The 57,671-nt window shown below is 41.6% G+C and carries 60 protein-coding genes (1 of these 60 running past the window's edge); 20 read left to right on the top strand and 40 right to left on the bottom strand.

The features are described 5' to 3' along the window. A protein-coding gene (locus HUO09_RS12660) for a PhnA domain-containing protein (RefSeq protein WP_167411296.1) crosses the window boundary here: on the top strand, positions 1-48 show its 3' portion. It extends 519 nt beyond the left edge of the window; the window shows 48 of its 567 coding nt (coding positions 520-567); its start codon lies off the left edge, out of view; its stop codon occupies positions 46-48. A gap of 127 nt (positions 49-175) precedes the next feature. Here the strand turns inward: HUO09_RS12660 and HUO09_RS12655 are convergent, their stop codons facing one another. The 3 genes from HUO09_RS12655 to HUO09_RS12645 form a co-directional block, all read right to left on the bottom strand. Continuing rightward, on the bottom strand, positions 176-367 hold the full coding sequence (locus tag HUO09_RS12655) for a hypothetical protein (protein ID WP_167411295.1): 192 nt from the start codon (positions 365-367) through the stop codon (positions 176-178). Between the two features lie 352 nt (positions 368-719). Continuing rightward, complete coding sequence (locus tag HUO09_RS12650) at positions 720-1,061, bottom strand: hypothetical protein (RefSeq protein WP_188234200.1); 342 nt, start codon at positions 1,059-1,061, stop codon at positions 720-722. Between the two features lie 188 nt (positions 1,062-1,249). Continuing rightward, positions 1,250-2,995 (bottom strand): bifunctional UDP-sugar hydrolase/5'-nucleotidase, encoded by a 1,746-nt coding sequence (locus tag HUO09_RS12645; protein WP_188234199.1) that lies wholly within the window; start codon positions 2,993-2,995, stop codon positions 1,250-1,252. A gap of 246 nt (positions 2,996-3,241) precedes the next feature. On the opposite strand from HUO09_RS12645, the gene HUO09_RS12640 reads away from it, so the two are divergent. After that, positions 3,242-4,873, top strand: a complete 1,632-nt coding sequence (locus tag HUO09_RS12640; protein WP_167411292.1) for an ATP-dependent endonuclease — start codon at positions 3,242-3,244, stop codon at positions 4,871-4,873. 154 nt (positions 4,874-5,027) lie between these two features. Here the strand turns inward: HUO09_RS12640 and HUO09_RS12635 are convergent, their stop codons facing one another. Together HUO09_RS12635 and HUO09_RS12630 are read right to left on the bottom strand one after the other, a co-directional pair. Next, entirely contained in the window at positions 5,028-5,522 is a 495-nt protein-coding gene (locus tag HUO09_RS12635) for a DUF1097 domain-containing protein (protein ID WP_188234198.1), read from the bottom strand. 231 nt (positions 5,523-5,753) lie between these two features. Then, positions 5,754-6,659: a LysR substrate-binding domain-containing protein gene (locus HUO09_RS12630; RefSeq protein ID WP_188234197.1), complete on the bottom strand. Its 906-nt coding sequence runs from the start codon at positions 6,657-6,659 to the stop codon at positions 5,754-5,756. 218 nt (positions 6,660-6,877) lie between these two features. Here HUO09_RS12630 and focA point away from each other — a divergent pair, with 218 nt between their 5' ends. Then, the gene (focA, locus tag HUO09_RS12625; RefSeq protein ID WP_188234196.1) at positions 6,878-8,329 is read left to right on the top strand and encodes a formate transporter FocA; all 1,452 of its coding nucleotides are present in this window, start codon (positions 6,878-6,880) and stop codon (positions 8,327-8,329) included. 83 nt (positions 8,330-8,412) lie between these two features. Here the strand turns inward: focA and HUO09_RS12620 are convergent, their stop codons facing one another. The 3 genes from HUO09_RS12620 to HUO09_RS12610 all read right to left on the bottom strand — a co-directional run bounded on the left by HUO09_RS12620 (position 8,413) and on the right by HUO09_RS12610 (position 9,938). Then, positions 8,413-8,982 carry a YceI family protein gene (locus HUO09_RS12620; RefSeq protein WP_167411289.1) on the bottom strand — a complete coding sequence of 190 codons (570 nt, stop codon included), beginning with the start codon at positions 8,980-8,982 and terminating at the stop codon, positions 8,413-8,415. Continuing rightward, positions 8,982-9,518: a cytochrome b gene (locus HUO09_RS12615; RefSeq protein WP_167411288.1), complete on the bottom strand. Its 537-nt coding sequence runs from the start codon at positions 9,516-9,518 to the stop codon at positions 8,982-8,984. Before HUO09_RS12615 ends, HUO09_RS12620 begins: the two co-directional genes overlap by 1 nt. Before the next feature lie 171 nt (positions 9,519-9,689). Further along, complete coding sequence (locus HUO09_RS12610; protein ID WP_167411287.1) at positions 9,690-9,938, bottom strand: DUF2164 domain-containing protein; 249 nt, start codon at positions 9,936-9,938, stop codon at positions 9,690-9,692. A gap of 201 nt (positions 9,939-10,139) precedes the next feature. Between HUO09_RS12610 and HUO09_RS12605 the strand changes: the two genes are divergently transcribed. From HUO09_RS12605 to HUO09_RS12595, 3 genes are all read left to right on the top strand, one after another. Then, positions 10,140-10,775 (top strand): hypothetical protein, encoded by a 636-nt coding sequence (locus HUO09_RS12605; protein WP_167411286.1) that lies wholly within the window; start codon positions 10,140-10,142, stop codon positions 10,773-10,775. 111 nt (positions 10,776-10,886) lie between these two features. Continuing rightward, entirely contained in the window at positions 10,887-11,675 is a 789-nt protein-coding gene (locus tag HUO09_RS12600; RefSeq protein ID WP_188234321.1) for a lipase, read from the top strand. 345 nt (positions 11,676-12,020) lie between these two features. Next, a complete protein-coding gene (locus HUO09_RS12595) occupies positions 12,021-12,815 on the top strand; it encodes an EAL domain-containing protein (RefSeq protein WP_167411285.1) in 795 nt (264 codons plus the stop codon). 52 nt (positions 12,816-12,867) lie between these two features. Here the strand turns inward: HUO09_RS12595 and HUO09_RS12590 are convergent, their stop codons facing one another. The 5 genes from HUO09_RS12590 to HUO09_RS12570 all read right to left on the bottom strand — a co-directional run bounded on the left by HUO09_RS12590 (position 12,868) and on the right by HUO09_RS12570 (position 15,773). Then, the gene (locus HUO09_RS12590; protein WP_188234195.1) at positions 12,868-13,446 is read right to left on the bottom strand and encodes a DJ-1/PfpI family protein; all 579 of its coding nucleotides are present in this window, start codon (positions 13,444-13,446) and stop codon (positions 12,868-12,870) included. A 9-nt stretch (positions 13,447-13,455) separates the two neighbouring features. After that, positions 13,456-13,923 (bottom strand): OsmC family protein, encoded by a 468-nt coding sequence (locus tag HUO09_RS12585; RefSeq protein WP_188234194.1) that lies wholly within the window; start codon positions 13,921-13,923, stop codon positions 13,456-13,458. Positions 13,924-13,994: 71 nt separating this feature from the next. After that, positions 13,995-14,426 (bottom strand): MazG nucleotide pyrophosphohydrolase domain-containing protein, encoded by a 432-nt coding sequence (locus tag HUO09_RS12580; RefSeq protein WP_223159436.1) that lies wholly within the window; start codon positions 14,424-14,426, stop codon positions 13,995-13,997. Positions 14,427-14,494: 68 nt separating this feature from the next. After that, positions 14,495-14,875, bottom strand: a complete 381-nt coding sequence (locus HUO09_RS12575) for an STAS/SEC14 domain-containing protein (RefSeq protein WP_167411282.1) — start codon at positions 14,873-14,875, stop codon at positions 14,495-14,497. Positions 14,876-15,110: 235 nt separating this feature from the next. Next, a complete protein-coding gene (locus HUO09_RS12570; RefSeq protein WP_167411281.1) occupies positions 15,111-15,773 on the bottom strand; it encodes an SH3 domain-containing protein in 663 nt (220 codons plus the stop codon). Positions 15,774-15,956: 183 nt separating this feature from the next. Here HUO09_RS12570 and HUO09_RS12565 point away from each other — a divergent pair, with 183 nt between their 5' ends. The 3 genes from HUO09_RS12565 (at position 15,957) to HUO09_RS12555 (ending at position 18,709) form a co-directional block, all read left to right on the top strand. Further along, positions 15,957-16,481 carry a hypothetical protein gene (locus HUO09_RS12565; protein ID WP_188234193.1) on the top strand — a complete coding sequence of 175 codons (525 nt, stop codon included), beginning with the start codon at positions 15,957-15,959 and terminating at the stop codon, positions 16,479-16,481. A 233-nt stretch (positions 16,482-16,714) separates the two neighbouring features. Then, positions 16,715-17,968, top strand: coding sequence for a glucose-1-phosphate adenylyltransferase (glgC, locus tag HUO09_RS12560; protein WP_373563697.1), 1,254 nt, complete (start codon positions 16,715-16,717; stop codon positions 17,966-17,968). A gap of 285 nt (positions 17,969-18,253) precedes the next feature. Then, positions 18,254-18,709, top strand: a complete 456-nt coding sequence (locus tag HUO09_RS12555; RefSeq protein ID WP_102955263.1) for a methylglyoxal synthase — start codon at positions 18,254-18,256, stop codon at positions 18,707-18,709. Positions 18,710-18,767: 58 nt separating this feature from the next. Here the strand turns inward: HUO09_RS12555 and pncA are convergent, their stop codons facing one another. Next, entirely contained in the window at positions 18,768-19,385 is a 618-nt protein-coding gene (pncA, locus tag HUO09_RS12550; RefSeq protein WP_188234191.1) for a bifunctional nicotinamidase/pyrazinamidase, read from the bottom strand. Between the two features lie 11 nt (positions 19,386-19,396). Further along, on the bottom strand, positions 19,397-21,460 hold the full coding sequence (gene helD, locus HUO09_RS12545; RefSeq protein ID WP_188234319.1) for a DNA helicase IV: 2,064 nt from the start codon (positions 21,458-21,460) through the stop codon (positions 19,397-19,399). A 186-nt stretch (positions 21,461-21,646) separates the two neighbouring features. On the opposite strand from helD, the gene yccS reads away from it, so the two are divergent. The 3 genes from yccS (at position 21,647) to HUO09_RS12530 (ending at position 24,550) form a co-directional block, all read left to right on the top strand. Continuing rightward, complete coding sequence (gene yccS / locus HUO09_RS12540) at positions 21,647-23,821, top strand: YccS family putative transporter (protein WP_188234190.1); 2,175 nt, start codon at positions 21,647-21,649, stop codon at positions 23,819-23,821. 205 nt (positions 23,822-24,026) lie between these two features. Next, positions 24,027-24,188, top strand: coding sequence for a hypothetical protein (locus HUO09_RS12535; protein ID WP_167411275.1), 162 nt, complete (start codon positions 24,027-24,029; stop codon positions 24,186-24,188). A 74-nt stretch (positions 24,189-24,262) separates the two neighbouring features. Then, on the top strand, positions 24,263-24,550 hold the full coding sequence (locus tag HUO09_RS12530; protein ID WP_188234189.1) for a hypothetical protein: 288 nt from the start codon (positions 24,263-24,265) through the stop codon (positions 24,548-24,550). A gap of 16 nt (positions 24,551-24,566) precedes the next feature. Here the strand turns inward: HUO09_RS12530 and modC are convergent, their stop codons facing one another. From modC to HUO09_RS12510, 4 genes are read right to left on the bottom strand one after another with little or no spacing between them, the layout of a single operon-like run. Beyond that, positions 24,567-25,679 (bottom strand): molybdenum ABC transporter ATP-binding protein ModC, encoded by a 1,113-nt coding sequence (modC, locus tag HUO09_RS12525; protein ID WP_188234188.1) that lies wholly within the window; start codon positions 25,677-25,679, stop codon positions 24,567-24,569. Beyond that, the gene (modB, locus tag HUO09_RS12520) at positions 25,676-26,392 is read right to left on the bottom strand and encodes a molybdate ABC transporter permease subunit (RefSeq protein WP_188234187.1); all 717 of its coding nucleotides are present in this window, start codon (positions 26,390-26,392) and stop codon (positions 25,676-25,678) included. Before modB ends, modC begins: the two co-directional genes overlap by 4 nt. Further along, the gene (modA, locus tag HUO09_RS12515; protein ID WP_188234186.1) at positions 26,373-27,146 is read right to left on the bottom strand and encodes a molybdate ABC transporter substrate-binding protein; all 774 of its coding nucleotides are present in this window, start codon (positions 27,144-27,146) and stop codon (positions 26,373-26,375) included. Before modA ends, modB begins: the two co-directional genes overlap by 20 nt. Before the next feature lies 1 nt (position 27,147). Beyond that, complete coding sequence (locus HUO09_RS12510; protein ID WP_188234185.1) at positions 27,148-28,629, bottom strand: cobyric acid synthase; 1,482 nt, start codon at positions 28,627-28,629, stop codon at positions 27,148-27,150. A gap of 221 nt (positions 28,630-28,850) precedes the next feature. Between HUO09_RS12510 and HUO09_RS12505 the strand changes: the two genes are divergently transcribed. Together HUO09_RS12505 and HUO09_RS12500 are read left to right on the top strand one after the other, a co-directional pair. Next, the gene (locus HUO09_RS12505) at positions 28,851-29,375 is read left to right on the top strand and encodes a hypothetical protein (protein ID WP_188234184.1); all 525 of its coding nucleotides are present in this window, start codon (positions 28,851-28,853) and stop codon (positions 29,373-29,375) included. 137 nt (positions 29,376-29,512) lie between these two features. After that, positions 29,513-30,181: a PilZ domain-containing protein gene (locus tag HUO09_RS12500; protein WP_167411268.1), complete on the top strand. Its 669-nt coding sequence runs from the start codon at positions 29,513-29,515 to the stop codon at positions 30,179-30,181. A 34-nt stretch (positions 30,182-30,215) separates the two neighbouring features. Here the strand turns inward: HUO09_RS12500 and luxQ are convergent, their stop codons facing one another. The 6 genes from luxQ to HUO09_RS12470 all read right to left on the bottom strand — a co-directional run bounded on the left by luxQ (position 30,216) and on the right by HUO09_RS12470 (position 36,660). Beyond that, positions 30,216-32,768, bottom strand: a complete 2,553-nt coding sequence (luxQ, locus tag HUO09_RS12495; protein WP_373563696.1) for a quorum-sensing autoinducer 2 sensor kinase/phosphatase LuxQ — start codon at positions 32,766-32,768, stop codon at positions 30,216-30,218. Between the two features lie 14 nt (positions 32,769-32,782). Then, a complete protein-coding gene (locus HUO09_RS12490; protein ID WP_167411267.1) occupies positions 32,783-33,871 on the bottom strand; it encodes an autoinducer 2-binding periplasmic protein LuxP in 1,089 nt (362 codons plus the stop codon). Positions 33,872-34,166: 295 nt separating this feature from the next. Next, positions 34,167-35,318, bottom strand: coding sequence for a conjugal transfer protein TraF (locus HUO09_RS12485; RefSeq protein WP_188234183.1), 1,152 nt, complete (start codon positions 35,316-35,318; stop codon positions 34,167-34,169). A 148-nt stretch (positions 35,319-35,466) separates the two neighbouring features. Beyond that, positions 35,467-35,766, bottom strand: coding sequence for a GIY-YIG nuclease family protein (locus tag HUO09_RS12480; protein WP_188234182.1), 300 nt, complete (start codon positions 35,764-35,766; stop codon positions 35,467-35,469). Then, positions 35,767-36,417 carry a YceH family protein gene (locus HUO09_RS12475; protein WP_188234181.1) on the bottom strand — a complete coding sequence of 217 codons (651 nt, stop codon included), beginning with the start codon at positions 36,415-36,417 and terminating at the stop codon, positions 35,767-35,769. It lies immediately after the preceding gene. 45 nt (positions 36,418-36,462) lie between these two features. Then, positions 36,463-36,660: a hypothetical protein gene (locus tag HUO09_RS12470; RefSeq protein ID WP_188234180.1), complete on the bottom strand. Its 198-nt coding sequence runs from the start codon at positions 36,658-36,660 to the stop codon at positions 36,463-36,465. A 188-nt stretch (positions 36,661-36,848) separates the two neighbouring features. Between HUO09_RS12470 and HUO09_RS12465 the strand changes: the two genes are divergently transcribed. After that, a complete protein-coding gene (locus HUO09_RS12465) occupies positions 36,849-37,166 on the top strand; it encodes a DUF496 family protein (RefSeq protein WP_167411263.1) in 318 nt (105 codons plus the stop codon). 161 nt (positions 37,167-37,327) lie between these two features. On the opposite strand, the gene aphA is transcribed toward HUO09_RS12465, so the two are convergent. Continuing rightward, positions 37,328-38,038 (bottom strand): acid phosphatase AphA, encoded by a 711-nt coding sequence (gene aphA, locus HUO09_RS12460; RefSeq protein WP_188234179.1) that lies wholly within the window; start codon positions 38,036-38,038, stop codon positions 37,328-37,330. Between the two features lie 263 nt (positions 38,039-38,301). Here aphA and HUO09_RS12455 point away from each other — a divergent pair, with 263 nt between their 5' ends. Both HUO09_RS12455 and HUO09_RS12450 read left to right on the top strand, forming a co-directional pair. Further along, positions 38,302-38,718 carry a VOC family protein gene (locus HUO09_RS12455; protein WP_188234178.1) on the top strand — a complete coding sequence of 139 codons (417 nt, stop codon included), beginning with the start codon at positions 38,302-38,304 and terminating at the stop codon, positions 38,716-38,718. A 313-nt stretch (positions 38,719-39,031) separates the two neighbouring features. Further along, entirely contained in the window at positions 39,032-39,292 is a 261-nt protein-coding gene (locus HUO09_RS12450; protein ID WP_167411260.1) for a YgjV family protein, read from the top strand. Positions 39,293-39,401: 109 nt separating this feature from the next. On the opposite strand, the gene HUO09_RS12445 is transcribed toward HUO09_RS12450, so the two are convergent. From HUO09_RS12445 to HUO09_RS12390, 12 genes are all read right to left on the bottom strand, one after another. Beyond that, positions 39,402-40,928: a DUF4832 domain-containing protein gene (locus HUO09_RS12445; protein WP_188234177.1), complete on the bottom strand. Its 1,527-nt coding sequence runs from the start codon at positions 40,926-40,928 to the stop codon at positions 39,402-39,404. Positions 40,929-40,946: 18 nt separating this feature from the next. Continuing rightward, positions 40,947-41,351 (bottom strand): hypothetical protein, encoded by a 405-nt coding sequence (locus HUO09_RS12440; RefSeq protein ID WP_188234176.1) that lies wholly within the window; start codon positions 41,349-41,351, stop codon positions 40,947-40,949. Next, complete coding sequence (locus HUO09_RS12435) at positions 41,352-42,479, bottom strand: glycosyltransferase family 4 protein (RefSeq protein ID WP_188234175.1); 1,128 nt, start codon at positions 42,477-42,479, stop codon at positions 41,352-41,354. A gap of 1 nt (position 42,480) precedes the next feature. Next, positions 42,481-43,692 carry a glycosyltransferase family 4 protein gene (locus HUO09_RS12430; protein ID WP_188234174.1) on the bottom strand — a complete coding sequence of 404 codons (1,212 nt, stop codon included), beginning with the start codon at positions 43,690-43,692 and terminating at the stop codon, positions 42,481-42,483. Further along, positions 43,689-44,687, bottom strand: a complete 999-nt coding sequence (locus tag HUO09_RS12425; protein ID WP_188234173.1) for a glycosyltransferase family 2 protein — start codon at positions 44,685-44,687, stop codon at positions 43,689-43,691. Before HUO09_RS12425 ends, HUO09_RS12430 begins: the two co-directional genes overlap by 4 nt. Beyond that, positions 44,680-46,065, bottom strand: coding sequence for a capsular biosynthesis protein (locus HUO09_RS12420; RefSeq protein ID WP_188234318.1), 1,386 nt, complete (start codon positions 46,063-46,065; stop codon positions 44,680-44,682). The genes HUO09_RS12425 and HUO09_RS12420 overlap by 8 nt, the downstream gene beginning before the upstream one ends. A 2-nt stretch (positions 46,066-46,067) precedes the next feature. Further along, on the bottom strand, positions 46,068-47,294 hold the full coding sequence (locus HUO09_RS12415; RefSeq protein WP_188234172.1) for a lipopolysaccharide biosynthesis protein: 1,227 nt from the start codon (positions 47,292-47,294) through the stop codon (positions 46,068-46,070). Between the two features lie 4 nt (positions 47,295-47,298). Then, positions 47,299-49,470 (bottom strand): exopolysaccharide transport family protein, encoded by a 2,172-nt coding sequence (locus tag HUO09_RS12410; RefSeq protein ID WP_188234171.1) that lies wholly within the window; start codon positions 49,468-49,470, stop codon positions 47,299-47,301. A 1-nt stretch (position 49,471) separates the two neighbouring features. Further along, complete coding sequence (locus tag HUO09_RS12405) at positions 49,472-50,062, bottom strand: polysaccharide biosynthesis/export family protein (protein WP_188234170.1); 591 nt, start codon at positions 50,060-50,062, stop codon at positions 49,472-49,474. Further along, positions 50,063-51,361, bottom strand: coding sequence for an outer membrane beta-barrel protein (locus HUO09_RS12400; RefSeq protein WP_188234169.1), 1,299 nt, complete (start codon positions 51,359-51,361; stop codon positions 50,063-50,065). Beyond that, positions 51,345-52,760, bottom strand: coding sequence for an undecaprenyl-phosphate glucose phosphotransferase (locus tag HUO09_RS12395; protein WP_188234168.1), 1,416 nt, complete (start codon positions 52,758-52,760; stop codon positions 51,345-51,347). The genes HUO09_RS12400 and HUO09_RS12395 overlap by 17 nt, the downstream gene beginning before the upstream one ends. Before the next feature lie 393 nt (positions 52,761-53,153). After that, on the bottom strand, positions 53,154-54,242 hold the full coding sequence (locus HUO09_RS12390) for a ketoacyl-ACP synthase III (RefSeq protein ID WP_188234167.1): 1,089 nt from the start codon (positions 54,240-54,242) through the stop codon (positions 53,154-53,156). 198 nt (positions 54,243-54,440) lie between these two features. Between HUO09_RS12390 and trxC the strand changes: the two genes are divergently transcribed. After that, positions 54,441-54,875 (top strand): thioredoxin TrxC, encoded by a 435-nt coding sequence (gene trxC, locus HUO09_RS12385; RefSeq protein ID WP_167412630.1) that lies wholly within the window; start codon positions 54,441-54,443, stop codon positions 54,873-54,875. A 194-nt stretch (positions 54,876-55,069) separates the two neighbouring features. Further along, positions 55,070-56,230 carry an MFS transporter gene (locus tag HUO09_RS12380; protein WP_188234166.1) on the top strand — a complete coding sequence of 387 codons (1,161 nt, stop codon included), beginning with the start codon at positions 55,070-55,072 and terminating at the stop codon, positions 56,228-56,230. A gap of 42 nt (positions 56,231-56,272) precedes the next feature. On the opposite strand, the gene HUO09_RS12375 is transcribed toward HUO09_RS12380, so the two are convergent. Beyond that, on the bottom strand, positions 56,273-56,671 hold the full coding sequence (locus HUO09_RS12375; RefSeq protein ID WP_223159434.1) for a nitrous oxide-stimulated promoter family protein: 399 nt from the start codon (positions 56,669-56,671) through the stop codon (positions 56,273-56,275). A 104-nt stretch (positions 56,672-56,775) separates the two neighbouring features. On the opposite strand from HUO09_RS12375, the gene HUO09_RS12370 reads away from it, so the two are divergent. Beyond that, on the top strand, positions 56,776-56,949 hold the full coding sequence (locus HUO09_RS12370; protein ID WP_167412628.1) for a DUF2986 domain-containing protein: 174 nt from the start codon (positions 56,776-56,778) through the stop codon (positions 56,947-56,949). Here HUO09_RS12370 and HUO09_RS12365 read toward each other — a convergent pair. Beyond that, on the bottom strand, positions 56,938-57,414 hold the full coding sequence (locus tag HUO09_RS12365) for an NYN domain-containing protein (RefSeq protein WP_042487275.1): 477 nt from the start codon (positions 57,412-57,414) through the stop codon (positions 56,938-56,940). The genes HUO09_RS12370 and HUO09_RS12365 overlap by 12 nt on opposite strands. Between the last annotated feature and the right edge of the window lie 257 nt (positions 57,415-57,671).

The following is a 57,671-nucleotide window of genomic DNA, read 5'->3' as shown; positions in this document are numbered from 1 at the left end:
AACGGTCAGTCAATGTACATTATTGCTGAGTACTGCCGTAAGAAATAATGCCTGATGTTGCTTGTGAAATAGCTGATGTTAACGCAGCCATTTCACAAGCAACGCAACGTATTACTGAGATCAAAAAAGCCGAAGACTCATAGAGTTTTCGGCTTTTTATTTCGTACGCTTTTGATTAACGATGCAGACCAATATCACGTTGGATATGGTTAGACAAATCAGCACTGTAGTAATGATTCGCTGGTTTGCTATCTACAAACAAAATATCAATCAAATGAGTTATCAATCCTTTGAAGTTAACCGCATAGGTCTTTTTATCCATAGAGGTGGTCGCTGTTACACTACCCATATACATTGCTTGTGCCATGATAGCCTCTCTTAATAAATCGGTAACTTTCTGTATATGCGGCAATGATAGGCAATAATTTACGTGTTAAAAAATGACAAAATTTGGATTTTCAGATTAGATATTCTAATGAAACAATTCATTTACATGCTTAAAAATATCAAATCGAAATACACGACTAAAAAACCATCAAAAAGAAATATTTCTGCATAATTATTCTTAAAACAATTGACGGACAATGAATATATACAGTTTGTTAACAAATAAAATATTTAAGATTTTGCCAACCCTGCCTAAAAACTTCATCATGACTTACACACTGTAAGATAGTTTCCTATTTTACTGATTTTACGTGAGTTAATTTACTTCTCACTCAAGACTTAATTTTACTAACAGAACACAACACTACCACCGTCATTGCCACTAAAGGAACAAGCAGGGAAATATAAATAAAAACTTCCCACTCAGAATCCACCAATAGCATTTTTACACCAATAAACCGCCCAATAAACGAAAGCGCAGGCTTAAGATCAATAAATCTATGCTTCATTTTCTTTAAATCGAAGCTTAATGAACGTAATCCTAGTAATGCGAAAACGTTCGCAGAAAAATCAGGAAATGCTAAACGATAAGTTGCCCTTACGTGCACCTCAACACTTTTAATATCTAGTGCAAGGATCAAAAAAGGAGCCTTTAATAGCTCCTTCTTTCTCATTGCCTATAACCACTTGGCAAGTCTTAAAAACCAGCAATGGGTAATAAGTACACTAATGCAGACCACGCACCTATCCAACCAACGACTACTGCTGTATCAAGCCAGTCTTGAAACCACATGTTTCCCCCTTTTCCTCTCGTAACTTGAGAAATAAAGACTGAAACTTAGTCAGCAAGCAGTATGCCAAGTTATTCGTTGTGACTATGTAATTGTTCTGTTGGACGGTAATTTAGCAGCTCTGGCTGAGCAGCCAGTAAGCCAATAAAGGCGTCAGCCATAGAGACGTTACTTACGTAGCCCTCTCCTTTCATTGCGGTTATTGCATCATAGCCTTCTTTACCTTTCATGGTATAAGCAGATGAAGTACCACAATAAATGGTTTCATTTTCAACACGTTGCCACTCATCATCAATGCAAATTCTTAAATCTTTGATGCGCTCACCAATCGGTTTATCTGCGTGATAGCGGTAGCTTAAATTGTGAGTATAAGGATAGCTTCCTGATCCAGTGCCATCGACACCATTGTTAATTGCGTTATTGATAGCACCTTCAAGTGTAAGGGCTATGGTTTTTCCTTTCACAGAATAAACACCAATCGGCACGGCAAACGGCAATAACTTTCCAGCTATATCGGCAACCGATAATTTGCCCGGCTGGATAGAGGTTCGTACTCCTCCAGCATTGTGAATGGCAAACTGCACCTTATGGCCTCTTTCTCGCATAGCATGTACAAATGACTGCGCAACAAGCGGGGCTAACTCGCTTGGGCCGTTTTCATCCGGTACTCGAACATGTCTCAATGAATTATGCGCTTCTGCGATCATCTGCGACTGCAGTTCTCTGACTCGAGGAATATATTTGTTGATCAAAATACCCTGTACATCTGGATCTTTCTTGCAGACGACAACGTTTGGATGATTATTTACGTATTCACAGGCCTCTAGGTGTGTACCATCGCTGCCCGCTTCACTCATACTTGCGTCGATAAACAAACGACGTCCTAGCAACAGTTCATTGCGACCTTCAAAACTAACGACATTACCTTGTTCATCAAAATCAATTTGGCAATGTCCCACTGCTAACGCATATAAGCCAGATTGAACGACATAGGTATTATTAATTTTTTGACCGTACTCTTCTTGAGTTTCTAGCCCTAAGGCGCTGAAATCGCCCTGCAACACATGGCTATGACCGCCAACAATCACGCTAATACCACTTACTTGCCGTGCAAGTTCTTTGTCTGCGTCATAACCCAAGTGGCTTAACAGGATAATTTTGTTGATACCAGCCTTGTGTATTTGCTCAACCGTATTCTTCGCGGTTTCTAGCGCATTCATAAACGGCGTATCACTATCCGGGTTTGCGATATCAACCATTTTGTCTAATGAAAGACCGAAGATAGCGATCTCGCTACCATCGACCTCTTTGGTAATCCAATTGGCACAACCTAATGTTGGATTAAACGATATAACCGATTCGTTATCAGATAAGCGATGTTGTTTGTTAGCACGCTCATTTGAGAGATCCCAGTTTCCGCACAGAAGAGGAAAATTGGTACGTTTAGCAAAAATAGCGACCGGCTCATTCCCCATATCAAGTTCATGATTGCCCAGCGCCATCGCATCCAAACCAATGGCGTTAAGCATGTCTGCGTTTGCTTTTCCTTTAAACAAGGAGAAGTATAAGGTGCCTTGAAAACAGTCTCCCGCATGCAAAAAGATGAAGCCTTTTTCCATACGACGTGCATCTTCGCGCAATTGCTGCACTCGTGTAGCAATACGAGCAAATCCACCAGCACTAACGAAAGGCGTGAGTGTCTTACCATTAATATCTAAAGTTAACTGTAGTGACGTAGGTTCAAAATAAGAATGGGTATCGTTGATATGTGCCAGAGTGATTGATGTAATTTTTTTGGTGTCTTTTCTATTTTTCATATTGTGTTCTCTTTACTTTCACTCTAATCCTAGCGCACAAATCATGACAGATTCGTGATAGTAATGAAACGATAATGCAAAGAAAGTTAGAAAGTTTGATACCAACAACATTGCTTGATTTATCAATGCTTAAACGAGGTGTACGTTTATGTGAGGTAACCATCTGCTTATATTGCAGTTTTACATTATGCTTAAAGAAAAATCATAAATAGCCTCCTTTACATTCGAGGCATGAGGAGCTGGCCGATGCTATTAGAACGTATCGAAATTTCTGGTTTTCGAGGTATTCGTCGCTTATCTCTTTCATTTGATGAATTAACGACCTTAATTGGTGAAAACACGTGGGGTAAATCATCTTTACTCGATGCGTTATCGGTTATGTTGCCTGCGTCATCAGAACTTTATCAATTTGAGTTACAAGACTTCCACGTAGATTACTCGGTGTCCCATCCACAGACTCAGAACCTGCAAATCGTACTGAGCTTTGCCACGACAGACAAAAACGAATACCGCGCTGGTCGCTACAGAAAACTCAAACCTATTTGGTGTGAAGACGAACAAGGTACGCACCGTATTATTTATCGAGTTAGCGCTTCTCGCGTTAAATACGATATCTCCACAACGTATACTTTTCTGGATCTAAAAGGCAATCCGATTGCTGTTCACCATAGTGAGAAACTGGCTCGCGAGTTGATGAGCTTACATCCCGTCATCCGTTTGCGAGATTCTCGCCGTTTTATAAGACCATTTGGCAAAACCAACAATGAAAATGAACGGGTAGAAAAACGCATTGATAATACTTGCCGACGACTGATGGCCATTCCCGGTCACGTAAACAAAGGTGAAATGCGAAGCAGTCTAAATGCGATGAATGCTTTGGTTGACCACTACTTTTCCTTTAAAAGTCAGAGCCGAAAAAATCCTCGTTTAGAACGCGACAGTTTGGTTTACTCAACACCAACCAACGGAAAAAGCTTAAAGCAGATCGTCGGTGAAACTAAAGATCGTCAAACACGGCTTTTGTTTTTAGGACTTCTCAATGCCTACTTGCAGGCCAAGGGGCCACAAGATATTCGCCGCTGCGCAAGACCTATATTGATCGTCGAAGATCCTGAAGGCCGTTTACACCCTACCCATCTGGCTCGCGCATGGAGCTTGCTCGAACTGCTACCTATGCAGAAAATATTGACCACCAATAGCGGCGAGTTATTAGGTTCTGTCCCCATACACTCAATTCGCCGGCTGGTGCGTAAATCTGATAAAACCATCGCGACTTCGATGCCAATAAAAGGATTCGGTCTAGACGAACTTAGACGAATTGGATTCCACATTCGTTTCCATCGTACTGGAGCCCTTTTTGCTCGTTGCTGGTTATTAGTCGAAGGAGAAACCGAAGTTTGGCTGTTCAGTGAACTGGCAAGACAGTGCGGTTACAACTTAGCGGCTGAAGGTGTGCAGATCATCGAATTTGCACAATCGGGACTCAAATCTTTAATCAAGGTAGCCAAGTCATTTGGCATTGACTGGCATGTGGTAACTGATGGCGACTCTGCTGGGAAAAAGTACTCTGCTACGGTTATCAATATGCTTGGGCATGATCAACAAAGGCACCGTTTAACTGAATTACCAGACAAAGACATTGAACACTTCCTATACTCACACGGCTTTGAATTTTTCTTTAAAGACATGGTTAAGATCCCACATGACCAACCTATCCCTGCAAAAAAAGTCGTGACAAGAGTGCTCAAGAAACACGCCAAACCAGATCTAGCATTAGCGATTGTTTCTCACTGTGAAGCTGGTGGAGTTGAATGTATTCCCGTACTTTTGAGGTGGACGTTAAAACGCGTCATCACCATGGCTAATGGCAATACTTGACGCTCCGTTTTCGTTGCTCGTGTGAGCCTAATTACTCGGATGGAACAGACATATTGAAAAAAGGCATACGATTAGGTATGCCTTCTTTGTTATTAATAATCTGATTAAATAATAACTGAATTGAAATATAAGAAATATTGATATGCTGTATCACTCAGTGTGCTTGCTCTTTTATCGCTGAGCTAAGAACAGGTTTCTCAGATGATGCACGCTTATGTAGCCACAACCCGCTTGCTTTCATCGAAAAGCCAAAAGCACCACCTAGCAACAATGATGGAATTACAATTTGCCATGCACCATTTGCAGCAAATGTCGCACAACAACCAATAAATGTACCTGGAATATAACTCAGCCACTGCTTTTTCGCTTGAATACACATCAGGAATGATACGACACCTGTCAGTACATAGCCGAGTATGTCGATAGACATATATTGAGCACCTGTGATTATAACCATCGCCCAGAAAACACCCGCCAAGTTAGTCGCATAACTTTGTAACAAACCACGAACACCGTCTTTAGGAGCAGCGAAATAGCTGGTGCATCCTAAAAATCCAGCCCAGGACAGTAAACCAAATGAAATGGCTACCCATCCCCACACGCCAGAAAGAATACCTGTTGTGATCGCGATTGCTAAAAGTGTGCTCATCATACCCTCTAGAAAGCGGTTTCTGCTTAAGATCCGCATCATTGAATTAAGCACAGATAGTAAAGGGAGTTTATCCACCATAAAGAGATGTTAATCACATTAATAATGAATACAATATTGTCGTTGCATTGTTTTAGTGACGTAAGCGATAAAACAACATAAATCGTAATAATTAATTTAGTGGCTTACTGGTTGACTTGACGAGACAGGGGCACTGCCCCTTAAAGGAATTTATAGGAAAAGCGAACGACCTTTCATCATTCGGAATCCTTCTCGCATAATGCATTCTGCCAATGGGTTTTCCGCCATATCCGCTCGCCATATAAAAGACAAAGTTCGCCCCATATTTAGCTCGGGCACATTCAATGCGACTAGTTTTCCCATTTCAATGTAACGTTCTACATCCAAATACGGCAAGCAAGTGAGATAAGGACCATTGGCCACAAGACTGCGGATAACAGGTACATGTTCGTACTCTCGCCACACATCCAGATCTTCCACCAAATGATGAATAGAACTATCAAAAGTTTTTCTAGTGCCCGAACCTCTTTCCCGTAGAACCCACTTAGCCTGTTCTAGCTGAGCGAGACTGACTGTGGAACGTTTTGCGAAAGGATGATGCGAAGAAGCAATGACGGTCAAATGATCTCTACACCACTCTTCCTGATGGATACGGTTGTCATCGCTGCGGCCTTCAATGATGCCTAGATCAAACTTATAATCCAGCACACCTTCAATAACGGCTTGAGTACTTTTTACACTCAGGTCAATTCGGATCTCTGGGAAGTCGTTATCAATAATGCTGATGAGATCTGGCACCAAGTGCTCAGCGGGCGTTTGACTAGCCCCGATAGAAATTTCTCCACTGACTAGCTGCTGATCGTAAAAGCCCATTTCAATTTGCTGAGCATCTTGCAATAAACGCTTTGCCTTTGGTCGAAGCCACATGCCCCAATGCGTTAAGGCCATTTGTTTACCTTGACGCTCAAACAGAGGGCGGCCAAGCATTTTTTCTAATTGTGCTAATGACATACTTGTTGCCGATTGAGTTAACGCCAGCTTTTCTGCAGCAACACTGACACTACCAGCATCAGCAATAGCATCAAATACAGCCAACTGCTTCAGTGAATATCTCATCGCACCTATTCTCCTTTACTTAATTCCTCTTGCTCATCTATGAGCATACGGTTGCATTCTACCGACTAAACACAGCATATCAACATAATTGATAGGGGCTTTTAATATTATCAATTTTACTTACTGAAACTCAGACCGTTAACCTAGTAACGAATCAGCACATAAGGTGTTGTTTTCTAATAAGGAGATTACGATGGATATCTATTGGGAGACCAGACATGGCATCAACTGAGTCTTACAATCAACATTATTTTTCGCCAAAAGAAATGATGGCAGAAGCTGAAAAGTTCGCATTAAGCAAAGCTCAAAAATCAAGCGGAATGACGATCAGCCTAGCCATCATGGCGGGGGCTTTTATAGGGCTGGCATTCTTGTTTTACATCACGGTGACCACAGGAAATGCTAACGCTGAATGGGGGCTTAACCGTTTTGTTGGTGGCTTAGCATTTAGCATGGGGTTAATACTCATTGTTATCTGCGGTGGTGAGCTGTTTACCAGCTCTGTGTTGTCCAGCATATCTTGGGCCAACAGACAAATTAGCTTTAGCAAAATGCTAACCGTTTGGGGAAAGGTCTACATTGGGAACTTTATAGGTGCAATGTTTTTGCTGTTATTAGTTTCAGCAGCGAGCCTATACCAACTGGATCATGGTCAATGGGGTTTGAACGCCCTAAATATTGCCCAACACAAATTGCACCACACAAAACTAGAAGCTTTTTCTCTAGGTGTTTTGTGTAATTTATTGGTTTGCCTAGCTATATGGCTAACCTTCAGTTCTGCAAACGCTATGACCAAAGCTGCTATGACAGTTATGCCTGTCGCTATGTTTGTATCAAGCGGCTTTGAACACTGTGTTGCCAACATGTTTATGGTTCCCCTTGGCATAGTGATACATAGCTTTGCTCCAGATTCATTTTGGCAACAAGTCGGTGTTAGTGCTTCAGCCTACTCAGACCTCAACATACTGCATTTTATTACTGCCAACTTAATCCCCGTCACTCTTGGGAATATCGTTGGAGGCGCAGTATTAGTGGGGCTAGCAAACTGGTCTATATACAGCCGACCAAAACTCATCTCGGCCCAAATTTCATCAATAACGCAAACAACACCAATTTCGTCAGGTAAGGAAACAGCTATGAAAAGTACCATTACTATGAAAGATATTATGGACCCAAATCCTTTAACTATCAGTGCCGATACTCCGGTTCAATCTGCTATCGATATGTTGCTAGATAATCGAGTGAACGTGGCTGCTGTTGTTAATAGTGATAATCGTCTAGTGGGTATTTTTTCTGCTCATGATGTCATGGTTGAACTTTGGTGCCAGAACTACATTCCAGCCAAAGATCAAAAAGTGGTTGACCTGATGTCACGTGATGTTATCGCCATTGATGTAAATGACAAATTGGTTGATGTTGCAGAGTTTCTTTGCATAGACAGAGAACAACTCTATCCAACGACAAGTATGGGAATTGCGACTCGCTTCAGTACGTTGTCGGTTGAAGAAAGAGCCAAGAGCATGAAAGTTCAAAAACCTCATCAACTTCCTGTTTTAGATAACGGATATTTGGTTGGCATGGTCGATCGTCACCACGTATTGCAAGCTCTTCGCCCCATCTATGGAGAACGTTTAACAGTAGTTGAAGAACAGCAGTTAGAACGTGCATAACAGCATATAAATAAACAAAAACAACAGTTGGCAAAAAAACAAAGCCCCTGCATGCAGGGGCTTCATTCAATCAGAACAACAAATTACTTCTTAATACCTTCAATATAGAGTTCCATATCTACATAGCTTGCTGGCCCCATCACAGCGATATCGAAGTCTTTAAGTTCAAGACGTGTAGAACCTTCGAAACCAGCTCTTTCACCGCCCCACGGGTCTTCACCAGCACCGATGAACTCAGCATCAATAGTAATGCTCTTAGTGTGACCGTGTAACGTCAAGTCACCCACTACATCCAGCTTACCTTCGCCTTTGTCGATAACTTTAGTGCTCTTAAACGTAGCCGTGCTGAATTTTGCAGCATCGATGAAGTCTGAACTACGGATATGTTTGTCACGTTCTGCATGGTTTGAATCTAGACTTGTTGTATCTACATTCACCTCGACAGAAGATGCATTAATGTTTTTTGGGTCAAATGAGAATTCGCCATCGAACTTATTAAAGCGACCTTTAATAAAGCTATACCCTAAATGGCTAACTTTGAAACTAATAGAAGCGTGTGCTCCATTTGAATCAATCACATAATCCGCTGCGCTTGCACCAAACGATGCAATCATGCTTGCAGCTAATCCAACTGCTAATAACGTTTTCTTCATTACGATACTCCTATCATTTTGCGTAGCGTATTATCTTTACTAATAAAGTGGTGTTTAAATGCTGCGAATGCATGTATCACTGCTACTGCGATTAAAGTCCAGGCAGCATAGAGGTGTATTAAGCCTGCTAAGTCAGCCTGCCCTTCAAACAGAGCGCCCGCTCCCGGTACGGTAAACCAGTTAAACACATCGATACCGCGGCCATCTTCGGTTGAGATTAAGTACCCAGACACAAACAGCACGATCAGATCAAAATAGATAAATAAATGGGCTGTTTTAGCCATTAATCTTTCTAGTGATGAGCCTTCGATCATTGGAGACACCGTTACACATTTCCAAACAACACGAAAGATCGTAAGTCCGGCCAGTAACAATCCAATAGATTTGTGCCAATGAGGCGCTGTTGTGTACCATGCACTGTAGTAAGAAAGATCCGTCATCCAGAGACCGACGGCGAACATTCCAATAATAACCACCGCTGATATCCAGTGGATAAATCGTGAAACGATGTTGTAGTGTGTAACTTCGGAACTCATACCTACTTCTCTCATTACTATTGTTGATACCATCATCCAATAAAACGGTATCACCGGATACATAGCGTTAACAGAGTATTTACCAATATTTACCTTGCCGCTAGCCGTACAGATTGAAGAACTTGTTCAGAAAAATTGAATAACTTTAAAAGATCAAACTTCGATTAGAGATTAAAATTCACTATCTTTTTCAATCTGATAGAGTTCGTCTGCGATATCAAGCATCTTTCTTTCAAGAACAGATTGAGCATCTGATAGGCCTTTATTGTAATAAACTGGGCCGATCTTATTTGTAACAAACTCTAACAAAAACCACGCGTCAAACTGCTCAATCTCAATATTCAATTCATCAGCACAGTATTTTTGTAACGCTTCAGTTAAGCCCTCTTTCTGTTGTTGAGTAAATTCAATATCACTCATTACTTTCTCCCGAAATGAAATTAGGCGCTTATTATAACCATCAAGGGACATCATTTTCACGGCACCGCTGCAACTGTTTGAAATTGGCGAATTCGAGAAACATAAATTTCAAGTTTTGGTGATGTAAAACCATCATTTATCACTAGAGAGAAGATGTAACTGTGATAATCTAACTAAGCTTAAATTATGGAGAATAAGTAATTGTTATTGGACTTAGTCACACAAAGCGTCAATGAATTCCAAACCGACTGCTTGAGATTGTGTGAAAAGCATTATCCTACTATTCACAATAAGGGTATGAGTGAGCACCATTTAGGTTTGGCTTTCGCTCGCCGCTTGTCTCGCACCTTAACGGAATTTGGTCATACCAGCGATTATGATTCTATCGAGTCCACTCATCATACCGATATGCCTCATCACTTCCGTGTCACCTGTGAAATGGGGACGGTTTGGATTCTTACTCATCATTTAGTCAGTGCAGGAAAAACATGCAGAGACAAATTGATGAGAGATATTTTTCAGTGGAAACAAGAATATTCTTATGCCATTCAACCAAACGATCTTCTTATACTTTTAACCGATCACTGGATAAGCAAAAGCCAGAAAAGCCGTGAGTTGCTCCATTGGTGGACTGGGCAATTACCTGACGAAATTGACGAATACAGTGCACAAGGCATAACACTTTATGAAAGCGATTCACTTTTAACTCAAGCTTTAGAAGCTCGATATCAAATCAGCCCTTGTTACATTAAGTTTGGACATCCGTTGAAACACTCAAAAAATCAGCAGTTAGTGAGAAAATACATCCAACTTTACGCGGTATTACAGTGGGGATAATACGTCCCCATTTACCCACCCCATCCCTATCTTTTCAAAATTTCTCACACTGTCACTTTTTCTACATATTTCTGACTCATAGTGAACCAAAACCTAACTTTTGATTTTATTGTGAAAAGTTTAAAGCGATACCAGTACGAAAGATATGCAGTGCTATGTAATCTCGCTTATCCAAGAATATTCAAGCAGACCAATTACGGTTTTGACCCAAATGGTCAGCGCATAGTCTATAACCGATTTGGTAAAGTCATGATGCGAGTGCTCTGGAGTAAGAAAAGCGAAGAAGTCATCGTTGTAATCAAAGGATCTCATTCACTTTGGGATTGGTTATTGAATCTGGGAATGTGGCAAGTTACCCCTAAGACACTTTGCACTAATTACCCCATTCATGCGGGCTATTCATACTTGATATTGCAAGAAAGCCGACCGGGCTATAATACCGACAAGTTAGGTATCACCGTTTACGAACGATTGTTAAGCTATATCGTTCCTCTCATTGATATGGGAAAGAAAATTACCTTTACCGGTCACTCTTCCGGTGGCGCAATAGGGACAGTTCTAGCCGATTTAATTGAAAAGAAATATCCAAAATCAATAAAACGAGTGGTAACGTTTGGACAACCAGCGATTGGTGGCTATCAATTTAAAAAACAATACTCTCTTTCACATAAAACATATCGAGTCTGTTGCGATCTAGATATCGTGACGTTTTTACCACCTTTGCCATTTTACTATTGGCATGTAGGCAAATTATTGTGGTTACATAATGAAAGAGTGTATGAAAATACACCAACGTTACTCAGACTAGGGAAAAGTATTGTTTCATGGGCTATAAGGCCATTCTCATATCATTTAATGAGTCGCTATATCCGAAATAAAGATTTTTTTGACGATCGTTAAAAGAAAATGAACGAATTTTAATTTAATTTGCGATCATAATTTTGCTTAATTTGGGAAATTAAGATCTTCACAAAAATTGCCCAGTCTAGGTATTAACCGTCACACATTTAGGTAATACTAGGCATTCCCACATTAAAAATAGCATTCTGAAAAGTAAAAATTTCATCCTTGAACGGCGAGATTTTCAACGATCATTAATTGATCTTATTTAAGATCATGCATTATTTTTGATCTCGTCATTAATGATTGACAGAATATGAATATCGTCAATACTATGACGTGAATCAATACCATTTGACGCATGGATGCGTAAATTAAATACTATTTTGGGATATGGCTAATTCTATGATTCTTATCAATACTCGCCAATATGAAAAACACATTCGTTCCGATAACACGGGACAATACGTAGCCTATTATAAAAATTTGACACTACGTAGTGTATTCCAACCGATATTTTCTAGGGAAAAGAGAATTGTTGGTGTTGAAGCATTAGTCAGAATATATACCAACGGACACAGACAAATCCGCCCAGATTTATTTTTTTACTCTGATCAATATAACCAAATCGATCAAATTAACGTTGAATTATTGAGCAGAGCGATTCACGTAAGAAATTTTGCTAATTCTCCTTTTAAAAATATCAGGCTATTTTTAAATCTTTTACCTTCAGTTAGCCAATATCTTCTGCAAAATGAAAACTTCTCTTTCCGACTATCACATCGTATTAATGATCTAAATCTAAGACGTCCACAAATAGTCATGGAGATTGTCGAACAACACTCTGATGATGACGAATTGCTCAAAGAAGCAACTCAAGCACTGTCAAATTACGGCTTTCACATCGCTGTTGACGACTACGGTTCACAAGCATCAAACTCTGAACGAGTTGACCTTATCTCTCCTGATATCATCAAATTTGATCGTGGCCTTCTTAATAAATATATGAATGGTAATACCGCACCGTTACTTAATGCGATCAAAGTAGCTCAAGAAGCCAATGCAAAAACCGTCGTTGAAGGAATAGAAACTGAACAACAGTTTGAAGCGATGAAGGCGCTGAATCTCAATATGTATCAAGGCTATTTTCTTGGCACACCTGAGCGCGTTATGCCAAGAGTACAACTCGCGTGTGGCTAAACGCTATATCGTTTAGCGTAAGCCTGTTCTCGCCCGAAGATCAGCAAGAAGGCTAAGCGGTTTTCTGCCAGTCATACTCCATTTGTCTCGCAGTCTTCAATGCTAAGTCCATAGACGCAATTTCAGACACCAAAAACAAACTCATATCGATGCCCGCGGAAATGCCCGCAGATGCAATCTTGTTACCCTGCTGCACCCAACGTATATTCTCCTGTACATCTAACTTTGGAAAATCTCGCCTTAAATCTGCGATATCTTGCCAGTGCGTTGTGACTGAATGATCGTCTGTTATGCTTGCTTTTGCCAACAAGAATGCTCCAGTACACACTGAAGCAACCATTTTGGACTTTGTTGCATGCTGCTTAATCCACTCGATAACGATTGGCTTTTTCAATTCTTTAGTGTGAACACCACCTACGATGATAAGAAGATCTATGCTTGGAACCGTATCAAATGAGAAATTAGGCTTCACTTCAAACCCGCCTCGCGCTTTGACCAATTGCGCTTTTTCTGCGAACAAAAATACGTTCCAATCGGTATTCGCTAGCCTCTTAGCTGTGCTAAATACTTCAAATGGTCCAGAAAAATCCAACACTTCTGCATCATCGTAAATGTATATCCCTATGTTCATCCTCGTTCCTTAATAAACTATTTGGGTAATGACTTCTGTTTTCACTGAGTTGGCTATAAAACAGTTGTCGTGTGCCTGATGATGCATTTTCTCCAAAACCTCTTTGCTAGGTACATTTTCTCCAACAAACGTGACTTTGGGGCGCAAAATCACTTTGGTCATCGATTCCTTATTCTGTTCATTAAGTTCGAGTACGCCTTCCGCTTCATCCACATACTCATCAATGACGTAACGCTTTTTGGCAGCAATGGAAAGAAATACGAGCATATGACAACTCGATAAAGCGGCAACAAAGGCTTCTTCTGGATCCACATTAGCCTCCACCGAATATGGTAAAGGAACAACACTTGGTGATGGAGAAGCCGGAACGGTTACACCACCGTCAAATTCCCACACATGAGCGCGGCTGTATTTGTTGTCGCGAAACACTTCGTCATCCTGGCGAAACCACGAGACTTTAGCGACATGCTTAGACATAGATATACCCTTTATCGATATAAAATTTACAAGAGGTCTATAACAAACCTCAGAGATGATTTTATATTCAGCTATTTATTTAAATGACAGGAAGGCGGTACGCAGCTTTGTAATTCCAATTTTTGCTGTTCGTCGGCTAAAGAAATCTTTTGTCTGGCTTTGATGTCGCTCCATGAAAAGCCATTTTCTAGCCCGTTAACTCTCTGTTCGAACTTGATGCAGGCTCTTTCAAGAACACTTTCTAGTTGTAGCCCAGCCTCAGATTCTAATGCAAGAATGAGGTTCAGATAGTCCCAAAGTAAATCCCCCAATTCCTGCTCTAGGTAACAACGACGGTTAAGGGGGATTTCTTCCAACACTTCATCAAGTTCAGTTCGCATCTCGTTCAGATATGTCTGAGATCCGTTAAACCAATCACTAGTGGTATCGATGACGCTTTTACGCCTTGCAATACTAAGCAGTTGCTCAAAGTACATAGACGTCATAGGTGTTAATTTATCCATTACTTCCCTATCCATGGAGACTGAGGATCCTTCCTCATATGGTTTCTGACTAGACTAATTTTCCAGCATTAGTTTTTCAACCACGTTACCGCATCGTCATAACTTTCGAAATATTTAATTTCACCAGAGAGAAACCAATTTCCTATTTTTGCCGAGACTTCTTGCCACTCTCTATTGCCATACAAGGCGATCTTATCGAAATCTGAACCATGTTTTAAACCTAACTTGAAATCATCCCAAGCGGCTCTCAGTTCCCACCCTTTAAGTTCCGTTGCGTCGAATAAAACTTTTACTTTGGGTTGGTTCACTTTGATCAAGGCTGCATCAATCATCGGCGAGATGACTTGATAGTCGTCATGGGTAAGACGACCAACAGCTTTGATCGACACGAAGAATTCATTACCAATTCTATCTAAACCAATAGATAAGCCATGTCGTTCAATACTCATATGTCCTCCTAAACGTTGAAACGAAGAACACGCGTTAAATATTGCCAAACAATATTTAACGCATAGTCATTAAATAGATTAGTTAACATTTGAGGAAATGAGTTGAGCGAAAATCACCTTTTGAAGAAACAGTTGTTCTACATCAATTGAGATTAACGCTCGGTTAAGCTTCGAGAAATAGCAAACACCTTGCTAAGACTAAGACGGGAATTCATGATGATATGTACCTAGTAGCTCAATAAAAAACTTCCCCAGTACGCACATCCAAATAAATCTTGTCGGCAAGTTTAAGGCCGCCACAATAAATAAAATACACATCACGATCAGCATATTTAGTCGACTTTACCCAACCACCGAGCTCTTCAAAGTCGACAGGTGAGCAGCTTCCATCATTGAGTAGCTTGTCCGTCGTTTTTAAGAACATCTCTTCGAACTGCACCAAGTCATCAGATGCAGCAATGTAGCCTTGAATGGTTTTCTTCCGCTCTTCAGGAGTGATCACGGGGGCTTGCTCGACCAGTCCATCCAATGGAATCCACTCAGCAACTTCAGGCCCACCCTGTTCATAAACAAAGTACGCTGAAACACGTCCCCACCCGTTTTTCTTTTCGAGTAGACGAACTTTTTCACCTTTATAAAGATAGCGTTGAACAAAAGCATCTAGATTAGCCGCTTCTCGGATCCCAAGCTTTTCAGCATCGACATAGAAATCCATATTCTCGGGCTTTAGATCTGCAATGCTTTGTGGTTTCTCTTGTTCTATTTTCTCTTCTTTATTATCGACAGCAGCAGCTTGATTGGCCAATTCCTGTTGTGGTTTATAGTAAAACAGGTAGTAACCTGCCCCTGCGCCAGCAACTCCTAGAAGCAAAAATACAACCATCAGCAATTTTTTCATGTGTATACGCCATACCTTATGGTTTGAGCCTAGAGGATTCTCAATTCTTTCTTTTCTTTAACTACAATAATACTAGCTGTGGTGATTATTTGACCACCACTAGGATTATCACTCTAGTGAGTACATTAACATTCGACAATGAAACTTTCTAAAACGCACTTGATCACTATAACGACCATTATCTTGATAACTTTATCTTGGCTTACCCAAGCTAGCCAATGTAATGAGCAAGATTGGAACAAAGCACTTGTTTCTCAACAAGCTTTAGATAGTCAGTACAATTCTGTAGCGTTGAAATACAACCGATGGTTACCCAGTTTTCAGCAATCGATATTTCTACACCTTGAATTTTCGAACCAAGAACTCAGTTATCTCTGGGCTAAAAATGCAAACCATTTCCGAGATAAGATTGATAGACAAGTAGAAGCGGCTCTAGAATCGAGACAAGAGATTAATTCTTTATCACCGAACCTCGATGAAATCACTGACGATGTGGTAGAACAAATCGCTGCGTGGGACAGAATTAGGCAAGACTGTGAAGTTGATAGACTAATCACCAACGAAGTGGCTGCGCAACATTACGTGCAATCGGATAAACAACTAATACAAGAATTAACCAACCTTAAACAACAACTCGCGACGATGAGACGTTACTACGATAGGGAAGTTCTGACTTTACAACACATCTCCTCTCCTACGCAGCCATAAGTCTTGCTACATATAAGATTTACATTGTAAATCTTTTTTCCGTATAAGTGATTTAACTGTGCAATCAGAGTATTACTATTGGGCACAATTATAAGCAATTATTTGCACCATTTTAAGACTAATCCTGAAGGCTTAATGCATCACATTGGTGCATTAGAATTTTCTTATATGAATACCCCAAGAAATGACAGGGCTTTCAACTTTGGCTCGAAACTTGTACTACTCTCTAAAAAGTGAAAACGAATTGCACATATTTAGGGAGAAATAAGATGCAAGACACCTTAGCGGTAATACTAGCCGGCGGTATGGGTTCACGATTATCCCCCCTCACTGATGATCGAGCCAAACCCGCAGTTCCTTTTGGCGGCAAGTATAGAATTATAGATTTTACCTTAACCAATTGCCTACATTCCGGATTACGTCGAATACTCGTATTGACTCAATACAAGTCCCATTCTCTACAAAAGCATCTACGAGATGGTTGGTCTGTTTTCAATCCTGAGCTTGGGGAATTTATCACTGTTGTACCACCTCAAATGCGAAAAGGAGGGAAATGGTATGAAGGTACAGCTGATGCCCTATTTCACAACATGTGGTTACTCTCGCGCAGTGATGCCAGTCACGTGGTAGTGCTTTCGGGGGATCACATCTATCGTATGGACTATGCCGCCATGCTTGAAGAACATAAAGCAAAGGGAGCAAAACTTACCATTGCTTGTATGGAAGTACCAAGAGATCAAGCTTCTGCTTTTGGCGTCATGGGCGTCGATGACGAGAATCGCATCACTTCCTTTGTTGAAAAGCCCAATGATCCGCCATCAATGCCAAATAGCCCTAACTCCAGTCTTGTCTCTATGGGAATTTATATCTTCTCTATGGACGTATTGAAACAAGCTCTACATGAAGATTCGGAAGTTGAAGCCTCTACACACGACTTTGGTAAAGATATCATTCCAAAACTCATCGAAGGCCGCAGTGTCTATGCATATGAGTTCTGTAATGAAAAAGGACGTGTTGATCGGGATTGCTATTGGCGAGATGTTGGCACCATAGATTCTTTCTATGAAGCCAATATGGATCTATTAGAGCCGATTCCACCGATGAACCTATACCAAAAAAACTGGGCGATCAGAACTTATGAGCCCCAACTTCCACCAGCGAGAACCGTTTCTTCAGCAACAGGAAACGAGGGTATCTTCATCAACTCGATCATCTCTAACGGCGTAATCAACTCAGGTGGTTCAGTTCATCACTCGATCATTTCTGGTAGTGTAGTGATCAATGACAGTGCCACCGTTGTCGACAGTATTTTATTTGATGATGTTGAAGTGGGCGAAGGATGCCAGCTTGTCAACTGCATCATCGATAAGCACGTAAAAATACCGCCCAATACGCAGATAGGTTTGAACCCTGCGGAAGATGCTAAACATTTTAAGATTTCAGAAAAAGGTATCGTCGTCGTCCCTGAGAGCTATAAGTTTTCATAACAACTCACCTATCGAACTTCCCCCAAAACTAGCTGGTCAATTGACTCTGTATCCAGCTAGTTTTGCAATCGAGCCCATTATTTTGCTAGTCAAACTTCTGTTATCTCAAAACATTTGATGATGAAACACATGCAACCAGCGATTGTCACAATTTAACCGATTGAAACCTGTATCATGGTTTTAAGGAACGAATTGACGAAATAACTACATTTTCAATAAAAGGGATTGAATAACCACAGGTATTTCGTTATTTAAGTAACAAATCCAATTGTTGGGAACAAATAGATGAAAATAACAACCCGCACAATGGCTGCGTCAAAACACGTAGCACTCGTTGCACATGACAACTGTAAACCAGAACTTCTACGCTGGGTTAAAGAGAACAAAGAAAAGCTACAGGGTCACTTCTTATATGCTACTGGTACCACCGGTAACATGTTGAACAAAGAAACTGGCTTACCTATTAAAAGCCTTATCAGCGGTCCTATGGGCGGTGACCAACAACTAGGTGCATTGATTTCCGAAGGAAAAATTGACGTATTAATTTTCTTCTGGGATCCACTTAATGCCGTTCCACACGATCCAGATGTGAAAGCTTTGCTGCGTATTGCGGGTGTTTGGAATATTCCTGTTGCTACTAACCGCGCTACAGCAAAATTCCTGTTCAGCTCAGAATTTATGGACAAAGAAGTAAGTATCGAAATCCCTGATTACCAAGCCTACTTAGCAGAACGTCTATAACCAATAAACGAAAAATCCCCTTTTCAGGGGATTTTTTCTATTAACATACAAAGGAGTACTAACCCGTAATGTCAGCCGACTGAATGAGCTTACATCCTGCTTGCTGCATTTGTTTCCAAGCGCTTTCTACATCACCTTCCAGCATCTCCACACCTCGGCAAGCATCTTGGACAACTGATGTTTTGAATCCTAAAGATACGGCATCCAACGCTGTAAATTTCACACAGTAGTCGGTTGCAAGGCCAACAATCACCAACTTTTTAATTCCTTTCGAATTTAAATAGTCAGCCAATCCCGTAGCTTGAAGTCTTTGGTTATCGAAAAAACCACTGTAACTATCAATCTTAGGGTTGGTTCCTTTGTAAATGATCTTTGTAATCGCCTCTGTATTTAGACCAGGAATAAACCCCGCGCCTCCACTGTCCTGCACACAATGATCCGGCCACATTATTTGCGGTATACCATCTAACACGATCACTTCTCCAACCTTCTGACCATTAGAAGACGCGAAGCTTGAATGCCCTGCTGGGTGCCAGTCTTTGGTTGCAACAATGTGTTTGAAATGAGGGATGAGTCGATTTATGACGGGAACAATTTGGTCACCCTCAGCCACAGGAAGAGCGCCTGATGGTGAGAAATCATTTTGTACATCCACTAATAATAATGCTTGGGTCATATGGAATCCTTTTAACTTTTCTTAGTCACTGGATAATCGCCATTCAACAACTCCTGTACAAATACTGAACCACTTCCGGTATAAGTAATCCATACTTTCTCTCGTGCACGAGTCATTGCTACATAAAATAATCGTCTTTCTTCTGCGAATGCAAAATCATCATTAGAGGCACTCAATGCGCCATCAAGGTGTAACGCTTTAACTCTCGCAGGGAATTGCCCTTCATCAACAGCAAGAATAATCACATAATCAGCTTCTTTGCCTTTGCTGGCATGACAGGTCATAAATTCTAACTTCAGTGATAAAAATCGGTTCTGCCAGTCTCTTAATAGCTCTGGTTTGTGATAATGATTACGACCAAGTAAAAGTACCGTTTTTACACTTGATGCTTTGCGATTCAAACCATCTAAGATTTTCTCGACACTAGTACTTGGTGACAATACCACTGCTTTGCTTTTTTGAGTTTTGACACTGTTAAGTGTCTTTTCACGCTGCAGCGGGTTTTGCTGAACAAATCGATTTGCAACTTCGCCCAACTTATCGTTAAAACGATAAGTTGTATCTAAATGATGTACTGTCGAATAAGGCATACGTGATTCAAAATCGGTAGTCAGATCTACGTCAGAGCCTGCAAACTGATATATTGACTGCCAATCATCACCAACGGCAAACAAATTACATTGGTTCGGGTTCTGCCCACATATAGCCTGGATAAGATCCAGACGCTGCGGAGAGATATCCTGATACTCATCAATCATGATGAACTTCCAAGGTGCTGAAAATTTCCTTTTCGTCACATAATCGGTAGCACGACTGATCATAATGTTGAAATCGATATGGTTGTTTTCTTTAAGCATATCTTGCCAAGCTTGATAACAAGGCCAACACAGAGATAGCTCGCTATTAAGTCGAGGATAATCTCGATGCTCAACCAAGCGCTCTTGAACAGACTTTTTGGATATTCCAAGTAAAGCCAATTGATCCAACTGTTTCTCAAGCCAAGCAATTAATTTAGGGTTCTCAACATGGCTGCCGAGTTCGTCATCACCCGCCAGATAAGCAATTGGCCATTGCGATAAATGCTTTTGCCAACGCTTAAAGTTTGTTGGTGTCATCCAATGACGCTTTAGCCAATCAATACACCATGCCTTCTTGAGTTTTTCATCTAAAGCAATCGGAGAGAGAACGGCATTCCCACCATCAACCTTATTTAGAATACTCAAGCCAAGTTGATGGAATGTGTTTACTTGGATCTTCTCAGCCGCTAGACCAATTTTATTCTTTAACCTTTGCTCCATTTCACCCGCAGCTTCACGGCCAAATGCAACAAGTAAAATATCTTCGGCTTGGGCTAAATGGCTTTGTAAGAGATACGCGACTCTTGCAGTAAGCACACTTGTTTTACCTGAACCCGCACCGGCTAAAACCAGATTGTGGTCGTCATTGAGTAACACTGCATGCTGCTGAGAAATATTCAGCGGTGAAGATTCAACCTGATTGAACAAAACTTCCCAGTTCAATCTTTCATTTTCAATCCAACGACGGTTTCTCTCTGAAAGTTGATCAGACGTATTGAGGATCCAAGGAGACAAGCTGGCAATGTGTTCGGGCAAACGCTTATGCGCTTCTTCTAACGACATGCCCATCGCTGTCAGATCGTCGTATACACAATTGACCCAGCTATCCAAAAGTGAATGCGGTAAGAATGATGGAAGTCGGATAAGGCGCGTCAATTCTTGCTGCCATTGCGGTAGATACTTACTCAACTGTGCACATTGTTGATTGTGCCAATTCTGATAAATGGCAACCACTTTGTGCGCGAACTGGCGGCAATCAGGCCAAGGTAGCCCTTGAACTAACCAAGTTCGTTGTTTACCGTACTCTTCATGCGCAAAAAATTGAAGAGATCCCCAAACGACCCCTCGCTGAACTTTTACTTTGCCATTCCACACGTTAAAAGGAATATGCTCTTCACTCATTAGCGATGAGAGAATCACACATTCTTCACCAAGCTCAACTTGATTGTATTCACTAGAAATAAAAAACTGTGCAGTCTTATTTGCTTTCAGCTGCATTGATATTTGCTCTTTGAATTCGTTGCCATCCATCATACCCTAACCACTTTGCGTGAAGCTAAAATAATGTCAATAATGTTTGATGTTTACTTTGTGCTCGCATGAGATTATTTATTTAATTTGATCAAAAAGTTATCAACACAGTCTGATACACTCAATTTTTATTTATCACAGTGATGGGTCATCGTGTATTTGTTAAAACGACTTCGTGTTCTTTGGGCTAATAAAACCATCAACTACAGTGTGCTTATTTTCATTGCATTACTTGGTGTTGTCGCTCCAACTTGGTATTACAGTCTAAATACTTGGGTAACACCGCTCATACTCGGTGTTATTGCTGCGGCACTCGCCGAGCGAGACGACAGCTTCACTGGTCGACTAAAGGCCATCACACTAACATTTTTCTGTTTTGCTATTGCAGCCTTCTCTATTGAGATCTTATTTAAAACACCAATTCTTTTCGCTATCGGACTGTTTACGTCAACTTTTGGCTTCATCATGCTCGGCGCAATTGGTAGCCGTTATGCAAGCATCGCCTTCGGTTCGTTGCTTATTGCTATCTACACCATGTTGGGAGCACACCAAAGCACCAACATCTGGTTTCAGCCACTTTTATTACTTTCAGGCAGTGCTTGGTATTACTTCCTTTCTATGATCTGGCATGTTCTGTGGCCACTTCAACCGGTGCAACAAAGCCTCGCCAATGTCTTTATTCAGCTTGGGAAATACCTTGATGCTAAAGCGGAACTGTTCCACCCGGTATCTGGTTTAGCCCCTCAGCCACATCGAATTACTGAAGCCAACTTAAATTCTGCTACGGTTTCTGCTCTCAATCAGTGTAAAGCGGTGTTCCTTACGCGATCAAAAAAAGGCCACGTAGACAGCGCCAGTGACCGTTTTCTTAATATCTATTTTCTGGCTCAGGATATACATGAAAGAGTGAGCTCGACCCATTATCGCTACCAAGAACTTTCAGGGCAATTCGAACGATCAGATGTTCTGTTTCGGTTAAAACACTTGTTGCAAAAACAAGCACAAGCTTGTCATCAAGCCGCGCATTCCATTCAGTTAGGGTTACCTTATACTCACGATAGTGATTCGATCATTGCGCTTGATGAACTTCAGTTATCCCTCAACCACCTTCAACAACAAGAAAATAAAGAGTGGAAAGTTTCGCTTGCTCAGCTGGGGTATTTGTTCAACAACCTCGCGACAGTGGAAAAACAATTATGTAACGTGAGTAATCCTGATACGACAAAACTTGAAGATGGCATCCTGCAGGACACCGAAGCTCATACACTAAAAATGGCTTGGTTAAGAATTAAATCTAACTTCACTACTGATTCATTACTGTTTCGACATGCCGTTCGAATGTCTCTCGCGTTAACCGCTGGGTATGGGATCATTCAAGGGTTAGGGATAGAACGTGGTTACTGGATTCTTCTGACAACTCTATTCGTGTGCCAGCCAAACTTTGCTTCAACGCGGCAAAAACTGAAAGCAAGAATAATAGGCACGATTGCAGGCTTGCTGATTGGCGTACCGCTATTAACCTTATTCCCATCGCTCGAAAGCCAATTGGTGTTTATTGTCTTCTCTGGAGTAATGTTCTTCGCTTTCCGCATTAATAATTATGGTTATGCGACTGGGTTTATTACGGTGCTTGTGTTGTTTTGCTTCAACCAGCTCGGAGAAGGCTATGCGGTTGTATTCCCACGCCTAGCCGACACGCTGACCGGTTGTGCCCTAGCAGTATTTGCGGTTTACTTTATTCTTCCCGACTGGCAATCAAAGCGCCTGCACAAAGTAATGGCCGATGCTGTAGACGCCAACAAACAGTATTTAGATCAGATCATCGGTCAATATCGAATTGGTAAGAAAGATAACCTGAGTTATCGAATCTCCAGGCGTCAGGCTCATAACCAAGATGCGGCTTTAGCTCTAGCGGTAAGTAATATGCTTGCCGAGCCTGGTAAATATAGAGCGGCTACAGATGAGAGTTTTCGCTTCCTCACGCTTAATCATGCTTTACTCAGCTACACCTCTGCATTAGGCGCTCACCGAACTCGAATTGATGATGAAACGGTGCACCAATTAGTTTTGGAGTCTCATCGTGTGATACACCAACACTTAGATGCGCTTTATCAGCAACTGTATAATCACTGCACTGAATCCGACGCAATTAACATTGATGATTCTGGGCTAAAAGAACGTTTGAGTGAATGGCGAGAAGAAGACAACAGTTCTGCTCGCTTGGTACTTCAGCAACTCCACTTAATCTACCGAATGCTACCCGAGCTGCATTCACTAGCAGCCAAATTCGCCGTTCGCGTACCACCTAGCAAGCAAGCGCACATATAGCGCCACCGTGGGTGTCATTGAGTAAAATGACACCCACATGCTTATTTTTTACACTAATAGGCGCATAATCTGACACTTTTCGGACATAAGCATCAACACGAATACTAACATGAACATCAGTCTTATCTTACACAGTAAGGTTTAAGTGCTCATGAATCATAAGACCATCGCGAGAAGTGAAAATAGGTTATTGCAGGATATTAGAATGAACAGTGTTCAGTTTGATAATTTTAAATCACAGCTACAACAGTTGACGCCTCAGCAATTGCGTGCTCTGCAAGGTGCAATTTCTCATTCTCTTGAAGTTGAAAAGTCTGAGCTGGTGACGTCTGAAGAGTTGGAACTTATCTCTAAGTTGTTTTCATAACTACGTTTGCAAGCCATTAACTTGCATAATAAATGAACAAGGCATAAGCTTTTATCACTAAGAAGGATTAGCGTATGTCAATTTCATCTCTACAGTCTGGTTACCCTATTGTTCAGCAGTCATATAAAATGGCTGACGAAGCAGCAAGAGATATTCAAGAGTCCAATTCGTTCAAGAATGACTTTTCGAACAATGACGCGCTAAAATTCAATGCCATCGAACATAAAAAAGCCCATCGTTCTCAGAGCGATATTGAGCCTATGTTGAAGTTAAACCAAGCGGCTCAATATAATCGCGTCGGTGCCAATGTTATTCAACGCGAGCAAGATATGATCGGCAGTTTACTTGATATCCATATCTAACCTTCACTTACCTATATCAAAGATGAGTAATCGCAATATCTCTTTGTGAGACACTCACCCCTTTGATCTGCGCGAAAACCTCCATACCTTCTTGTAACTTAAGATCGTCCAACGCCCATTTCGTTATCGTTGCCCATAAATAGCAACCTTGCTTCAAATCCAGTTTTACAGCGACACTTTTTTTATTGTCACCATATTGCTGATATTCAATACTCGCGATACGAGCAGGCAGGATGTTTCGAATGGAAGATTGCTCATTTTTATTTAGAGCGATGGAAACGTCATTTGCTCTAATTTGCAGACGAACGGTTGAGCCAACATCTGCATCGACTTGTTGAACCCAAAATGTTAACCCTTCTACGAATTGCAATTGAGTCAAACCATATTCCAGATTGTGCTGGCTAACCGTCGCTGAAAATAATGTACTTTGCTCACTAAAAGATTGCCAAGGGCGCATCACTTTTGATGACCAGACATCTTCTATCTTTCCATCTGAGACAACCTTTCCTTGATCGACCACGATTAGATGATCTGCCAATCTGAGAATTTCACTCAAACTGTGTGACACATAAAAAATAGGAATTTTCACTTGCTTAGATAACATCTCTAAGAAAGGCATAACTTCACGTTTACGAGGTAAATCTAGAGAAGCTAAAGGTTCATCCATGAGCAATAAGTCGGGTTTTGACAGTAATGCTCTGCCTATTGCAACGCGCTGCTTCTCTCCACCTGAAAGTGCTTTGGGATAACGAGTCAACATCTGCTCTAAAGACAATAATTCAACAATGGAGTTGAAATAATCTTCGTCTTTTTCTTTGATACCGTAACGTAGGTTACCCTCAACAGTGTAATGCGGGAAAAGTCGTGGTTCTTGAAACACGTAACCAAGATTACGCATTTCAACCGCAATGTTAGTGCCCTGTTTACTATCAAATAAGGTTCGTCCATTCACAACGATGTCACCCGAATCAGGGCTTAACAAACCACTTACAGCATTCACTATCGAGGTTTTTCCGGCTCCAGAACGTCCGAAAATTGCAGTAATACCATGACTGGGCGCGACAAAACTCACATCCATCTCAACGTCTTCAAGATGCTTTCTAAAAGTAACCGCAATACCTTGGCTCATTGAGTCACTCCTAACCGACGTCTTACTCGTCGACTTACCCATTCTGAAGTTAAAAGTGATAAAAGCGCGATAACGATTGAAATAATACATAAGCGCGCGGCCGCCATCTCTTCTCCCGGTGTTTCAAGGAAGGTAAACATAGCTAACGGAATCGTTTGAGTTTCGGCGGGAATATTGGAAACAAAACTTATCGTCGCGCCAAACTCTCCTAGGCTTCTTGCAAAGGCAAGCATGATTCCTGTTATTACGCCTGGCAAAGTTAAAGGCAAGGTAATCGTAAAAAATACCTTTATAGGCGATGCACCAAGCGTTTTTGCCGCTTGTTCAAGCTTAAGATCAATGCTTTCTACACTTAAACGAATCGCTCGCACCATCAAAGGGAGTGACACTACCACACAAGCCAAAACAGCCCCGCGCCAGCTAAAACTAAAAGAAACGCCGAACCAGTCATATAACCAGCTACCAATAACGCCTTTCCGCCCCATCGAGACTAATAGTAAATAACCGATCACGACTGGCGGAAGTACTAAGGGCAAATGAATCAGGCTATCTAACACGCTTTTTCCAACAAACTCTTTGCGTGCAAGCACCCAACCAAGTAGTACCCCGATTGGTAGCAGCCACACAACGGCGTGTGCGGCAACTTTCAAACTTAATAGCAGTGCGGTTAACTCATAATCACTGAGCACAAAGTCACTGAGCAAATTTCTCATTTCCCATGTTTGTACGGAATCCGTATTTATTTAGTATGGTTTTGGCCTCATCAGACTGAATAAAATCCACCAGCTGTTTGCTGCTTAACTTGTCGTTAAGTTGTACCAATGGGTAATGTATTGTTCCATGCAGTGACGATTCAAATACCTGAACAATAGTCACTTTTTCAGAAAGCAATGCATCCGTTCTATAGACGATACCTAACGCCGATTCACCACGCTCAACCAACGCCAATGCACTGCGAACGTTATTTGTCTGAGCCAATTTGGATCTAACATCACTCCAGACTCCTAAGTTAGATAGCGCCTCTTTAGCATAAATACCGACGGGTACAGAATCCGTATTCCCCACTGCTATTCGAGAATCCTCAAGCACTCTAGCCCACTCTTCAATTTGACCTAATTCGAATGACTGTGTTGGTGAACTCACAGGTTTTATCAACACCAGTTGGTTACCGGCTATCAACGAAACTTTGTCTGATTCAACCAACTTATTGTTGATGAGGTAACTTACCCACTTTTCATTCGCCGAAAGAAAAACATCCGCCGGAGCGCCGCTTTCAATCTGACGGGCTAACGAGGAAGAACCACCGAACACAGTTACAACGTCACTATCATACTGCTGTTTATAAGCATCGACCAAATCGCCAACAGCATTGGTCATTGAGGATGCAGCGTAGATTGTAACGGTATCTTTGGCCAAAACTGAATGACTACAAAGGAGTAATCCTAGCCAAAATATGATCTGCTTCATTTTATTTAACCTTGCATGCTCCGTCCCATAAGGAACGCCAATTCATATGCTCTTCAATAGCATCGGCAATTCTATTGATTGCCGACTCTTTCGTCGCCACATGATCATATTCTTGTAATTGTTCTGCACCTGCCCAACGGCAAATCAAACTCGCAGCTTCAAACTCATCAAAGACACCATGCAGGTAAGTTCCTAGGATCTGACCGCACGGACTGACGAGTCCATCATTACTGCCACTATCAAGAGCAATAAGAGACTCTAGTTGCGCGTCTACCGCAACTTCGGATATGCCAACGTGAATTTCATAACCGGAGACACGGGCGCTTTCGCCATTGAGGTGGATAGTACCTTTAACATTCGTCAGTTGTTTTTGTGAAGTTAATGTGGTTTCCATCTCCAACAAACCAAGTCCTTTCGAACAGCCCGCTTCACCCTCAACACCATCTGGATCGTGTATCCAATGCCCAAGCATCTGATAGCCACCACATATTCCCATTACCTTACCGCCAAGACGAATATGACGTTGTATGTCTTTATCCCAGCCTTGCGAACGCAAGTATTCCATATCCGCACGAGTAGATTTGCTACCGGGTAAAATGATGAGGTCAGCATGCTGAAGTTTCTCGCCTTTACCGATATAACGCAGGTCAATATCAGGATTTAGCCTCAGCGCATCAAAATCGGTATGGTTACTAATACGAGTAAAGACCGGAACAACCACCTTAAGCTTTGTTTGGTCACCCTTAACTTGAAGCGCAGTAATAGCGTCTTCTGCTTCTAAATCAAAACCGTGCAAATAAGGTAGAACGCCAAGTACAGGCTTGCCTGTTTTTTCTTCCAGCCAATCCAGCCCTGACTGCAAAAGTGCAATATCACCTCTGAAGCGGTTAATAACAAAACCTTTAACTCTCGCTTGTTCAGACTCAGATAACAGAGCCAAGGTCCCATAAAGGTGAGCAAAAACGCCGCCTCTATCTATATCGGCAATAATGATTACAGGAACATCTGCCGACTCTGCAAACCCCATATTGGCAATATCGTTCTCTCGTAAGTTCACTTCTGCTGGGCTGCCCGCCCCTTCTATCACAATATATTCATACTGTTGTTGCAGTTTTCCAAATGAATCAAGAACCGTCTCCATCGCGACTTTCTTATAGTCATGATAGCTCTGGGCTTCCATATTCGAGAGTGCTCTGCCTTGCAAAATAACTTGTGCACCTGTATCTGAATTAGGCTTGAGCAAAACAGGGTTCATATGAACTGAAGCCTCAATACCACACGCAAGAGCCTGCACAGCCTGAGCGCGGCCAATTTCACCGCCATCTGCGGTAACCGCACTGTTCAAGGCCATGTTTTGTGGTTTAAATGGCGCAACTTTGCAGCCTCGTCTTACCAATACTCGGCATAAACCTGCCACTAATACGCTTTTGCCAGCATCAGAAGTGGTACCTTGTACCATTAGAGCTTGAGTCTTCATTTTCATCGTGTTTCTTAAACAGCATTTTTAGACATACTATACCCAAATTTGAGCTAATGTCCTGAATATCAAAACGAATGACGCAAAAATAGACCAGGTAAACAGCAAACAAACCTTACATTCATCAAATTTTTTAATCACCTTTTATTAGTTAGGATACAATGGCCTGTAATTTGCTTATAAATAATGTATCTTTACATTTTAATTCACTCAGGACGAATACACTTATGTTTAAAAAGGCAGGTCTTTTAAGTTTAATTGGTTTTGCTTTTGCAGCACCAAACACCGCTATGGCGAACAACTTTAGCTACAACTTTCTTGAAGTTAGAACTGCAATTAGCCCTGAGTCGTTCGGCGGTGAATTTAGTACCAATTTTACCGATAACTCTCACTTTATCTTACGCGCGGATACTCGCTTTGATAACGATTGGGATGTGGCTGGCGGTATTGGTTTCAATGGTCCGGTTAATCAATTCATAGATGTATACGGACAAATGTTGCTGCATCACGTAAATTATACCGAAGAAGAAGGTGATGATTCTGAATTTGTTTACGAGTTGAACATTGGTGGCCGAGTATGGTTGACTAACCAACTTGAAGTTCACGCTAAAATTGGCCGCGCCGATGAAAGCGGTGTATTTATTGGTGGCGTCCGTTTCCATTCAACTGACCAGTTGTCATTGAGTGCTGAAGCAAGAAACGCTGGTATCTGGGGACCTCAGATCGCGATGGGCGTACGCTTCAATTACTAGTTGAGCGTTAGGTCACTTTCCCAAAATGATGTCGTCATATTTAATTTAGAATAGACTAAAATTCGAAGAATTTTGTAATATACTCAACCTTATACCGTTCTCAATAATAAAAACGACACGGCAGGGTTATAATAAATATGTCGACATCAAGTTCTAATAATATCGATGAACTCGGAAAATTTCTTCAAATTGGCATGAAACTGTCAGTCAGTTTTCAATTCGGTCCCAACGACACTTACGATTTCACAACTACACTTGTCGGACATAAGACGCAGCATTATTTGATCCTTGACCTTCCAATTAAAGCTTTGGAATTACTGGTCATGCGTAAGCTTTCCAACGTACAAACCGTAGTGAGAGGTATCTGCAACAAAGACTACGGTCATATTGTTGCATTTAAAACCTCAACTTATCAGTCTATTAGACGACCTTTTAATCTCTTATTCTTACGCCCACCAAAACATTTTGCGACGAAAACGATTCGCGAGCATGAGCGTTATTCAATATCACTACCTGCCAGCATCAGCGCAATAGACAATGAGGTATCGGGCACCATGGCGGATTTGTCAGTTTCTGGATGTGGGATTTTTGTCGCTGGTGAAAACGAGTTACAGACTGGCAGTAAAGTCGATATCCGCTGCGATTTGATAACTTCGCTTCCTGAGGGTCTTGGCTGTCACATTGTGAAAATCAGTAGGGAGCCTAAAGGGCATTTGATAGGTATTAAGTTCGATGAAACCATCGATATGTCAGACGAAATGAGAAAAGAAGTACTGGAGCACGCTTTTTCAGCTGGTTCGATATAGAACTATGTCTAATTAAAAGACCTGTTCTATATCACTAGCAATAGGTTTGTTTGTAATGGACTAATGCCTGATATAGGCTCTCTTCTCTTATTGGTTTAACAATCACATACTCTGCGCCCGCAGCCAAAAAAGCTTGTTGGGTTGACTCCATTCCATCGGCAGTACAAGCGAAAACAGGCGTGGTTAGCTGCATCTCTTTCTTCAGAACTTTAGTTGCGTCCACGCCATCGAGATAAGGTAATTGGTTATCCATTAAAATGATGTCGTAGTGTTCCGTTTTCGCTTTCTCTATTGCCTGTAAACCATCTGTGACCCACACCACTTCCATTCCATACTTTTCACAGAACGCTCTAGCAATAAACGCATTAGTATGATTATCCTCAACCAACAATACTCTTAATGAATTATCAAATAAGGCAAAACGTTGAGTTTCTTCTTGTTTCTTGTCTGAGATACTTTTCCTACAAACAACTTCTATCGGTAGCGCAACCGAAAATTGGGTTCCTTTACCATACTCTGATGCTACCTGGATGGTGCCACCGAGAATTTCAACAAGGCTATGCACAATAGCCAGACCTAACCCACTACCACCATATTCCCGTGTCGTTGTCGGTTCTGCCTGCATAAATGGCTCAAAAATGATCTTGAGGTCAGACTCTCTGATACCAATACCAGTATCTTTGACCGTGACAAGCAGCTGATCTGGGTCGCCGTATTTCAGAGAAATACGAACATAAATAGAACCTTCAGAGGTAAACTTGAGAGCGTTATTAATAATGTTATATAGAATCTGATTTAATCGAACCTGATTGCTGTTAACAATTACGCCTTCTTCAACATCAGATTCGATATCAAAAGCCAAGTTCTTTTCTTGGCACATTGGCTTGTAAATTTGAGCAATAGCAGAAACAACATTAATTAGTGGAAACTCAGAAGATGGGACACGGAACTGTCCCTGCTCTATTTTGGAAAAATCGAGAATATCATTAAGTACTGCAAGCAAATGCTCGCCACTACTGCACAGTACATTGAGTTGATCGATTTGCTCTGGGCTTGATACCGAACGTTTTAATAACTGGGAAACACCTAAAATACCGTTTAATGGCGTGCGTAATTCGTGGCTCATTTTTGCTAAGAAGTCGGCTCTGACTCTTGCGGATTCTTCCGCTTCTTTTCGCGCTAAACGACTTTGCTTTTCTGCTTCGGCAAAACTTGTAACGTCTTGACCCTGCGTGATAATCGACTCAATTTTGTTTTCGATAACAATAGGCGAGATACTCCAACGGAATACCTTCTTGTCGATTTCTGTCATCACTTCTTTTGATATATCACCAGTTGCTGCAGATTGAATATCAGGCAAAAGTTGTTTTTCCAGCGCTCTAAACGACCTCTTGCTTTCCCCTTTTTTGCCAATGAATTCCTTTTGAGCTGCAGGGTTCATTCGAATAATGTAACCATCCGTAGACCAAAGAATGATCGGAGAAAGAGAGAAATTAAACAGGTCTTCGAACTGCTTTTCTTGTTCGGTTAAACGCTGGAAGGTGTTCTCAAGCGTGCGCCCAAAATGATCAAACTCATAAATTGATGACCCCGGGAAGAAGTACTCTTTACCCTGCACCGCAACTTTGTGGGTGTAGGACATCAGCTGATCGATTTCATGTTTAATACGTTTGTGCAACCACCAACGAGTAACAATGGTTACACCAAGCAAAGCGATTAACGCAAACACAATCCAAAAGTAATAGCTGTCTCTTAATTTCAATGCATTTTGGTTGCTTTGAACTGAAAAAACCGCGAGATAAGTGGGTACACCTTCAAGTTCCAACATCGTTTTGCTGACGATGTTCTTATCGTCCAATGATTCACCAGTAACACTGCGAATGATCTCTTGCTCAGTATAAAGATCATTGCCATTTAAGGTCGACGACAAGATGTTTTCATCTACAGCCAGTACCAGATTTTGAGCATTGCTATTGTCTTTGATTGTTTCAATCAACGCGTAGTTATCATTGAGCACGATAGATACATAAAGAAAACCAAGAACCTCACCGGAGGCTGGATCAACTATCGAAGACCTTCTTACTAAAAGATAAGTGGGACCAAGTTGTGAAGGACTCTTAATCAGGTGCCAGTTGCTGCTAGTTGATACTCTGCGTACTATTTTCCCTAGTTCTTTGGTTTCAATACCATAAAACTGAGAGTTTCCATCATCCCAAAGCATTTCTTTCTGATTGGTGATAAAACGAATGTCTGGGGTATTTGAAAGCTCAAGTTGATCCACTGTGAGAAAATATTGATCTAACTCTTCTTCTTTTCCACTGTGAATTGCTTGAACCAGAGTTGTATTTTTTGCGCTACTGTCTTGGTGTATCTGAAGTGTTGCAAGACGAAAATCAAACAAACTTTGGATTAAGCTCGACGTCTGTTTTGAAGTTCTCATCACTTCTTGGGCAATCAATCGACTACTAATTTGATAGCTCTGAAACAGTACCATAATGATCAAAGTACCAAGCGCCACCACAATTGCATGGCTTATAAAAGAAGCTATATTTTTCTTTTGCTTGACGGGTTTGATACTTTTCACCACTACTTATCTGCCTATTAATTATCTGAGTATCGGAAAGCGCGTTGTTTGAGTTTCTCTATCGTTTCTTTCGAGTCTTCTTTAGTGACAACTGCGAGATCGCCTGAATAGACAAGTGGCACGGGTTTGTTCTCAATATCCCATTTAATGGCTTCCGCCATTGCAATACCTGTATCATCATTCATTCGCATTACAGTAACATCCAAATCACCTTTCGCGATAGCATCCAATTCAGCAGAACCGCCTCCCCATCCATTGATTTCGATGTCCTGACGATTCAGTTCCTTAAGGGCTTTGGCTGCACCTAATGCTACGTCAGTTGAACAGGCATAAATGAATTTAATATCAGGTTCTTTTTCAATGATCTTCAATGTCGACTCATAACCACTCTGCTTAGTCGTTTTGGTGTAAAAAGAAGAAGAAAGCTGATAGCTGTCATTCTCTTCCATCATTTGAATGAAGCTACTGCCGCGAGCATCACTGATGTAACCTTCTGAAAAATAAAGCACAGAATATTTGCTACCATTGGGGATGTGCTGCTTATAGTAGTCTGCAATTTTATGAGCACCTAATTCATGATCGAAACCAACATACATCATTGGTTGTCGCTCTTCCCAACCTTGAACAGGCGTTGTGATATTTTGCAGAATAAGTTTGGTTTCAGAGGAGTTCAGCACGTGTTCGATAAATTTTCTATGACGCGTAGTGTCTAGAGTAAAAATTAGGTAACCAGTGTTATTCTTTATCGCTTCCATCAAAGACAGACTTTGCTGTCTCATGTCCACATTTGGTCTAGTAAACACTTGGTTTAACTGATATTTGATACCCAATTCTTCCATTCGCTTTTCGAAAGCTTTGATATTACGAACCCAGTAATCCGAAATCTGTTGACCGGGGTAAACCACTGATATTGTAACAGGTTTGTCTTGCTTAACAGAAATGGGAACAGGTTTGTTACGCACCGCTTCCGAAAGCAAAAGGGTTCGCTCATTCTCTGATGGGTTTATGCTTAGAAACTCTTTGTAATGCCAATAACCATCTAAAACTTGAGCCGCTAATGTAGGTGAGGCACTAAAAATAAGTGAAAGCAATAAGGCTCTTTTCATTCTATTCGTATTCATTTTGTAGGATGTTAATTGATTATTCACCCAGTAAGCCCTTAATTTGGTTTTAGTATCAGTGTATCAAGCAGACATAAAATACCTACACTGAATGCTAAGAAGTTGAAAGGATACAACTTGAAACAGCAGCTATTCAAATGAACATTTTCAATAACATAGCCGCCCTAAGCTTAACGAGTATGTAAGGATTATTATGCATATATTGCCTAATTGATAGTACAGGCACCTAAAAATTCTATTAGGTACCCGTATTCGATTAAGTATTGTGCAGCTTTGAGGGTTAGAAAGTGAAAGCTAAGTTGGTTGATACCCCAAACTGCCCATCTCCCGCATAGTTGCCTGCCAAATCAAAACTGACCAGGTCTCCCGGGCTAATTCCTATCCCAAGGGTAAATGCATCATCTAGCGTATCTTCAATATCTATCTCATAACCCGCTCTTAACTGAGCCCACCCCCATGCATTACCTTCAACACCAAACCGAACATATTGAGTGTTGTCGTTATACCCTGAGAATCGCTCCTGCTTGGTTAAATCGATGTCCACGGCCGCGGTAAACAGCTCAGTAACATACCCACCGGAAACCGTAACCTGAGTGTCCAGCTTATAGTTGTTAACTCCGTCATAGGTTTTAAGCGCTTGTGAAAAGAGATCTTTAATAGCAACACCCGCTCTATAATTATCGAGCATCCATACCGCACCCAAATCCAAGTTGAACGCATTGTCTTTCACTTCGCTTTTGTCATACTCATCCAAATCAAAGCTTTCTACCGTAACAACTTGTTTATATGTACGCAGTTGTTGGTATTTAGGTGTAACACCAAAAGCAAACTCTTGCCCTTTGATTGAGACAGTTTTCGCAAATGACAAACCATACTCTGTATACCCAAAAGCCAACAAATCCACACTAGAATTTTCGTATCGGTTTTGGGCATCCGCCTCTAAGTTACCAGTAGAAGCGGCAATGTCCGTTCTTACCAACACTTCAGCGTATCCACGTGCGATAAAGTTCACTGAAACAGCTTCTAACGGAACCGCTACAGCCATACCTGCGCCTGCAGAAACACCCAAAGGTTTATCGTCAGAGAGTTGGTCAAGATAATTATTTATTTGATTGATGTTATCTTGGGTCGGAGTACTAGCGTCTTCAAAGGTTTTAATGCTGTCTTGCAAATCATCAATTGTTGTTAAGGACTCGTCTGGGTCACGAGCTGTTGCTCCAATTGCGGGAAACAAGATCCCAAAAGTATCACTGTCTCGATATATCGCGCCTAACGCGGGGTTGTAAAAAGGAGCAAGAAGATAGTCGGCGGTTGTCACACCAGTATTACCCATACCGTTACCACGAGCATCGGCGACTGTATTCGCCGCATTCACTGAGGTTGCAACCAATCCACACACTGCTATAGAAAGTACTTTCTTTGAATTATTCATTTCCATATCAACCTTTCGTATTAGTCCCTTTTCAAGATTAATACACAAAATCAATATTTACAGGAAACCCTACGATCGTTGTCTCAGAATACAGATATTGTTTAGGAAGATAAGGCAGGAAATAAGCTAACCCACGTTTGAAAGAAACTTAGTTGGGTATATATACGCTTAGTAACGAAGGTTGTTGAACGAGTTTTTCTTTTTGAATTTTAGACAGACGTTTGATTCGATATTCAAGTCTAAGGGCATCACTTTTCTTGTCGCCAACATAATGTGACCACACCAACTCTAAAGGCGACTTCCCTCTTAAAGCCTTTGCACCAGTACCTGAACAATGTTGACCAAAACGACGTTCAACATCTGTAGTAATACCGCAGTAGAGGGAATTTTGTGGTGTGCGTACAAAGTACACCCACCACGATTTTTCTGAGTTGTTTAACGTCGACATTTAAAGAAGCTTTTCTAGCATGGTTCTTAATTCAGCAACTTCTTGTCGTAGCTCTGCGACTTCAGCCTCAAGCATTTCCATTTTGTTGCTTGAAAAATTGTTTGCAGAAGACGACTCAACCGCTAGCGCTTCTAAATCTACTTCACCGGAAAAAAGATGCTGATAACGAGACTCGCGTTTACCCGGTTCACGAGGCAGTTTCACTACTAATGCGCCCGATTCTCTAGCGGCTAAGCGTTCTAGTATCGCTTCGGTTTCTTTAACATCGTTAAAAGAACATAAACGATTGGTTCTGGTTCTTAGTTCACCCGGAGTTTGAGGGCCTCGTAGTAACAGGCAGCAAATAATACCCAGTTCTTGCGCATCAAGTTTTAAGTCACCAAATTCAGTATTACAAAATCTATGCTGAAACTTGCTCGCACGACTGTTAAATCCGCTTTCATCACTCACTAAACGACGGGAGACAAGTTCAGACACTGCGTCTTGAACTTCCGCATCACTCAGTGACAAAACGGGCTCACGATTACTTTTTTGGTTAACAGCGGCAGTTAAACTATTTAAGGTTAGCGGATAATAATCAGGTGTCGTGACTTCCTTTTCAATTAAACAGCCAATGACTCGTGCTTCTAAAGGACTCAATTCTATATTCATTTTATATTTCCTTCTTTGGAGAAATGACCGCAACTAAAGAACAGTTTAGTGTTCGAGAGTCATTGCAAACCTCAATATATTGCCGTTCTCGTCCATGATAACGATTTTTGAACGGTTCAACTCAATATCAAGATGTTCCATGACTTTACGCTCGCGAAGGTAAGCTTGACGGAGTTTAACGTTGTATTGTTCTTCAACTGGTGCGATATCGACTTTGGAGACAACAATTTCTGAGGACAGCATGATCATTTCGGTACTTAAAGTTTAACTGGGCACATGATATAGCGCTTATAGAGTGAAGTACAATCAAGCCAAGCGCTAACTGGCGAATAAATGGACAAGTTGTTGTAAGGTTTGATCTTAAGTCTGTTATGAGTTGCAACGATGTGCTTTAATCACTATTAGTTGCATTGAGATAGGAAAAGGAACCTATGAACAGCGTATTTGAAATCGTGAGCTTAGCTCGCCGCAAAAACAAACTGAAACGTGAACTTCTTGATAACGAAAAGAAAGTTCGTGATAACCGCAAACGTGTAGACTTGCTTGAAAACTTGGTTGATTACATCAAACCAGAAATGACTCAAGAAGAGATCATGACTATCGTTAAAAACATGAAAGCTGACTACGAAGATCGTGTTGATGACCACATCATTAAGAGCGCAGAAATTTCAAAAGAGCGCCGCGACATCAGCCGTCGTATCCGCGAGCTAACAGAGCAAGACAAGCAAGCGAACCAACCTAAGAAATAAGGTTGAAGCCAGTTAATGAAACCCGTCATTTGACGGGTTTTTTATTGCCCAAGAAACTGGAACCTTAATAAAAAGAAGTCTTTCCTGTTTATATAAAAATGCCGCTAAATAGACTTCAACGGCATTTAGTACTTTAAAGAATTACTTACTTGAGTACGAAATCAGTATTCTGAATCTCGTAATACTCGTTCACCGTAAATGCCATTTTTAGGTATAGGAGTATAGCTAGAGTTTGAAGCCCTCATGACACGGATGCCTTCAGCTCCAGCTTGACGTGCAGAGATGATATCTCCGTCAGCATCGCCATAATAAATTTTAATGCCGTTCTCTTTGATGTATTTGGCTTTCGTATATTCTGTTTTGCTAGAACCCGCGAAGATCACATCATGCATCTCTTTGATATCAAAAGTACTCTGTAAATATTTAGTCGTGAAGTCACAGTCGGAGCCAGTTCGACCCGTGATAAAGTAAATTGAGTCTCCGCGTTTTTGGTGCATATCAATCAGTTTACGAGCAATTTCTTTTGGTCGGCTGAAAGCATCCCAGCCACAGTTAGCTTTATCCCAAAATTCCTGATTAGAAAGATAAGAATAACCACCTGGAGAGAACATTTCCTGTCCACGGTAGAACACAGGTGTACTAAATAGTGTCGTATCATCAATATCGAAGCCAACGGCAATTGATGGTTTGTTTCCTAATTCTTTCGCTAGGTCTTCCACAGATACCATATTTAAATCAGATGGGATTCCAGCTGATAGCATTTCAATTGTTGAATATCCTTTATGGGTTCCGGGGGTCTTTGGGTCGGCGCTGACATTTGTTGAAATAACACCGCATAACAAAATTGACAGAGCAATTATTTTCTTTTGCATTTTATATCCTTACATGCTGGATTATTATCAGTTGCTGCTCACAACAATTATGCATACTAATCATCAATATTCATATTTAATGTGATTGTTATCATATTTGTCATTCATTGATGACATATTTATTGCAGTGATTATTGGTTCGATGAATATGTACTTTACGAACATAAAACGAGTTGACCCCGACGAACAATGCGGAGAATATCTTTACAGTATTCCTCTGCTCACTAAACCTGATTTAATACACTTTATTAGCCGGCCAACAAATGAAACAAAACATCGTACACATTGCATTAGTAGTTAGAGATTATGACGAAGCGATTGATTTCTATGTAAACAAGCTTAAGTTTGAGCTTATTGATGATACGTACCAGCCTGAGCAAGATAAGCGCTGGGTGGTGGTTGCTCCACCAAATTCACATGGCGTTAGCCTGTTGTTGGCGAAGGCATCAAAGCCAGAACAACATAACTTTATCGGCAATCAAACTGGTGGAAGAGTGTTTCTCTTTTTAAACACCGATGATTTCTGGAGAGATTATGACTATATGAAATCAATTGGTATTAATTTCGTCAGAGATCCGCAACAACAAGACTACGGTACTGTCGCCGTGTTTGAAGATCTCTATGGCAACTTGTGGGATCTCTTACAGCTTAACCCAGACCACCCCATCGCCAAGCGATAAACCTTATTTGATCTATAAAAAGCACTTTATTCGGATTAATAGGCGAACGCTAGTTAACCTTCTTCCTTCTATGTTTTGAGCTTTTTCAGTCGATCACAGAATTAATTTCATCTGATTGCTACGTAAAACGTTTGCGTAATCGCTAACCTTCTATTTCCTAAATATTGAGGCTTTCATCACACTTTGACTGTTGGTATATTAGCGCCAGTTAATCAACTTAGACCATTCGAGGCATGGAGCTCCCTCATTTATCTCACGACGAGAAGATTGGTACCGGTGATACCAAGTCCGGCATATAAAGAGGGTCTATATTATGGATATGCAAACAATTGAAATCATGGGTTACGCAGCGTCAATCATGGTTGCTATTTCTCTAACTATGAAAGACATCGTGAAGCTTCGTATTCTGAACTTTATCGGTTGTACGCTATTCTCAGCTTACGGTCTTATGATCGATGCGCTGCCAGTTGTAGCAACAAACACTTTCATCGCTGTTGTGAACGTATACTTCCTAGTGAAGATGTACCAAGAGAAGAAAACAGCTGAAGCAGAAGGTGTTCATAACCCAGCTTAAGTAATGATTACTTAAAACTGATTGTTAAAAGAAAGCCCAAGTATGTATTACTTGGGCTTTTTCATAGTATTCAATTGCTAACACACTGAGTAACGCTACGTTGTCACTCTTACAAAATCGTTAAATCTGAAAAACGATACCAGCCAGAATCTTGCTTGCCAACATTAGCGAAATTCAAGCGCGCATCACCATGGCTATCTACCAGAGCCAGCTCAAGATAGTAATGCCCTGCCTCAAGTGTGCTTGGTAAAGTGAGGCTGCTGTGTGTTTCGTGTTCACCCGGTAACCATGAACGCACATCGTAGCTAGAAGTGCCAAAGAAAGCAGCATTGCCATTTGCATCAATTAATCTGTAAGCCAAATAGCGATGTTGATAAGGAGGAGCAACGCCTTCGTTGACAAACAATGCGTTCACGTTCAACACACCACCAGCTTTTAGTTCCACTTGATGATTGAGTTTTTCTAAACGAATTCGATAGCCGATTTTAGTTAGCGCTTCATCAAGTAAACCACGATATTGAGTCGGAATAGGCTTTGATTTCAAATTCAACGTCGATGCGTGATGCGCAATTGCCCAGTCCAAACTGGCTTTCACTTCTTCATAGCTATAGCCTTGCGTTGCTTCCCAGCCTTGCATTGTTCCACAAGTTTCAAGACTGATAGGTCCGCGTTGCCAACTGGTATCAAAGTTTGGATCGTCATTTTGAGCTTGCTGAATACGATATGGGTAGTCATCTTTCATATGACTCCATGTCGTAGAGAAATGGTGCCAGTCTCCCCAACAATCTGCTCGCCATCCTGCCCCTTTTTCAGTGGCGTAAGCCAAACTGTTACCACCACTGATTAACATCACTTTCGGTGTTTTCGGAAACGCTTCAAAATACAGGTCAACCCACTTGTTCAGGTCGGCATCACTGTATTTCTGATGCAACGGCTCTAAACCGGAAAAATTGCTGTTGTGCCACTCTCCCCAAGAACCCACCATACCAATATCAATATGGCTTAAGTTAGAGTTGCCATCGTAACGCTTACCAAACGCTTTCAGTAGTTTTTCACCGTAGTAAAGGTACAAACTGTCATCAAGGTTTGGTACGAAGGTCTTATGATCTTCTGTCCAATAGCCACTAATGCCTTTGTTGATTAACCATTGTGGCACTTTGCTACCGGTTTCAGGTTCATCCGCTGTCATAAAGCGAATCGCCACCATTTTTGGTGGTGTTTCATTACGATTTTCACTGAGAATCTTATCCAGCTTATCAAAGGCATACTTACCTTCTTCTGGTTCTAATTCATTCCAGTAGAATCGGTAGTAGTCGATACCAGCATCCGGATATTCGCTAAGGCTTAATGTGGTTCCCCAATTATCATGGAAGGTTTCAACGCCCATACCCGGGTTAGTAACTGGGCCTGTAAGCGCAGTAGGATAAACGGTTATAAAGGTTTGATCGTTCAAATCCACCAGCTCGCTTTCGCCACCGCCGGTACTGGTTTCAGTTTCAGATCCCTGATCGTGCTTATTATTTGACGACTGGTTACTATTTGATGGATGGTTATCCGGCTTTTTTGCCAGTACAGAACTAAGAGGCAACATTGTCAGCATTGCCAATACAACAGCTTTGTAAGGCTGTATTTTCATAAAAACCTCGGGGTTAATTTACAATGATAATCCTTTAAACCAATCCCAAATTCCGAATGAAAATCCCTTAAAAATATCAATACCAAGTGCTGACTTAATTAAGTACAAAGCCAGCATTGCCAAAAGGCTGATTGATACCACTCCAATTAGGACTAAAAACGTAACAACAAAGTGAACCGGCTTTGAACGCTCACGTACGTGTTTTCGATGATCTCTGCCACACAGAAAAACAAAATAGAAACGCTTACCGAACCAAGGCACGGTTTCTCGAACATCAATGGAATGTCTTGCGACCAACCCCATCGATTTGACTGCATGCTCTATGGCATGCTTTTGCTCGTCATTTAACGTCTCAGCAATATCACTGTCTAAAGTGTGATAAAACTGATTGATGACTTTATCTGACCGATTGTTAGACGACACTTATTTAATACCTGTTCGTGACTTTCCGCTAAGCGCTTGTTTATAAACCTCAACCGTTTGAGCGGCTATCTTCTCCCAATCATACTTTTCCAAGTAAGTGGTGTAATCCACTTCGACATGTTCTGGGAGGCTCGCAAGTTTACTCGTTAGCGTATCGACATCGCCGACCGGAAAATAACTTTGTTCATTTAACCCTACTTCGGTATTTGCAGGTATATCGCTGACAATCGCTGGAAGTGAAAATGACATAGCTTCTAACAGCGCAATGGGTAAGCCTTCATGATAAGAAGGCATAACAAACACTCTTGCTTGAGAGAATAGAACTGTCAGTTCATCGCCTTTTACAAATCCGGTGAGTGTCACACCTTTCGTGTTGCGTGCTTTGGCTTTCAACTCTGAGCTATAAACCGTTTCGTGGTCTGTATCTCCAATCAATACCAAAGGTAGAGATGATCCCGATTTTGCGTAAGCATCAATCAGGTCATGAAAACCTTTTTCTTCAACAAATCGACCAACCGCCACAATGTAACCTTTAGCTGACAATTCGTGATTGGTTAAATACTTATCGATAACGGCGGCGTCCAACGGCTTAGCTTTAAGCACACCGTTATAGATTAAATTAGCATCAAAACGCTGGTATTTGTCTTTGATAATAGTATTGATCACATCAGATATAACAATCACTTCGCTTGCCCATTTTGCCGCGAATCTTTCACCTAATTGCAGAATTTTCTTAGCAAAACCGCCCCATTTCTGACGATCGTAGTCAGGACCATGGTGAGTAAACACGACTTTCTTGCCCAGCAAGCGTAACAGAGGCACCACTAAACCTGGGCCAATAGCATGTACATGCACCACATCTGAACCATCGGTTAAGGTAGACAATGCAGCTAGGGTCGAGTGAACAATCGCTTCGAGTGATTTCTTTTTTGGCGCCCAAATAGCCTTGGTTTTCACACCTTGGTATTCAGAATGCTGATAAGGAACGTAAGGGGAACGCGCAATCACGCATACCTCTGCACCTGTTTGTTTCACTATTTCTGGATACAGATGCTGACAATGAGTTTCAACACCTCCAAGCACTTCTGGAATTCCTCGTGTACCTAGCACAGTGATTTTGATGGTCATATTACTTCTCACTCAATAATTCTTGGTACAAATGCATAAGCGTATTTTCATGACGAGCCAGAGAATACTTGTTCTCTAAGCGATGACGAGCACGATTTCCGAACTCAACGACCAACTCTGGGTGCTGGGCAAAATCATCCATCACTTGTGCTAAAGAATCTGGATTCCCAGATTCATACAAACGCCCTTCTACTCCTTCTCTTACTTGTTCTGGAATGCCTCCGATATTGGCACCGATGATCGGCTTGCCATAAGCCATGGCTTCGATAACCGACATAGAACAGTTTTCATAACATTCAGAAGGAACAATGACCGCGCTGCACTCTTTTATCAATGTATGTAGAACTTCGCCGCTTTGGAAACCGAGAAAATCGATATTGTCGTAATGAGTAACTAACTCATTGTATAAAGGACCATCACCAACCACTTTTAATGGCATCTCCTGCTTAGAGAGTTGATAAGCTTCAGCCAAAGTCGCTACGCCTTTTTCGACACTTAAACGCCCCAAGTAGAGGAAGTATCGCCCGTCTTTTACTCCATTTCGCTCAACATGCTCGTCAATACCATTCACAATAACTTCAATACGGTTATGGGGTAATTTTTGCCGAATAATGCTGGCGAGAAACTCGCTGGGCGAGACGATCACATCCACGGCTTGATAGTTCTTTGCCAATGATTGATAAGTCGCCTCAAGCGACAATAACGCGCTCTTAAACAGCGAACCTTCCTGACAGCGATACTTAAACGCGTTCCATACCGAACCCTGTAAGCACGCTTCGCAGGTATGTCCATCTCGGTACATGGTGTAACTAGGGCATGCAATTTTTGTGTCGTGAGCGGTCAGCACCGTTTTGCAGCCTAATGACTTGGCGACTTTTATGACCGATGGCGTAAGCTGATGATAGATATTGTGAAAATGAACAATTTCAGGGCGTTCTTTGGTAATTAAGTCTTTCAATTTCTCGCAAGCTTCACTGTTATGAATAAAATTGATCGCCGTTTTCACGCTACCTAACAAGCTTTTCTTACCGTCATGATAATCAACATTAGAAACAAAATAGTCACTAAAAGCCGAATCGACGTTTTTCTCGTGCTGCATGGAAAAATCTATAATCGTTGCTTCAGAGCGCGCTAACATTTCGCGTTCCTGAAAAAACACGGTTTCAGCTCCGCCTTTCATAAAGAAGAACTTGTTTACTAGAAGAATTTTCATTGTTCTTCTCCTTTAATCCGTCGGTTATCTGGCGCTTGATTCGGGTCTTTCAAACGGCAGCTCAACCCACGGACAAGCCCAGCGGAAAACACACTCAGATTCACCACACTTTGAAGAGCGTCTCTTAGTGATCGGTTTTTAATTGCTTTCAACGCAAAGAAGGCAACCAGCGGCAGTAGCACAATCGAGATAATTTTTGCATGGAAAGTCAAAATGGATATCGCCAGCACAAACAAGTAAAGGGTAAAGATTGCCTCGTTCTTCACTACGAGCAGCGCGTCTTTAAAATGCGGCTTTCCCCAAGCACTTTTTAATAGTTCGCCAGCGGCAAATAAATAGCCACTTTTCCAGCGATATTTCATCAGTTCGATGGAAGACATGTCATAAGAAGTGTGAGAGAAATATGGAATCGCCAGTCGATGCAGTTTGTAACCCGCATGCTTTAATCGCATACCCAGTTCAGCTTCTTCATACGCATGAAGGTTGCGATTGGTTAAATAGCCGATTTTTTCAATAGCAGAACGACGATATAAGCCACCGCCACCAAGATGAGAGGTATCACCTACAGGATAGATCTTGTGAATACGCTGCTTACGGGACTTGAACTCATAGCTTTGTGCATCATCCATTTCCACCATACCAGCTACACCTGCGTAATCGCGGTGAGTATCTAAATAAGCAATCCCCTGCTCGATAAAGCCGGGCGCCAGTTCCATATCCCCGTCCATAAGCAGTAGAAACTCGCCTTGCGCATGAAGATACCCTAGTTGATGACCTACACCACAACAGCGTTCATCACCATGTACTAGTGTCACAACCTTAACGCCATGCTTCAAAGCAATTGTTTGTGTATCGTCTGATGACAGACTGTCGGCGACAATAATCTCATGAGAGTAATTGGATAGATTCTCGCGAATGCTAGTAATGGTTTTCGCGATCCCAGCCTGTTCATTATACGTTTTAATAATGACACTGATTTTAATCTCTTCACCCATAAGAAGGCTCACTTGTTGTTAATGCTGACTTTCGGATAACTAACGCGGCACCTAATGAAAAATAGAACAAAAACTGCAACATAGGTACGATCATCAAAGTTTGGCTGTAAGGGAGACTCAAGAGACCTGCGATCCCAAAGGCAATAAATGCAGGTTGGAAAGAAAGCAAACGCACATCTTCCTTAGTGATTTTATCTCTCGGTATTAGTGGTTTTGGCATGACCATACGTAAGGTATAAACTATGATGCCAAAGAACAGTAACGTGCCAATTAACCCGAGTTCCCATAGCAACATACTTAGAGAAGTAGAATCCAAAAACACATTAAAGATGACATTGAGAAATCCGGGAGCAACCGTACTGCCACGGTTCGTTGCATTTAACCCATATCCGAATAGTTGGCTGGGCAATCCCCATAAATCACTGTGCTCACCCCAGAAAAAAATGGTGGTCATCCTTCCCAACTCCCCCGTTTTTACCAAGATGTAATTGGGATCGAACACATACGAGATAGAGTCGACAAATATATCCAGCGCGCCTTTATCTGGAGTTCCCTCAAAAGCAGTAGCATAAGACGCCGCTAGCATCATGATGGCGATAGAAATAAGCCCGAATAGGCCACCAATGATCATCAACGCTGTTTTTAGATCGAGGCGCTTCATTCCGGTAAGGTAACTCGGTGAAAACCAGACAAATGCCAACAAAAGTGGAGAGATCAGAATAACAAATTTCACCTCGCCTAAAATACACAAGGTAAATGCAGCAACAATATGCAAGCCGGTATTCAGTTTTGTCGCCAGACCATGCTTATATTCAGAAAGCTTAAGCAACATGATCAGTAAACAGAATAACCCCATGGCCGCAGTGTTACCGCCTTTCATAGGGTCACCACCAAACGTACCCACAACTGCATCCCACTTTTCATATTCTCCGCGGAAGGCGACGCGCTTGGGTACAACAATCAGAATCTGGTACAAAATAACGGGGAACTGAATATAGAAAACCCAATAGAGCGCTTTAGTAATACGGTAAATTTGCGATTCGCGGACAAAACCTAGTAACAAGCAGAACATAATCAGCGATATTGCTAACTCGTTTTTCATTCCGACAATCATCACTTTGATACCGCTTTGCAATACCGTCGATACTGCGGCTAACGCAAACAAACTAACAAACAAAACCAATAAAATACGTTCTTTGTTGTCCAGATAAAAAGTACTGTAACGAGTTTGCATTGGTAACAAGAGAACCATTAAACAGGTCATCAAAAACGGCAGCCAAAGAACCGCACCAACCCCTGTGAAATACTGAACCATTCCACAGAAAACCAGTGTCGTTAATGTGACGACTTGGAGATAAAGCCCGCTGTTTAGACTCAAGTTCACTTGGCTTTCCTCTCCTCACGCATGGAACGTGCTCGTTGATTCACTTTCAAATAAATGAACCCGTAACGCACTGCCGAAAGCACCGCATAAGTCATCACTGAATACGCGTAGTTGTCGTAGAAATACGGCAAAATAACAAATGCCATAATAACAACGGCCAACTGCTCAAATTGAATACGTAGGAAATACTTCGGAGAACCAAACACCAGCTCAATAACCGTAAGCGGGCAAATAGCCAGTGCGGGGAACAAATACGGCAACATATAACGTGACGTAGAAATTGATTCTACCCACTCATAAGTGATCCAGTTTTTGGCTGCCGCGAATTCCATCACAATCGGATAGAAGATAAAGACACCAGCAGTAGCGATTAGACCAAGGACAAAAAGGAGTTTGCGTACCTTTATAAATTCCGGGTAATTGAAGCGCTGATGGCGAAAATCTAACGACCATTTAGAGAAGATAGAATTGCGTACAGCATTACCCACAATCACGACCGGCGATAAGCAGAATCGGCTGACAATAGCAAAATAACCTGCCGTCACGGAAGAGAACCAATAGTTGATGAGCACTGTCGGCAAGTTACTGTTTGCCATAGCCAGCACCTCAGCACTACCGATGCTAACAATGTGTTCTTTATGACGCTTAAAGAATTCTCGATTGGATGACCAACCCCATTGATTCCACGCCATGCGTCGAAATGGCATCGAGTAGAGTAACCATAGAAATACGATAACGATCATCGCAATCGCCCAGCTCCAATATAATAGTTCTGCTGTAGGCGTAAGGAGCACACACACTAAAACCAAAGCTGACGCAATCAAACGTTGAAACGCTAACAGCTTCATTTTTTCATCACGTAAGAGCAGGTTTTCTGAGATCAAAATCCACGCATGAACGAGAGTAAGCAGATAGTAGAGTGCAAACGGTTTATTGAACAACCAAACAATAACAGCAGTATACGGAACAGCTAATACGACTGTCTGAATAAGGCAAAATACAATGTTCTGCGCGAGATGTTCATCCTGCTGTTTTGGGATCAAAAGCTGTGAAGCAAAAGTACATACCTGAGCACCAATCAGCACAATGCTGTACACCATGGCGTAAATACCAACTTCGCTCATACCATAGCGATTTGACACAAACCAAATGGACGATGCTCCAATCACTTGGGTGAGCATCGAAGAGCTGGCAATCGTCGAGATACTTTTGATCAGCCCCATGCTATTAGTCCTTCGCTAACAGAGCTGAAAAACTGCCTTGAGCAATAAACTGCTTACTTTCTTCACTTTGTAAGTTATCCGCTTGAACTCGGTTTAGTACCGCACCAATGGTATTGATATCAGGCTGATTCAACTTATCGATATCTTGACGAATAACTGGAACCGAGCGAGAAGCCGCTTGCATCACCACAACGACTCCATCTAATGTTTTGGCGGCTAACTGCGTATCTTTGTTGTCCGTTAGACTTGGCAAATTCACAACGATTCGTTCATAAAGCTCTGGCAGTTCTTGCATCATGTGCAGAAATGGCTCGCTAGCGAAATACACCAAAGGTGACTGTTTAAGAACCCCTCGCGGCAAGAAATCGAGCTTATCATTGAGCGAAATAAATAGTTGCTTGTGATTGTCGTTGTTTCCGTCACCCCACTGAGCAGCACCTTTAGCTTCTGCTACGCCATTCATCGCCTCGTCTGCTTGTGGAATAAACTCAGGCAACACTGACAAACCCGTGTCACTACGGAAATCGAGATCCAACAACAGCGTCTTATGGTTGCGGCTTAAACTGTCGGCCAGCAAATGCGAAATGAGCGTTGCCCCTTCCTTTTCAGTGCTGGAAACAACACCTAAACAATAAGCTGAAGGTGATGCCAACTGAATCGCGGTTTTTATGCCGTGAAAGGATTCCATCGCATAAGGATTACTGCGAATCAGATTAACAAGTTCGCTTCTGTCCTCTACTTGCCCCATTTCCGGTAAATCAGCTAACGGTTTCAAACCTAATTTTTTCAAGACCTGTGTCAGGTTGTAGATCTTCTGATCCATTGCAGTGCGAATAATCACGTACAAAGTGGATAACGCCAAAGACATAATGAACACCATTGCCAGTAGCAACAATTTGTTCGGTTTTGCTGGCGTTTTAGCGACTGCGGCCGGGTCATATAAGACAGCATCCGCTTCGCGATAAGTTGAAGAAAGCTCTTGTTCTTTACTACGTAGAAACATGTCTTTGTAAAGATCTTCGGTTTTTTGCAAATCAGTCTGCATGCTTTCGTAAATATCACGTTTCGCCACTAATGCTTTAAAACCATTCTTCTGTTCATTCAACAGCGCTTTATATCGGTTCTCTTTTGCCAACTGAGCTTGATATTCTTTATACAAGCCTAATTTCAGCTCCGTTAGCAGTCGGCGGAACTGAAGTTCAATCGCCTTAATTTGCGCTTCAGCTTCTAAGATCTTGTTGTGTTTTGGGCCGTAACGGTTTTGCAGATCAAACAGCGTTCGCTTCGCCTGAATCATCGCAATTCGCAAATCTTGTATCTGTGGGTGACTTGATATCTCAGGAATAGATGCCAGATCATCCAGCGGTGCATCTAAGTTCTGAACCACCAGCTCGTAATGAGATTGAGCCAGCATTCGACGTTCAGTAGCATTGGCTAAACGCTCGGTCATAATGCTGAGCTGTTGAGTTTCAAAACCATCAATGCCGTTAAAGGTTATCAAGCCTTCTTTGTTAAGAAACTGCTCCATTTCCTTTTTCTTTTTCGCTACTTGCTCACGCAGTTCTTCCATCTGCTGCTCATTCCATTGTTGAGCGGCTGCGGTTTTCTCTACTTTTTTGTCGATGGTGTAATCAATGAACGCTTGGGCAATACCATCTGCAATTCGTGCGGCTTCTTGCGCATCTTCCGCTTCAAAAGAAACATGTACCAGTTGCGTTAAGCGCACTTCTGAAAAAGAGAGATGTTTACGAATGTATTTCACCGTAGCTTTCATTAAATCAGCTTCGGTCATTGGTAATTCCCGAATGCTGTCGTCCACCGTTACGCCACCGTTGTATCGAGGATCTTCATTCAGCTTGAGATCGTTAATGGCTTTTTCTAGTACGACACGTGACTGCATCAAATTCAGTTGCGTAACGTAGTAAGGAGAACGAGTTGAATCGTAGCCATCCACATTTTCGATTGGCGTTGCGTTGTCTTCCTGCGCTTTGATTAACACCGTAGCAGTAGACACATATTTCGAACTCATGCCTGAAATCAGCGGAAAGCATGCTCCCGTTACTACGACAGTAAAGAGCAGTATCTTCCACCAGTGTTTTTTTAATGCTTTTATAAATGGTGCAAAATCGATGCTACTTTCCATCTTTTGACCATTTTCAATCATGCCTACTGCCATACTAGAAAAAACTCTGCTCTACGATTACGGTATCGCCAGGCTGCACTGGGTGAGTGAGCTCAACGTCTTCAATGATTTCATTTGTGGTTCCCGAACGAATGCTGATATCGTCTCGGTCAGCTCGGTCAGTAAAACCACCAGCAATTGCGATGGCTTGTTCCACAGTTAACTTTGGTTGATATTCATAGCCATTGGGCGAGGTAACTTCGCCAAAAATGTAAAACAGACGGAAAGATTCCATATTGATGGTAACCATAGGGTTCAATAGGTAATCACCTCGTAAACGCTCCTCTATTTCCGTTTCTATCGCTCTTGGAGTACGACCCGCGATGACGACTTCACCAATATAGGGAAAGTTCACTACGCCCGATTTACTCACTTTAAACTTCATAGACATATCAGGTTCACCGTAAACGATGATTTCGATTCTGTCGCCAGTACCCAATAAGTAATCATCTAAGTTTTCGTCAACTTGTGGCGACGCTGACGCCTGCTGACCAGCAACTGAGTTTGACCCTTGCTGCACTGCTTCATCTGCCAGTAAAGGCAATGACATCATCAAAGTGAGAAGAAATACCAACCATGTACGCATCTATATTTGCACCTTTAACTGCAACTCGACATACGATTGGTCATAGCCTAATCGTCTGATAATCGAATACTGATCAAATTCACCGATGTTAAGCACATCTACATCTTCATTTGAGCTAAATTTTTTCCACTGATAGTTCATTTCAAAACGAACAGACGGTCTGAAATCATAACCAATAGCGAATTTCGCAGTTTTGGTTTTGTCGTATCGGTTGTTATTTTCAACACGATAATCTTCCATCTCATATTCATAGCTCATAGTGGTAGACAAACGATCTACCCACCAATAATGTTGCCAAGAAATACCGTATATTCCGTCTAGAATATAACCACCTTCTTGTCTTGGATCTTTGACACGTTGAGATGTGTGCAGAGACCAAATATCATGTTTTAACGGTTTCCATTCCAACGCGACATTCCAGTTAGCTCCCAGAAAGCTATCTGAGTGGTCATTTTCTGGAAACGATTTGTACAAAGCAGCAATGTCCGCTTCAATAGTTGTTTTTCCGCTTCGGACACTTTTAATCCCGAACAGTAGATAATATTCGTTGCTATCTTTGCGCTTGTTGGCTTGATAATGACGACGGTTAGTAATCAAACTGTAGCGAAATCGGCTGTCGTCACTGTATTGGTCAAACAACTCAATCAGACCTGTGGTTTCTTGCCACTCTTGTTCTAATACGTATTGATAGAAATCATTATCCGCTAATTGAATGTGGTCTTTGTCATCATAATTAAAAGACTTAGTTTGAAGCATGACATCCAGTTTCCCTCGCCCCTTTGGAGCACCATAGCTGTAGCGAAGACTGGTGTTAAATTGTGAATAGTCCACACCAGAGTCACCGAAGCCATATTGTTCCATTTGAGATTCATCAAAGCCTTCTGTTAATCCAAGCCCTCTTTTCTCTTTTCCATACCCCTGTTGGATATTCCACTTTAACCCGTGTTTTAGCCCGTAACGCCAGTAGCCATCGAACATCATAAAGTGGCTGTCTGAATCATCTTCGCGAGAGTCTTCATAGCGGTTGTAATCGCCTTTATACATTAATAGGTATTGGTCTTCCCCTCTCTGGCCTATAGCTTTTATTTCAGGCGATACCGTTAAATAGTTCGACTCTATTTTGTCTTTATCATCCACTTGGTACGTGACGTTATCATCAACACCGTAAGCGGCACCGACCCGACTCTGAAAGTCGATACCTGCGAAACCAATATGCGATTTTGGTTTCAAATCAGCATACGCAGAAACGCTAACCAACAACGTGCCAACACACAGTAATAAGCTAGTATGCGGTTTCACTTACAAAGCCTTTAAAGATAGTTAAAAAGATGATTTTAATATCAAGCCACAGCGTCCAGTTCTGCATATATTGGATGTCGAATTGAATGCGCTTTTCCATCTTATCGACGGTTTCTGTTTCACCACGATAGCCATTTATCTGAGCCCACCCCGTAATGCCGGGTTTGATCTTGTGTCGAATCATGTAGTTGTCGACGATCTTTCTATACTCCTCATTATGAGCAACAGCATGAGGACGAGGTCCGACAATCGACATCGAACCTTGAAGCACATTAATGAACTGAGGCAGTTCGTCTAATGACGTTCTGCGAATAAAGGCGCCAAACTTGGTTACCCTAGGATCGTTTTTGGTTGCTTGTGTGACTACATCGCTGTTTTCCATCACTTTCATTGAGCGAAATTTCCACACTTTGATTTTCTTTCCTCCCAAGCCATAGCGATCTTGTTTAAAGAGCACAGGACCTGGCGAGCTCATTTTCACCCCTATCGCCACAGCAACAAGCACGGGAGAGATCATCAAAGTGATGATGGAACCGATAATAATGTCTTCAATTCGCTTAATCGCAGCACCGACCCCATCAAATGGTGAACCAAAGACACTAAATGTTTGAACGCCATTAACCGATTTCACTTTCGAAATACTAATGTTGTAGGTATATAAGTCAGGAACAAGATAGGTATCCACAGTACTGTCAGACAATTGCTCCAAATAGTGGCGAATACGGTCTTTAGCCACCATAGGTAGGGCTACATATACCTCATCAATTTCACCTTTGCGGGCTTTATCTATTAGTGTTTCCACCTTTCCTTGGTATGGAATTTTTGTCAGATAGCCAAAACGCTGTTCGCCTCGATCGTCATAATAAGCCAATTCAACGTCATTAAGGTGGTAGTCATTGAGCAAAGAACGAGATATAGCAATACCGGCAGGTGTCATGCCAATGATCGCGATACGCTGTTTCTGGTTCATTTTCTGGCGAAAGGTTCGCACAGAGATAATGGGTACCATCCTAGCCATTAGCAACACGGTAAATGCTAATACATACCAAAAAGAAAAGACCGTTGGATTTAGGTTTGTGATGGTCACACCATCAACATTCTTGAAGAAGTACTTCACCACTTCCATGGCTAAAACAGAGATAGTTAACGTGGCAAGCAATCGAAGAAGCGAAGCCCTAATACGACGCAGAGTACGATAGCTGTAGAGTTTGCAGTACTCTCCAACTAGCAGAAAAATAACTGAGAAAATAAATGCGGCCAGAATATCAATTGCCGTCTCATGATCACCAAGCGATTCAATAATGCTCGTTAGCATAAGGTTTATAAGCAGAAAATCGACCATCTTTAATAGCGTCGCGTAACCGTCATCTGCAAGTTTTAATACCTTTCTTGGTGTCATACCCAATTTGCCTCAAACGTATAAAAAGAAATTATTTCTTACTTGGTTATCTAATCCGTTGTTTAACGCTGAGCGATACTAAACGCAAAGCCGCGCATATATCTCACTACAGTCTAGAACAATTCCATTAACCCCATGAATAAAAAGCACTAAAAGCATAATGCTTGAGCGGATGGATGCTTTGTAAAAAATACTAACTTATTTTGTAGGGCTTGTTCCATATACTCGCTGTCAGATTATTCTTATATTTAAGATTTATTTTATTAACCTTCGCATTCATGGGCTCTGAATAATGCTCACTGAATTAAAATGGGCAATTTGGCGCTAAAAATAGATAAAGGCACTCAAAGAGTGCCTTTTTGCATAAATTCAAACGCCTTCGTTTTGATTTATCTACTCAACCGATTTTTGTTTGCAATGTTCTATCGCATCATGGAGCAGGTCCAATGCCGACTTATCAGATTCTGGTAATGCGGCGTCACTTACATGTATAGGAGTAACACGTTGGCCCCATCGGATATGTCCAGCTCCCCACGTTAATCCCGCACCGAAAGCTGCCACAAGAATATTGTCGTTTGGATTAACCTTACCTTGTTCTAGCGCTTCACACAGCGCAATAGGAACCGTTGCCGCTGAAGTATTGCCATACTTGTGAATATTGACGAAGGCTTTATCTTGGCTGATACCAGAAACATCGCACAAAGTTTGGATAATACGAATGTTCGCCTGATGAGGAATCACAACATCAATATCTTCATTGGATAAACCGCTTCTTTGAAGAACTTGCTGAGATGCAGCACCCATGCCACGAACTGCACGTTTAAAGATATCTTTGCCAATGAAGTTAAAATCCCAGTGACCATTGTCAGCCGCGAAACGATCCATCGCGGTACCAAACTTAGGCACCGCCAAGATGTCACGACCTTCGGCATCACAGCCAATTTGTGCATCTTGTAAACCGAGGGGCTCTTCCGTACGGCTCAATATCGCTGCACCTGCACCATCGCCAAACAAAACTGCAGTATCTCGCTTTGTCCAATCCAGATAAAAAGATAAACGCTCAGCACCAATAACTAATGCATGCTTGTAGTTACCCGCTTGAATCAAACGAGTCGCGGTTTCTAAACCATAAAGGAAGCCAGTACAAGCCGCATTCATATCAAAAGCAGCAGCACCTTTGTTGCCCAAATTCAGTTGAACTTTCGAGGCAATATTTGGAATCAAGGTATCTGGAGAACAAGTGGCGACAATAATCAAATCGAGATCACTGGCTTCTAGACCGGCACAAGCCAAAGCGTGTTTAGCCGCGACGGTGGCTAAGTCAGACGTGTTAACGTGGCTAATTCGACGGTTCTCGATACCAGTACGCGTACGAATCCACTCATCGTTGGTGTCTAAAAAAGTACTCAGGTCTTCGTTTGTTAGGATCGCTGGTGGCAGACATTTACCCCAACCTGTTATTTCAGCGTAAAACTTGGTCATACTCGTTCCAAATCTATAATTGTTATGCCAATACCAAGCGTGAATTAGCCTGCAATTATGAGCAATTCACTGCTGATATTGTCTATTGTATTTGTATCAATTGCCCCAACATTAGGCATAGGGGCGGATTATACGCTCATTTACAATATAGAGTTAAGTAAAGACCATATACACAAATCACGATTTGAGAGGAAACCTATGTCAACCTTCAACACACGCTGCCCTTCTTGTCATGGATTAAACCGTGTTCCCAATGAGCGAGTATCAGAAAGCCCGAATTGTGGTAAGTGTCAAACACCATTATTAGATGGCTCACCAATTGAAGGAACAGAAGCTAACTTTGATGCTATTTTGCAAAGCGCTCAACCAGTTGTTGTCGATTTTTGGGCACCTTGGTGTAATCCATGCGTTGGTTTCGCGCCTGTTTTTTCAGATGTAGCGAATGAAAGAAATGGTTCAGTACGTTTTGTAAAAATAGACACCGAAAGTCAGCAAAATCTCGCTGCTAAGTTCCAGATTCGCAGCATTCCAACCATAATGGTGTTTAAGAACGGACAAAGAGTTGATGTAATAAATGGTGCTCTTCCAAAATCTCAGTTTAATCAATGGTTGAACCAAGCTTTAACAAAATAAGCCATGTGAAATATTTCTAGTTAAGTTGGCTATTATCAGGATAAAATGCCAACTTAACTTACTATTTTGTAGATTAGACATTTGATAAAATTTATTAATCGTAAAGATCACAAATTTTAGTTTTACCTTTCCTATCATAAGTCTCATATTCGCCGCAAATTTTCTCTTTCTCCTATAACTTTGAGGCGACGTCGTTGGACAACTTGTTGATATCAACTTCTTCTCAACGCATTTCTGTTCCAGTCATTGCGTTAACTTTCTATGCTGTAGCATCAGGCTATTTAATGAGTCTGATCCCCCTTATGTTGCCTCATTATCACCTAGAAAGTAGTTTAGCCAGTTGGTTGGCGAGTGTGTTTTACGCTGGATTGTTAATCGGTGCAATGATCGTTGATCCTGCGGTAAACCGTCTCGGGCACAGAAATGCTTTCATTGCATTTTTGATAATTCTGCTGCTCTCTATTGTTACTTTGCCTTTGATCGCGAATTCAACTGTATGGTTAGTTGCACGCTTTATCGCTGGTATTGCAGTAGCTGGTGTATTTGTCGTTGTTGAATCTTGGTTACTGCATGGGGATGAATCTGGCAGAGCGAAGCGACTTGGTATCTATATGGCAGCGCTATATGGTGGGTCTGCCATTGGTCAGTTAGGCATTAGCTACATAGGTATTAATGGCGCGGTGCCATTTTTAACCATTTCAGCGCTATTACTACTTGCGTCTGTCGTACTGATTTTTGGTAAATCAACTCAACCGACTTCACAACAAGCGGTAAGCCTTTCTTTGCGTCAAATGGCTAAATTAAATCATGCCGCAATTATGGGATGTATCGTATCAGGGTTAACTCTTGGAGCGATTTACGGTTTGATGCCTGTTGAGCTTGATAACAGAGGGCTGGATCACTCAAACATGGGCGCGCTTCTTGCTCTGGTTATTCTGGGCGGAATGGCAATTCAACCGAGTGTTCCTTGGCTTTCAAAACACTTGGGTCGAACTCTATTAATGGCTTTGTTCTGCTTGATCGGCTCTGGTGCCGTTATGCTGCCATTGTTTGACTCTAGCTTGGCAATGCTTGCTGTAAGTTTGTTTGTATTAGGTATGGCGACGTTTGCGCTTTATCCAATCGCTATCAATTTGGGATGCGACAAACTAGATGCCAGCTACATTGTTTCCGCAACTCAAGTGATGCTGTTCAGTTACAGCGTAGGATCTGTGGTTGGCCCAGTGATTGCTGACTGGTTCTTACAAAATGGCCAAGGTTTGTTGGGCTATCTTTTGGTGATCCAAATGGCGACTTGTCTATATATGCTACTGGCAAGTATTAAAACCAAGCGCCAATGGGTTGCGGGTGAATAAACCGTTTACACTTAATACACCTGTTACGCTCAGAAATTGAGTTTACTGATTATTAGACGCTTTAAGTCGTTGATGGCGATTTGAGGCGTCTTTTCCTATTTTGATAGGCGGTTGCTTTCGCTCATGTAACAGATGGCGTATCGCAAGAATAGGATGTGGTAACAACATCCTTGGGCCTGAGTATCTCATTACCAATCTCATGCTTTCTTTCGGCTCTGGCTTATAGCAGTGGATTGGACATCGATTACAGGTCGGCTTATTTTGCCCGTAAGGACATCGGTCTAAACGTATTTCAGCGTAATCAAGCAAGGCTTGGCACTCTTCGCACAATCCATCTTTTCTGTTGTGATGTTTTTGACAGTAGATGTCCATCATCGCAGCTACGGTCCTGTATTCTGTTTGTAATGAACCGACTAAAATTGACTTGGCTTTCGTCATCATCAAACCCTACTGAATAGCGGCTAGGTTAATTTCTCACTGGCTATTGAGCTTAGTGTTTAAAACCATTAAGCTCCCCACCCTCATGTTCCTCAGATGTGAAAATCATGAACCGTAAAAAGAAGATCAACCAAATTTTAAAAAAGAAGATTAAGCAGCAAAATTCGAAGCTGCATAAAAGCAATAAGCCTCGCTACGTGTCTAAAGCTGAGCGCGCTAAACTGGAAGCAGAAGAAGCGGCGCAAGTGACAGATGAAGGCGAGACTCAATCACCAGAGTAACAACTCGTCATCAATAGCGATGTATCTGTCGGCGGCTTCTACTAGGCTGTTCGCGGTCAAACCGGGTACTCCATAAACTTCTACTTGCTTGCCGAATCTTTGTTGAATGCGTTTGGCGAGCAAGTCAAAATCTCCATCGCCAGAAACCAGTACAACCACATCAACTTCTTCTGCCAACTCAATGGCATCAAGCGTAATACCCACATCCCAATCGCCTTTCGCACTGCCATCACGGCGTTGTATAAACGGCTTTAGCATCACTTCGAAACCAATACCACGTAGTATATGGTGAAACTGACGCTGACCCGCGTCTTTGCTAGCGATAGCGTATGCATTGGCTTTGACGACCGTGCGACCATGAGTCACTTTTTGCCAAAACTGATTGTAATTAAAGTTAAGTTGATAGCGTTCTTTACAGGTGTAGTAGACATTCTGCACATCTACGAGAATGGCGATTTTTTCCATATTGATGTTGATACCCTTATAAAGTGTACTTTTTGATCGCGAAATATAGCGCCACATGACGGCCTAGAAACAAACGAAACCATACCACAGCCTAAAGCTGAAAGTTACACGATTATTGCTTATTGAGAATCTGTGACAACATTGCGAAGACGTTTATCTAAGTGGATATGTAAGGAAAAAGTCTTAAGCGATTTTTGAGAGCGAACTAAGAGAAAGTGGAGGCGCGTACCGGAATCGAACCGATGTACACGGATTTG

It is taken from the genome of Vibrio sp. Y2-5 (genome assembly GCF_014596725.1).
GTDB lineage: Bacteria > Pseudomonadota > Gammaproteobacteria > Enterobacterales > Vibrionaceae > Vibrio.
The sequence above is the reverse complement of the archived record's forward strand: the minus strand, read 5'-3'. Positions and strand labels throughout refer to the sequence as shown.

Bases quoted from the DNA above. Each gene is read 5' to 3' on its own strand.
- HUO09_RS12530 (WP_188234189.1), top strand. From the start codon at position 24,263: ATGTCAATTTCATCTCTACAGTCTGGTTACCCTATTGTTCAGCAGTCA.
- trxC (WP_167412630.1), top strand. From the start codon at position 54,441: ATGTCAACCTTCAACACACGCTGCCCTTCTTGTCATGGATTAAACCGT.
- HUO09_RS12435 (WP_188234175.1), bottom strand. From the start codon at position 42,479: ATGACCATCAAAATCACTGTGCTAGGTACACGAGGAATTCCAGAAGTG.
- HUO09_RS12445 (WP_188234177.1), bottom strand. From the start codon at position 40,928: ATGAAAATACAGCCTTACAAAGCTGTTGTATTGGCAATGCTGACAATG.
- HUO09_RS12450 (WP_167411260.1), top strand. From the start codon at position 39,032: ATGGATATGCAAACAATTGAAATCATGGGTTACGCAGCGTCAATCATG.
- HUO09_RS12510 (WP_188234185.1), bottom strand. From the start codon at position 28,629: ATGAAAATGAAGACTCAAGCTCTAATGGTACAAGGTACCACTTCTGAT.
- HUO09_RS12415 (WP_188234172.1), bottom strand. From the start codon at position 47,294: ATGGGGCTGATCAAAAGTATCTCGACGATTGCCAGCTCTTCGATGCTC.
- HUO09_RS12425 (WP_188234173.1), bottom strand. From the start codon at position 44,687: ATGGGTGAAGAGATTAAAATCAGTGTCATTATTAAAACGTATAATGAA.
- HUO09_RS12580 (WP_223159436.1), bottom strand. From the start codon at position 14,426: ATGGATAAATTAACACCTATGACGTCTATGTACTTTGAGCAACTGCTT.
- modB (WP_188234187.1), bottom strand. From the start codon at position 26,392: ATGAGAAATTTGCTCAGTGACTTTGTGCTCAGTGATTATGAGTTAACC.
- HUO09_RS12650 (WP_188234200.1), bottom strand. From the start codon at position 1,061: ATGAGAAAGAAGGAGCTATTAAAGGCTCCTTTTTTGATCCTTGCACTA.
- HUO09_RS12430 (WP_188234174.1), bottom strand. From the start codon at position 43,692: ATGAAAATTCTTCTAGTAAACAAGTTCTTCTTTATGAAAGGCGGAGCT.
- HUO09_RS12595 (WP_167411285.1), top strand. From the start codon at position 12,021: ATGATTCTTATCAATACTCGCCAATATGAAAAACACATTCGTTCCGAT.
- HUO09_RS12585 (WP_188234194.1), bottom strand. From the start codon at position 13,923: ATGTCTAAGCATGTCGCTAAAGTCTCGTGGTTTCGCCAGGATGACGAA.
- HUO09_RS12365 (WP_042487275.1), bottom strand. From the start codon at position 57,414: ATGGAAAAAATCGCCATTCTCGTAGATGTGCAGAATGTCTACTACACC.
- aphA (WP_188234179.1), bottom strand. From the start codon at position 38,038: ATGCAAAAGAAAATAATTGCTCTGTCAATTTTGTTATGCGGTGTTATT.
- modA (WP_188234186.1), bottom strand. From the start codon at position 27,146: ATGAAGCAGATCATATTTTGGCTAGGATTACTCCTTTGTAGTCATTCA.
- HUO09_RS12610 (WP_167411287.1), bottom strand. From the start codon at position 9,938: ATGAGTGATATTGAATTTACTCAACAACAGAAAGAGGGCTTAACTGAA.
- HUO09_RS12620 (WP_167411289.1), bottom strand. From the start codon at position 8,982: ATGAAGAAAACGTTATTAGCAGTTGGATTAGCTGCAAGCATGATTGCA.
- HUO09_RS12645 (WP_188234199.1), bottom strand. From the start codon at position 2,995: ATGAAAAATAGAAAAGACACCAAAAAAATTACATCAATCACTCTGGCA.
- HUO09_RS12500 (WP_167411268.1), top strand. From the start codon at position 29,513: ATGTCGACATCAAGTTCTAATAATATCGATGAACTCGGAAAATTTCTT.
- focA (WP_188234196.1), top strand. From the start codon at position 6,878: ATGGCATCAACTGAGTCTTACAATCAACATTATTTTTCGCCAAAAGAA.
- HUO09_RS12410 (WP_188234171.1), bottom strand. From the start codon at position 49,470: ATGGCAGTAGGCATGATTGAAAATGGTCAAAAGATGGAAAGTAGCATC.
- HUO09_RS12405 (WP_188234170.1), bottom strand. From the start codon at position 50,062: ATGCGTACATGGTTGGTATTTCTTCTCACTTTGATGATGTCATTGCCT.
- HUO09_RS12490 (WP_167411267.1), bottom strand. From the start codon at position 33,871: ATGAAAAGAGCCTTATTGCTTTCACTTATTTTTAGTGCCTCACCTACA.
- HUO09_RS12570 (WP_167411281.1), bottom strand. From the start codon at position 15,773: ATGAAAAAATTGCTGATGGTTGTATTTTTGCTTCTAGGAGTTGCTGGC.
- helD (WP_188234319.1), bottom strand. From the start codon at position 21,460: ATGCAGCTGAAAGCAAATAAGACTGCACAGTTTTTTATTTCTAGTGAA.
- HUO09_RS12615 (WP_167411288.1), bottom strand. From the start codon at position 9,518: ATGAGTTCCGAAGTTACACACTACAACATCGTTTCACGATTTATCCAC.
- HUO09_RS12455 (WP_188234178.1), top strand. From the start codon at position 38,302: ATGAAACAAAACATCGTACACATTGCATTAGTAGTTAGAGATTATGAC.
- HUO09_RS12590 (WP_188234195.1), bottom strand. From the start codon at position 13,446: ATGAACATAGGGATATACATTTACGATGATGCAGAAGTGTTGGATTTT.
- HUO09_RS12480 (WP_188234182.1), bottom strand. From the start codon at position 35,766: ATGTCGACGTTAAACAACTCAGAAAAATCGTGGTGGGTGTACTTTGTA.
- HUO09_RS12635 (WP_188234198.1), bottom strand. From the start codon at position 5,522: ATGAGCACACTTTTAGCAATCGCGATCACAACAGGTATTCTTTCTGGC.
- HUO09_RS12395 (WP_188234168.1), bottom strand. From the start codon at position 52,760: ATGACACCAAGAAAGGTATTAAAACTTGCAGATGACGGTTACGCGACG.
- HUO09_RS12470 (WP_188234180.1), bottom strand. From the start codon at position 36,660: ATGCTGTCCTCAGAAATTGTTGTCTCCAAAGTCGATATCGCACCAGTT.
- HUO09_RS12370 (WP_167412628.1), top strand. From the start codon at position 56,776: ATGAACCGTAAAAAGAAGATCAACCAAATTTTAAAAAAGAAGATTAAG.
- HUO09_RS12475 (WP_188234181.1), bottom strand. From the start codon at position 36,417: ATGAATATAGAATTGAGTCCTTTAGAAGCACGAGTCATTGGCTGTTTA.
- modC (WP_188234188.1), bottom strand. From the start codon at position 25,679: ATGAGCCAAGGTATTGCGGTTACTTTTAGAAAGCATCTTGAAGACGTT.
- HUO09_RS12485 (WP_188234183.1), bottom strand. From the start codon at position 35,318: ATGAATAATTCAAAGAAAGTACTTTCTATAGCAGTGTGTGGATTGGTT.
- HUO09_RS12655 (WP_167411295.1), bottom strand. From the start codon at position 367: ATGGCACAAGCAATGTATATGGGTAGTGTAACAGCGACCACCTCTATG.
- HUO09_RS12630 (WP_188234197.1), bottom strand. From the start codon at position 6,659: ATGAGATATTCACTGAAGCAGTTGGCTGTATTTGATGCTATTGCTGAT.
- HUO09_RS12640 (WP_167411292.1), top strand. From the start codon at position 3,242: ATGCTATTAGAACGTATCGAAATTTCTGGTTTTCGAGGTATTCGTCGC.
- HUO09_RS12390 (WP_188234167.1), bottom strand. From the start codon at position 54,242: ATGACCAAGTTTTACGCTGAAATAACAGGTTGGGGTAAATGTCTGCCA.
- HUO09_RS12555 (WP_102955263.1), top strand. From the start codon at position 18,254: ATGAAAATAACAACCCGCACAATGGCTGCGTCAAAACACGTAGCACTC.
- HUO09_RS12535 (WP_167411275.1), top strand. From the start codon at position 24,027: ATGAACAGTGTTCAGTTTGATAATTTTAAATCACAGCTACAACAGTTG.
- HUO09_RS12505 (WP_188234184.1), top strand. From the start codon at position 28,851: ATGTTTAAAAAGGCAGGTCTTTTAAGTTTAATTGGTTTTGCTTTTGCA.
- HUO09_RS12575 (WP_167411282.1), bottom strand. From the start codon at position 14,875: ATGAGTATTGAACGACATGGCTTATCTATTGGTTTAGATAGAATTGGT.
- HUO09_RS12375 (WP_223159434.1), bottom strand. From the start codon at position 56,671: ATGATGACGAAAGCCAAGTCAATTTTAGTCGGTTCATTACAAACAGAA.
- pncA (WP_188234191.1), bottom strand. From the start codon at position 19,385: ATGACCCAAGCATTATTATTAGTGGATGTACAAAATGATTTCTCACCA.
- HUO09_RS12465 (WP_167411263.1), top strand. From the start codon at position 36,849: ATGAACAGCGTATTTGAAATCGTGAGCTTAGCTCGCCGCAAAAACAAA.